Origin of the sequence: Microbacterium sp. NPDC007973 (assembly GCF_042958465.1) — a bacterium.
Lineage (GTDB): Bacteria > Actinomycetota > Actinomycetes > Actinomycetales > Microbacteriaceae > Microbacterium > Microbacterium galbum.
On record NZ_JBIBJJ010000001.1, the window covers coordinates 771,589 to 825,418 of the forward strand.

60 protein-coding genes and 1 tRNA gene (2 of these 61 running past the window's edge) are annotated in these 53,830 nt (G+C 71.0%); 23 read left to right on the forward strand and 38 right to left on the reverse strand.

Annotated elements, in window-relative coordinates; genetic code table 11:
• The 3 genes from ACFZA2_RS03770 to ACFZA2_RS03780 form a co-directional block, all read right to left on the reverse strand.
• Window positions 1-1,091, reverse strand: the 5' portion of a protein-coding gene (locus ACFZA2_RS03770; protein WP_391400817.1) for an SseB family protein. It extends 22 nt beyond the left edge of the window; 1,091 of the gene's 1,113 nt are visible here — the first part of the coding sequence; its start codon is at window positions 1,089-1,091; its stop codon lies off the left edge, out of view.
• A 233-nt stretch (window positions 1,092-1,324) separates the two neighbouring features.
• Window positions 1,325-3,757 (reverse strand): UvrD-helicase domain-containing protein, encoded by a 2,433-nt coding sequence (locus tag ACFZA2_RS03775; protein ID WP_363578069.1) that lies wholly within the window; start codon window positions 3,755-3,757, stop codon window positions 1,325-1,327.
• A 159-nt stretch (window positions 3,758-3,916) separates the two neighbouring features.
• Window positions 3,917-4,393, reverse strand: coding sequence for a general stress protein (locus ACFZA2_RS03780; protein WP_315993498.1), 477 nt, complete (start codon window positions 4,391-4,393; stop codon window positions 3,917-3,919).
• 142 nt (window positions 4,394-4,535) lie between these two features.
• Between ACFZA2_RS03780 and ACFZA2_RS03785 the strand changes: the two genes are divergently transcribed.
• Window positions 4,536-4,943, forward strand: a complete 408-nt coding sequence (locus ACFZA2_RS03785) for a YccF domain-containing protein (RefSeq protein WP_315993499.1) — start codon at window positions 4,536-4,538, stop codon at window positions 4,941-4,943.
• Window positions 4,944-4,997: 54 nt separating this feature from the next.
• On the opposite strand, the gene ACFZA2_RS03790 is transcribed toward ACFZA2_RS03785, so the two are convergent.
• Together ACFZA2_RS03790 and ACFZA2_RS03795 are read right to left on the reverse strand one after the other, a co-directional pair.
• Window positions 4,998-5,936 carry a hypothetical protein gene (locus ACFZA2_RS03790; protein WP_391400822.1) on the reverse strand — a complete coding sequence of 313 codons (939 nt, stop codon included), beginning with the start codon at window positions 5,934-5,936 and terminating at the stop codon, window positions 4,998-5,000.
• 72 nt (window positions 5,937-6,008) lie between these two features.
• A complete protein-coding gene (locus ACFZA2_RS03795; protein ID WP_391400825.1) occupies window positions 6,009-6,377 on the reverse strand; it encodes a VOC family protein in 369 nt (122 codons plus the stop codon).
• Between the two features lie 54 nt (window positions 6,378-6,431).
• Between ACFZA2_RS03795 and ACFZA2_RS03800 the strand changes: the two genes are divergently transcribed.
• From ACFZA2_RS03800 to ACFZA2_RS03820, 5 genes are all read left to right on the forward strand, one after another.
• On the forward strand, window positions 6,432-6,869 hold the full coding sequence (locus ACFZA2_RS03800) for a MarR family winged helix-turn-helix transcriptional regulator (RefSeq protein WP_391400828.1): 438 nt from the start codon (window positions 6,432-6,434) through the stop codon (window positions 6,867-6,869).
• Window positions 6,870-6,900: 31 nt separating this feature from the next.
• Window positions 6,901-7,806 carry a DMT family transporter gene (locus ACFZA2_RS03805; protein WP_391400831.1) on the forward strand — a complete coding sequence of 302 codons (906 nt, stop codon included), beginning with the start codon at window positions 6,901-6,903 and terminating at the stop codon, window positions 7,804-7,806.
• Window positions 7,787-8,437, forward strand: coding sequence for a GntR family transcriptional regulator (locus ACFZA2_RS03810; protein ID WP_363578062.1), 651 nt, complete (start codon window positions 7,787-7,789; stop codon window positions 8,435-8,437). The genes ACFZA2_RS03805 and ACFZA2_RS03810 overlap by 20 nt, the downstream gene beginning before the upstream one ends.
• Before the next feature lie 82 nt (window positions 8,438-8,519).
• Window positions 8,520-8,595, forward strand: a tRNA-Met gene (locus ACFZA2_RS03815).
• A gap of 90 nt (window positions 8,596-8,685) precedes the next feature.
• A complete protein-coding gene (locus tag ACFZA2_RS03820) occupies window positions 8,686-8,910 on the forward strand; it encodes an RNA-binding S4 domain-containing protein (protein WP_391400834.1) in 225 nt (74 codons plus the stop codon).
• Window positions 8,911-9,042: 132 nt separating this feature from the next.
• Here the strand turns inward: ACFZA2_RS03820 and ACFZA2_RS03825 are convergent, their stop codons facing one another.
• From ACFZA2_RS03825 to ykgO, 3 genes are all read right to left on the reverse strand, one after another.
• Window positions 9,043-9,339 (reverse strand): hypothetical protein, encoded by a 297-nt coding sequence (locus ACFZA2_RS03825; RefSeq protein WP_391400837.1) that lies wholly within the window; start codon window positions 9,337-9,339, stop codon window positions 9,043-9,045.
• Window positions 9,336-9,644 carry an ArsR/SmtB family transcription factor gene (locus tag ACFZA2_RS03830; RefSeq protein ID WP_391400840.1) on the reverse strand — a complete coding sequence of 103 codons (309 nt, stop codon included), beginning with the start codon at window positions 9,642-9,644 and terminating at the stop codon, window positions 9,336-9,338. The genes ACFZA2_RS03825 and ACFZA2_RS03830 overlap by 4 nt, the downstream gene beginning before the upstream one ends.
• A gap of 116 nt (window positions 9,645-9,760) precedes the next feature.
• Window positions 9,761-9,883: a type B 50S ribosomal protein L36 gene (gene ykgO, locus ACFZA2_RS03835; RefSeq protein ID WP_056226526.1), complete on the reverse strand. Its 123-nt coding sequence runs from the start codon at window positions 9,881-9,883 to the stop codon at window positions 9,761-9,763.
• A gap of 79 nt (window positions 9,884-9,962) precedes the next feature.
• On the opposite strand from ykgO, the gene ACFZA2_RS03840 reads away from it, so the two are divergent.
• The 3 genes from ACFZA2_RS03840 to ACFZA2_RS03850 are packed head-to-tail and all read left to right on the forward strand — an operon-like array spanning window position 9,963 to window position 12,053.
• Window positions 9,963-10,958, forward strand: a complete 996-nt coding sequence (locus ACFZA2_RS03840) for a GTP-binding protein (protein WP_391400843.1) — start codon at window positions 9,963-9,965, stop codon at window positions 10,956-10,958.
• Between the two features lie 58 nt (window positions 10,959-11,016).
• Window positions 11,017-11,226, forward strand: coding sequence for a hypothetical protein (locus tag ACFZA2_RS03845; protein ID WP_391400846.1), 210 nt, complete (start codon window positions 11,017-11,019; stop codon window positions 11,224-11,226).
• Entirely contained in the window at window positions 11,223-12,053 is an 831-nt protein-coding gene (locus ACFZA2_RS03850) for a DUF72 domain-containing protein (protein WP_391401510.1), read from the forward strand. The genes ACFZA2_RS03845 and ACFZA2_RS03850 overlap by 4 nt, the downstream gene beginning before the upstream one ends.
• 113 nt (window positions 12,054-12,166) lie before the next feature.
• Here the strand turns inward: ACFZA2_RS03850 and ACFZA2_RS03855 are convergent, their stop codons facing one another.
• Both ACFZA2_RS03855 and ACFZA2_RS03860 read right to left on the reverse strand, forming a co-directional pair.
• Entirely contained in the window at window positions 12,167-13,096 is a 930-nt protein-coding gene (locus ACFZA2_RS03855) for an NAD(P)/FAD-dependent oxidoreductase (RefSeq protein WP_391400849.1), read from the reverse strand.
• Between the two features lie 10 nt (window positions 13,097-13,106).
• Window positions 13,107-14,117, reverse strand: coding sequence for a glycerophosphodiester phosphodiesterase family protein (locus ACFZA2_RS03860; RefSeq protein ID WP_391400852.1), 1,011 nt, complete (start codon window positions 14,115-14,117; stop codon window positions 13,107-13,109).
• A 143-nt stretch (window positions 14,118-14,260) separates the two neighbouring features.
• Here ACFZA2_RS03860 and ACFZA2_RS03865 point away from each other — a divergent pair, with 143 nt between their 5' ends.
• Window positions 14,261-15,133, forward strand: coding sequence for a Bax inhibitor-1/YccA family protein (locus tag ACFZA2_RS03865; protein WP_391400855.1), 873 nt, complete (start codon window positions 14,261-14,263; stop codon window positions 15,131-15,133).
• A gap of 235 nt (window positions 15,134-15,368) precedes the next feature.
• Complete coding sequence (ligD, locus tag ACFZA2_RS03870; protein WP_391400858.1) at window positions 15,369-16,598, forward strand: non-homologous end-joining DNA ligase; 1,230 nt, start codon at window positions 15,369-15,371, stop codon at window positions 16,596-16,598.
• On the opposite strand, the gene ACFZA2_RS03875 is transcribed toward ligD, so the two are convergent.
• From ACFZA2_RS03875 to guaB, 9 genes are all read right to left on the reverse strand, one after another.
• A complete protein-coding gene (locus ACFZA2_RS03875) occupies window positions 16,565-17,074 on the reverse strand; it encodes a TetR-like C-terminal domain-containing protein (RefSeq protein ID WP_391401514.1) in 510 nt (169 codons plus the stop codon). The genes ligD and ACFZA2_RS03875 overlap by 34 nt on opposite strands.
• Complete coding sequence (locus ACFZA2_RS03880; RefSeq protein WP_391400861.1) at window positions 17,038-18,399, reverse strand: glycosyltransferase; 1,362 nt, start codon at window positions 18,397-18,399, stop codon at window positions 17,038-17,040. Before ACFZA2_RS03880 ends, ACFZA2_RS03875 begins: the two co-directional genes overlap by 37 nt.
• Window positions 18,396-18,848, reverse strand: a complete 453-nt coding sequence (locus ACFZA2_RS03885; protein WP_391400864.1) for a nitroreductase family deazaflavin-dependent oxidoreductase — start codon at window positions 18,846-18,848, stop codon at window positions 18,396-18,398. Before ACFZA2_RS03885 ends, ACFZA2_RS03880 begins: the two co-directional genes overlap by 4 nt.
• A gap of 205 nt (window positions 18,849-19,053) precedes the next feature.
• Window positions 19,054-20,634 (reverse strand): glutamine-hydrolyzing GMP synthase, encoded by a 1,581-nt coding sequence (gene guaA / locus ACFZA2_RS03890; RefSeq protein WP_391400867.1) that lies wholly within the window; start codon window positions 20,632-20,634, stop codon window positions 19,054-19,056.
• A complete protein-coding gene (locus ACFZA2_RS03895; protein WP_363386845.1) occupies window positions 20,631-21,152 on the reverse strand; it encodes a DUF3817 domain-containing protein in 522 nt (173 codons plus the stop codon). Before ACFZA2_RS03895 ends, guaA begins: the two co-directional genes overlap by 4 nt.
• Window positions 21,153-21,162: 10 nt before the next feature.
• Window positions 21,163-22,047, reverse strand: coding sequence for an SURF1 family cytochrome oxidase biogenesis protein (locus ACFZA2_RS03900; RefSeq protein ID WP_363386848.1), 885 nt, complete (start codon window positions 22,045-22,047; stop codon window positions 21,163-21,165).
• 13 nt (window positions 22,048-22,060) lie between these two features.
• Complete coding sequence (locus ACFZA2_RS03905; RefSeq protein WP_391401516.1) at window positions 22,061-23,176, reverse strand: GuaB3 family IMP dehydrogenase-related protein; 1,116 nt, start codon at window positions 23,174-23,176, stop codon at window positions 22,061-22,063.
• A gap of 15 nt (window positions 23,177-23,191) precedes the next feature.
• Window positions 23,192-23,845: a TMEM175 family protein gene (locus ACFZA2_RS03910; RefSeq protein WP_391400872.1), complete on the reverse strand. Its 654-nt coding sequence runs from the start codon at window positions 23,843-23,845 to the stop codon at window positions 23,192-23,194.
• Window positions 23,846-23,954: 109 nt separating this feature from the next.
• Window positions 23,955-25,457 carry an IMP dehydrogenase gene (gene guaB / locus ACFZA2_RS03915; RefSeq protein ID WP_391400875.1) on the reverse strand — a complete coding sequence of 501 codons (1,503 nt, stop codon included), beginning with the start codon at window positions 25,455-25,457 and terminating at the stop codon, window positions 23,955-23,957.
• A gap of 311 nt (window positions 25,458-25,768) precedes the next feature.
• Between guaB and ACFZA2_RS03920 the strand changes: the two genes are divergently transcribed.
• Genes ACFZA2_RS03920 through ACFZA2_RS03940 form a run of 5 tightly spaced genes read left to right on the forward strand, consistent with a single transcriptional unit; the run spans window position 25,769 to window position 30,587 of the window.
• Window positions 25,769-27,061, forward strand: a complete 1,293-nt coding sequence (locus tag ACFZA2_RS03920; protein ID WP_391400878.1) for a branched-chain amino acid ABC transporter permease — start codon at window positions 25,769-25,771, stop codon at window positions 27,059-27,061.
• A gap of 11 nt (window positions 27,062-27,072) precedes the next feature.
• The gene (locus ACFZA2_RS03925) at window positions 27,073-28,053 is read left to right on the forward strand and encodes a branched-chain amino acid ABC transporter permease (RefSeq protein ID WP_315993525.1); all 981 of its coding nucleotides are present in this window, start codon (window positions 27,073-27,075) and stop codon (window positions 28,051-28,053) included.
• On the forward strand, window positions 28,046-28,978 hold the full coding sequence (locus ACFZA2_RS03930; protein ID WP_315993526.1) for an ABC transporter ATP-binding protein: 933 nt from the start codon (window positions 28,046-28,048) through the stop codon (window positions 28,976-28,978). Before ACFZA2_RS03925 ends, ACFZA2_RS03930 begins: the two co-directional genes overlap by 8 nt.
• Window positions 28,978-29,757: an ABC transporter ATP-binding protein gene (locus ACFZA2_RS03935; RefSeq protein WP_363578040.1), complete on the forward strand. Its 780-nt coding sequence runs from the start codon at window positions 28,978-28,980 to the stop codon at window positions 29,755-29,757. The genes ACFZA2_RS03930 and ACFZA2_RS03935 overlap by 1 nt, the downstream gene beginning before the upstream one ends.
• 38 nt (window positions 29,758-29,795) lie before the next feature.
• Window positions 29,796-30,587 (forward strand): hypothetical protein, encoded by a 792-nt coding sequence (locus ACFZA2_RS03940; RefSeq protein WP_391400884.1) that lies wholly within the window; start codon window positions 29,796-29,798, stop codon window positions 30,585-30,587.
• A 97-nt stretch (window positions 30,588-30,684) separates the two neighbouring features.
• Here the strand turns inward: ACFZA2_RS03940 and ACFZA2_RS03945 are convergent, their stop codons facing one another.
• The 3 genes from ACFZA2_RS03945 to groES all read right to left on the reverse strand — a co-directional run bounded on the left by ACFZA2_RS03945 (window position 30,685) and on the right by groES (window position 33,694).
• On the reverse strand, window positions 30,685-31,968 hold the full coding sequence (locus ACFZA2_RS03945; protein WP_391400887.1) for an ABC transporter substrate-binding protein: 1,284 nt from the start codon (window positions 31,966-31,968) through the stop codon (window positions 30,685-30,687).
• 315 nt (window positions 31,969-32,283) lie between these two features.
• A complete protein-coding gene (rarD, locus tag ACFZA2_RS03950; protein ID WP_391400890.1) occupies window positions 32,284-33,225 on the reverse strand; it encodes an EamA family transporter RarD in 942 nt (313 codons plus the stop codon).
• Window positions 33,226-33,397: 172 nt separating this feature from the next.
• Window positions 33,398-33,694 carry a co-chaperone GroES gene (gene groES, locus ACFZA2_RS03955; protein ID WP_013583903.1) on the reverse strand — a complete coding sequence of 99 codons (297 nt, stop codon included), beginning with the start codon at window positions 33,692-33,694 and terminating at the stop codon, window positions 33,398-33,400.
• Window positions 33,695-33,826: 132 nt separating this feature from the next.
• On the opposite strand from groES, the gene ACFZA2_RS03960 reads away from it, so the two are divergent.
• On the forward strand, window positions 33,827-35,014 hold the full coding sequence (locus tag ACFZA2_RS03960; protein WP_391400894.1) for an SAM-dependent methyltransferase: 1,188 nt from the start codon (window positions 33,827-33,829) through the stop codon (window positions 35,012-35,014).
• Between the two features lie 21 nt (window positions 35,015-35,035).
• Here the strand turns inward: ACFZA2_RS03960 and ACFZA2_RS03965 are convergent, their stop codons facing one another.
• The 4 genes from ACFZA2_RS03965 to tsaB are packed head-to-tail and all read right to left on the reverse strand — an operon-like array spanning window position 35,036 to window position 37,771.
• Entirely contained in the window at window positions 35,036-35,485 is a 450-nt protein-coding gene (locus tag ACFZA2_RS03965; protein WP_391400896.1) for a hypothetical protein, read from the reverse strand.
• Window positions 35,482-36,579, reverse strand: a complete 1,098-nt coding sequence (gene tsaD, locus ACFZA2_RS03970; protein WP_391400898.1) for a tRNA (adenosine(37)-N6)-threonylcarbamoyltransferase complex transferase subunit TsaD — start codon at window positions 36,577-36,579, stop codon at window positions 35,482-35,484. The genes ACFZA2_RS03965 and tsaD overlap by 4 nt, the downstream gene beginning before the upstream one ends.
• The gene (rimI, locus tag ACFZA2_RS03975) at window positions 36,579-37,136 is read right to left on the reverse strand and encodes a ribosomal protein S18-alanine N-acetyltransferase (protein WP_391400901.1); all 558 of its coding nucleotides are present in this window, start codon (window positions 37,134-37,136) and stop codon (window positions 36,579-36,581) included. Before rimI ends, tsaD begins: the two co-directional genes overlap by 1 nt.
• A complete protein-coding gene (tsaB, locus tag ACFZA2_RS03980; protein ID WP_391400904.1) occupies window positions 37,136-37,771 on the reverse strand; it encodes a tRNA (adenosine(37)-N6)-threonylcarbamoyltransferase complex dimerization subunit type 1 TsaB in 636 nt (211 codons plus the stop codon). Before tsaB ends, rimI begins: the two co-directional genes overlap by 1 nt.
• Window positions 37,772-37,846: 75 nt before the next feature.
• Between tsaB and ACFZA2_RS03985 the strand changes: the two genes are divergently transcribed.
• Entirely contained in the window at window positions 37,847-38,803 is a 957-nt protein-coding gene (locus ACFZA2_RS03985; RefSeq protein WP_391400908.1) for an alpha/beta fold hydrolase, read from the forward strand.
• A 17-nt stretch (window positions 38,804-38,820) separates the two neighbouring features.
• On the opposite strand, the gene tsaE is transcribed toward ACFZA2_RS03985, so the two are convergent.
• The 5 genes from tsaE to coaA form a co-directional block, all read right to left on the reverse strand.
• Window positions 38,821-39,324 carry a tRNA (adenosine(37)-N6)-threonylcarbamoyltransferase complex ATPase subunit type 1 TsaE gene (tsaE, locus tag ACFZA2_RS03990; RefSeq protein WP_391400911.1) on the reverse strand — a complete coding sequence of 168 codons (504 nt, stop codon included), beginning with the start codon at window positions 39,322-39,324 and terminating at the stop codon, window positions 38,821-38,823.
• Window positions 39,321-40,442, reverse strand: coding sequence for an alanine racemase (gene alr / locus ACFZA2_RS03995; RefSeq protein ID WP_391400914.1), 1,122 nt, complete (start codon window positions 40,440-40,442; stop codon window positions 39,321-39,323). Before alr ends, tsaE begins: the two co-directional genes overlap by 4 nt.
• Complete coding sequence (locus ACFZA2_RS04000; RefSeq protein WP_391400917.1) at window positions 40,439-40,870, reverse strand: holo-ACP synthase; 432 nt, start codon at window positions 40,868-40,870, stop codon at window positions 40,439-40,441. The genes alr and ACFZA2_RS04000 overlap by 4 nt, the downstream gene beginning before the upstream one ends.
• A gap of 187 nt (window positions 40,871-41,057) precedes the next feature.
• On the reverse strand, window positions 41,058-42,908 hold the full coding sequence (gene glmS, locus ACFZA2_RS04005; RefSeq protein WP_391400920.1) for a glutamine--fructose-6-phosphate transaminase (isomerizing): 1,851 nt from the start codon (window positions 42,906-42,908) through the stop codon (window positions 41,058-41,060).
• Between the two features lie 103 nt (window positions 42,909-43,011).
• Window positions 43,012-43,965 carry a type I pantothenate kinase gene (gene coaA / locus ACFZA2_RS04010; RefSeq protein WP_391400923.1) on the reverse strand — a complete coding sequence of 318 codons (954 nt, stop codon included), beginning with the start codon at window positions 43,963-43,965 and terminating at the stop codon, window positions 43,012-43,014.
• A 71-nt stretch (window positions 43,966-44,036) separates the two neighbouring features.
• Between coaA and ACFZA2_RS04015 the strand changes: the two genes are divergently transcribed.
• Window positions 44,037-44,966, forward strand: coding sequence for a Ppx/GppA phosphatase family protein (locus tag ACFZA2_RS04015; RefSeq protein ID WP_315993541.1), 930 nt, complete (start codon window positions 44,037-44,039; stop codon window positions 44,964-44,966).
• Between the two features lie 154 nt (window positions 44,967-45,120).
• Here ACFZA2_RS04015 and glmM read toward each other — a convergent pair whose 3' ends face one another.
• The 5 genes from glmM to ACFZA2_RS04040 form a co-directional block, all read right to left on the reverse strand.
• Window positions 45,121-46,476: a phosphoglucosamine mutase gene (glmM, locus tag ACFZA2_RS04020; RefSeq protein ID WP_391400927.1), complete on the reverse strand. Its 1,356-nt coding sequence runs from the start codon at window positions 46,474-46,476 to the stop codon at window positions 45,121-45,123.
• A gap of 14 nt (window positions 46,477-46,490) precedes the next feature.
• Window positions 46,491-46,961 (reverse strand): 30S ribosomal protein S9, encoded by a 471-nt coding sequence (rpsI, locus tag ACFZA2_RS04025; protein WP_058597862.1) that lies wholly within the window; start codon window positions 46,959-46,961, stop codon window positions 46,491-46,493.
• Window positions 46,962-46,985: 24 nt separating this feature from the next.
• Window positions 46,986-47,432 carry a 50S ribosomal protein L13 gene (gene rplM / locus ACFZA2_RS04030; protein ID WP_076673841.1) on the reverse strand — a complete coding sequence of 149 codons (447 nt, stop codon included), beginning with the start codon at window positions 47,430-47,432 and terminating at the stop codon, window positions 46,986-46,988.
• Between the two features lie 210 nt (window positions 47,433-47,642).
• Window positions 47,643-48,404, reverse strand: a complete 762-nt coding sequence (locus ACFZA2_RS04035) for a CPBP family intramembrane glutamic endopeptidase (RefSeq protein ID WP_391400932.1) — start codon at window positions 48,402-48,404, stop codon at window positions 47,643-47,645.
• 187 nt (window positions 48,405-48,591) lie between these two features.
• Window positions 48,592-49,428 (reverse strand): alpha/beta fold hydrolase, encoded by an 837-nt coding sequence (locus ACFZA2_RS04040; RefSeq protein ID WP_391400935.1) that lies wholly within the window; start codon window positions 49,426-49,428, stop codon window positions 48,592-48,594.
• Between the two features lie 143 nt (window positions 49,429-49,571).
• On the opposite strand from ACFZA2_RS04040, the gene ACFZA2_RS04045 reads away from it, so the two are divergent.
• Both ACFZA2_RS04045 and ACFZA2_RS04050 read left to right on the forward strand, forming a co-directional pair.
• Entirely contained in the window at window positions 49,572-50,057 is a 486-nt protein-coding gene (locus ACFZA2_RS04045; protein WP_391400938.1) for a PepSY domain-containing protein, read from the forward strand.
• A 166-nt stretch (window positions 50,058-50,223) separates the two neighbouring features.
• Complete coding sequence (locus ACFZA2_RS04050; protein WP_391400942.1) at window positions 50,224-51,519, forward strand: hemolysin family protein; 1,296 nt, start codon at window positions 50,224-50,226, stop codon at window positions 51,517-51,519.
• Window positions 51,520-51,599: 80 nt separating this feature from the next.
• Here the strand turns inward: ACFZA2_RS04050 and ACFZA2_RS04055 are convergent, their stop codons facing one another.
• Window positions 51,600-51,737: a hypothetical protein gene (locus ACFZA2_RS04055; RefSeq protein ID WP_298871290.1), complete on the reverse strand. Its 138-nt coding sequence runs from the start codon at window positions 51,735-51,737 to the stop codon at window positions 51,600-51,602.
• A gap of 110 nt (window positions 51,738-51,847) precedes the next feature.
• Between ACFZA2_RS04055 and ACFZA2_RS04060 the strand changes: the two genes are divergently transcribed.
• Window positions 51,848-52,327: a MarR family winged helix-turn-helix transcriptional regulator gene (locus ACFZA2_RS04060; RefSeq protein WP_391400946.1), complete on the forward strand. Its 480-nt coding sequence runs from the start codon at window positions 51,848-51,850 to the stop codon at window positions 52,325-52,327.
• 37 nt (window positions 52,328-52,364) lie between these two features.
• Entirely contained in the window at window positions 52,365-52,784 is a 420-nt protein-coding gene (locus ACFZA2_RS04065; RefSeq protein ID WP_315993549.1) for an organic hydroperoxide resistance protein, read from the forward strand.
• 132 nt (window positions 52,785-52,916) lie between these two features.
• Here ACFZA2_RS04065 and ACFZA2_RS04070 read toward each other — a convergent pair whose 3' ends face one another.
• Window positions 52,917-53,830 carry the 3' portion of a PIG-L family deacetylase gene (locus tag ACFZA2_RS04070; protein WP_391400950.1) on the reverse strand. The gene runs 172 nt beyond the window's last position, so the window shows 914 of its 1,086 coding nt (coding positions 173-1,086); its start codon lies beyond the right edge, outside the window — the gene reads right to left on this strand; it ends in the stop codon at window positions 52,917-52,919.

Sequence of the window (53,830 nt, forward strand, 5' to 3'; positions counted from 1 at the left end):
TCCTGCGCGGCGAGGTCGATGAGGGGTGCGAGCTCCTCGCGGGTGAGGCGGATCCACGGGCCCGCCGGATCGATCAGGATGCCGGTGAGCGCGGGGTCGCTCGCGAGGGCCTTCGACAGCTGCGCACGGCTGATGGGCAGCGGCTGATCGCCGCGGCCGAGCGCAAGAAGTTCGAGCGGGTGGCTGAAGACCTCGAGGAAACGCTCGCCCGCGGCCGAACGCGACTCGGCGACGCCGATCGGTCCGCCCTCCTCGGTGCGGTTGACCGCGATCCACATCGGCGCCTCGGCGACGATCGCCTCGACGATCGTGGTCACCGTCTCGTCGGTACGCGTGTCGCACAGGGCGGTCTTGATGCGCAGCTCCGGGTCGACCTCGGCCACCATGCGCTCGAGGAGCGCCTTGGGCAGCACGGCGCGGTTGTCACCGGATGCCGGGTCGAGCACGATTCCGGCGTAGGAGCCCGAGAGGACGTGTCGCAGCAGGGCCATGATGGGCTGGCCCATCGCGGACGTGTCGTGGTCGCCGTCCGCCTCGACGCTCGCGCGGAGCGCCAGGCCCCCGCTGTACGCGAGCACGAGCTGCTCGTCGCCGCGGTTGGCGACGGCGAGCGGAAGGTCTTTGCCCTCGGCCAGCAGCGCCCGCGCATCGCCCTTCACGCGCAGGAACACGTGCCCCTGCAGCAGCTGACGCGCGACGTTGAGCAGCTGGGCCGGCTCGGGCTGCCCCGAGATCTCGGCGAGGGCGTTGCCGAGCAGCGCGTTGTCGCGCAGACCCTGCACCGTCTCGGGCGCCTCGGGGGCCTCCATCGGGCCGGGCTGACGGGCCGACGGGCGTGCGGCGACCGGCGGGGCGTTCGTCAAGGTCGGTGCGGGCTCGGGCCCCGCCCCCACTCCGCGGAACGACGACATCGAGATGCCGACGGTCGGCGCGGCCTCGGCCGGAGCGGCGGGGGTCGCGTCAGCGGCGGGAGCGGCATCGCTCGGGCCGGCGGGGTCGACGGGCTGTTCGCCCGGTTCGATCGTGGTGTCGGGCCGGTCGACCGATGCGTCGTCGGATTCGGACTTCTTGCGGCGCGAGAAGAGAGCCATTCCGCCAGCCTATCCGGGCGGTCCGGGGGCCAGGGCCCCGGGGGGCCCTGGCGGGGCGCAGCACCGTACGGCGCGGCAACGCGCTGATGCGCAGGGCGTCGGGGCGCCGTGCGGGGCGGCGGGTCGGCGTGCGGGGCGTCGGGTCGCCGTGCGGGGCGTCGGGTCGGCGGGTCGGCGTGCGGGGCGTCGGGTCGCCCTGCGCCGCGTGGCCTCCCCCGCCTCGCGCGGACGCGCTACAGCTTCGCGATCGGTGCGATCTTCACCAGCAGCTTCTTCGGACCCACCGTGTCGAAGCGCACATGCGCCACGCGCTTCGCGCCTTCGCCGGTCACGGCATCCACCCGGCCCTCGCCGAAGTCGTCGTGGCGGATGCGATCACCCGCGGCCAGAACCATGTCGCCGTTGTCGCGCACCTTCGCGGGGATGCGGTTCGGGAACTTGCTCGGGTCGGCCGGTGCGCGCTTGGGCAGGGGGACGAGGTCGTCGCCATAGCGATTGCCCCCGCCGGGCTGGCCGGGGCGACGGCCGCGCGCGTTGAGCGCGCGGGACTGCGATCCGCCGCGGCCGTTCACGTCGCCCGGCGACTGACGCCAGTCGATGAGGTCGGCAGGGATCTCCTGCAGGAACCGGCTCGGCATGGCCACCGTGACCTCGCCGAACTGCGCGCGGGTCATCGCGAGCGAGACGTGCAGTCGCTTGCGGGCGCGCGTGATGCCGACGTAGAACAGACGACGTTCCTCCTGCGGCCCGCCCGGCTCGTTGGCCGAGATCCGGTGCGGCAGCAGGTCTTCCTCGACTCCGGTGAGGAACACCGCGTCGTATTCGAGGCCCTTCGCGGTGTGCAGGGTCATGAGCGAGACCGAGCCCGACGCGTCGTCGAGGTCGTCGGCATCCGCCACGAGGGTCACCTCGGTGAGGAAGTCGATGATCGTGCCCTCGGGGTTGTTGCGCGCGAACTCGCGCGTCACGGCGATGAGCTCGTCGAGGTTCTCGAGGCGCGCTTCGTCTTGCGGGTCTTTGCTCGCGCGCAGGGCGTCGAAGTATCCGCTCTTGTTGAGCAGCAGCGTCAAGCCCTCGGTGACCGAGGTGGAGGGGGCGAGTTCTCCGGATGCCGGCAGCATGACCGCCGTGGCCTCGGTGAGCACGGCGTCGAGCTGATCGATCGCCTTCTGCAGCTTGGGGCCGACACCGAGCTGAGCGGAGTTGGCGAGGGCGTCGCGGAAGGTGATGTCGTGCTCGGCGGCATAGCGTGCGATCGCCGTCTCGGTCACGTCGCCGATACCGCGGCGCGGACGGTTCAGGATGCGGCGCAGGGCCATCGAGTCGGCCGGATTGGCGACGGCCACGAGGTAGGCGAGGGCGTCCTTGATCTCGGCGCGCTCGTAGAACTTGGTGCCGCCCATGATCTTGTAGGGCACCGCGGAGCGGATGAAGATCTCCTCCAGCGCACGGGACTGCGAGTTGGTGCGGTAGAACACCGCGACGCCGGAGTAGTCGACGCCCTTCTTGTGCAGTGCCTCGATCTCGTCGGCCACGAACTGCGCCTCGTCGTGCTGCGAGTAGCCGGTGAACCCGATGATCGGGTCGCCCGCGCCGACGTCAGTCCAGAGCTTCTTGTCTTTGCGGTCGAAGTTGTTGGCGATGACCGCGTTGGCCGCAGACAGGATGTTCTGCGTCGAGCGGTAGTTCTGCTCGAGCAGCACGACTTTGGCGCCCGGGTAGTCGCGCTCGAACTCGCTGATGTTGCGGATGTCGGCACCGCGGAACGCGTAGATCGACTGATCGGAGTCACCGACGACGGTGAGGGATGCGGCGTCCTCGCCCGCGGGCTCCGCGTCGAAGATCATCATGCCGCCCGAGGAGAACGGCTCGGCGTCGGAGCCGACGGGGCGCGTGAGCTCGTGGATCAGTGCGTACTGCGCGTGGTTGGTGTCCTGGTACTCGTCGACGAGGATGTGCCGGAACCGCTTGCGGTAGACGTCGGCGACCTGGGGGAACGCGCGGAAGAGGTAGACGGTCTGGGCGATGAGGTCGTCGAAGTCGAAGGCGTTGGCCCGCTGCAGTTCACGCTGATAGGACGAGAAGATCTCGACGAAGACGCGTTCGGCGGGGTCGCTCATGTTGGCGGAGCGGGCGTACGACTCGGCGTCTGCCAGTTCGTTCTTGAGCTTCGAGATGCGGCTCTGCGTCCCCGCGGGGGTGAGGCCGAACGAGTCGCCCTCGTGCTCTTTCACGAGACGCTTGATGAGCGCGCGCGAGTCGCCGGAGTCGTAGATCGTGAACGACTTCGTGAAGCCGAACTGCTCCGCCTCGCGGCGGAGGATGCGCACGCACGCGGAGTGGAAGGTCGAGATCCACATGCCGTCGGCCTTCTGACCGATGAGCTGGTGGACGCGCTCGCGCATCTCGCCGGCGGCCTTGTTGGTGAAGGTGATTGCGAGGATCTGGCTCGGGTACGCCTCGCGCGTGCGCAGCAGCGAGGCGATGCGCCGGGTGAGCACGCTCGTCTTGCCCGAGCCGGCGCCGGCGACGATGAGCAGCGCCTGACCCCGGTAGGTCACGGCCTCCCGTTGCGGACCGTTCAGCCCCTCGAGCAGATCGGCGTCGGGTCGGGCGGCCGACGGTGCGGAACCGCCGACGATGAGGGGCGTGGAGGCGTCGGTCATGGCGCCTTCAAGTCTAGGCGGGGCCTCCGACATCGGCCTCGCGGCCGGGCGGCCTCACGAGCGCGACGCGCGCCGGTGGCCCGGGGTCACCCCCGACGCCCCGGGGCCACGCGCGGTGCCCCACGACCCCGGAACCCGCCCGGCAGCAGTGCGCCGACGTTACGCGCGACCCTCCCCCGCCGCACCCGACGACAGCAGCGACTGCGCGCGGGAGAAGTGCTCGGCATCCACCGTCACGTCCCAGCGCTCGGCCTCGAAGCCCTGCACCGACGAGAAGTCGCGGCGGCCGCCGGTGAAGGCGTGTCCGGCGAAACCGAAGACCGCGCCCCACACGGCACCGAGCACGAGACCCAGCAGCACGAACCCGAGGAACCCTCCGACGCTCAGCAGACCGATCAGCACGCCGATCATCAGGCCGAACCACGCGCCCGACGCGGCACCCAGCAGCGCCGCCCGTCCACGGGTCATGCGCCCCGTCACCTGCTCGACGATGCGCACGCCGTGTCCGACGATGGCGGTGTGCTCGACGGGGAACCCGGCGTCGGACAGACGGTCGACGGCGGCCTGTGCTCCCGTGTAGTCGCTGAAGCTCGAAAGGACGCGGCGTTCGGGGGTGGCGCGGGTGACGTCGGACATGATCGGTTCCTTCCCTCGGGGTGCCCCACGCTAGACCCCCGAGGTGGTGTGCGAAGGGCGCTTGCACCCCCACCGTCGGGCGGTTAGGCGAAGCGGTGTCAAACCCGTCGGGTGCCGCGTTCCGAACCGCGAGGATGGACGCATGCGCCTCATTCTCAACGTCCTGTGGCTCGTGCTGTCGGGTTTCTGGCTCTTCCTCAGCTACCTCGCCGCGGGAGTGGTGCTCTGCATCCTGATCGTGACGATCCCGTGGGGCATCGCCTCGTTCCGCATCGGGCTGTACGCGCTGTGGCCGTTCGGCCGCGAGATCGTGGCGAAGCCGACGGCGGGCGTGGGGTCGTTCCTGGGGAACCTCGTGTGGGTCGTGCTCGCCGGCTGGTGGCTCGCTCTCGAGCACATCGTCACGGGGCTCGTGCTGTGCGTCACGATCATCGGCATCCCGCTCGGTATCGCGAACTTCAAGCTGGTGCCCGTCTCGCTGTTCCCGCTCGGTAAAGAGGTGCGCGAGATCCGACGCGGCGGACCGTTCGATCAGACGCTCGGTCGCTGAACGTCGTCCGCGCGGGCGGGGCGTCCGCAATCGGGCGCTCGAGGGCGCCGAGCCTCAGCGCGTGCGGCGTGCGTACACGCGGCGCGGCAGGGCGAGCAGGATGCCGACGATCGTGGCGATCGCGCCGATCACGGCCGTGACGCTCACGAGTTCCACCGGGAAGGCGCCGTCGCGCATACCGGTGAGGCGCGCGAGATCCCACGGCAGGATGCCGATCTGCTCGTTCCACGAGCGCAGGGCGTCGCCCGCTCCCGCGACGGCGACGGTGGCGGCGGGGAGCGCGTAGCCGATCCCCATGCCCGCGAGGGCGATGCCCGCGGCGCGAGGGCGACCGAGTTGCGGAGCGAGCGACCAGCCCGCGGCGACGAAGACCCACGCCACGAGGGCGAAGGCCACCATCAGGTAGAGGATCCGCACGACCGGCACCGCCCACAGCGACGGCCATACGCCGTCGGGGCCCGACAGGGCGACGGCCAGGAGCGCGACGACGCAGCGCAGCACGAGGGCTCCCCCGACCGCCGCGATGATGGGCCACGGCGATCGGCGGCCGAGCAGGAGCCGCACGGCGGTGGCGAACAGGAGCCACCCCAGGATCGCGACGGCGACGCCGAGGAGTCCGTCACGCGGGGTCTGCACGATGCGCGTGGTGACGAGCAGCCCGCCGGGTACGAGAATCATCAGCCAGCGATCCAACGGCAGCAGACCCAGGCTCGACTCGCGGGCCCGCCAGGGTCGCGTCGAGGCGATCCAGGTCGCGCGCGCGGCCGCGGCGCCGGGCCGACGGACCAGACTCGTGCGGGCGGCGAGCATGCCGATCACGAGCCAGGCGACGCCCAGGGCGAGAAGCACGCGCGCGAGCCACTCGGTCGTGGGATCGACCATCATGGGCACCCGCGCGAAGGGATCCACCAGCACGGCGATCACCGCACCGAAGGCCAGAAGGATGCCGAAGACGCCCAGGGCCAGGATGCCTCGCCCCGCCGTCGTCGCCATGCGTCAACGTTACCCGTCGCAGGCTGGGCGTCCGCTCGGGGCGGTCGGGGCTCGACCGCCTCCCCGGGCCGCTCAGCCGCGGTCGTGGAGGGTGACGTGATAGCCGTCGGGATCGGCGAATGTGAAGGTGCGACCGAAGGGACCGTCGATCGGATCCATGACGATGCGGTGGCCGTCCGCGGCGAGGGCGTCGTGGATCGCCTGCACGTCGCTCGCGAGCAGCCACAGGGCGACGCCCACGCCGGGCTGCGCGACGCCGGAGAGGTCGGTGCCCGGGGCCAGGTCGCGGAGCGCGAAGGCGATGGGGGCGGTGGAAAAGACGACCGCGTGCGGCGGGCCGGCGGGCGTTCGCTCGAGGCCCAGGTAGCGCTCGTAGAACGCGTGGGAGGCGGCGAGGTCGCGCACCTGCAGGGAGACGAAATCGGGACCGACGACAGGCATGAGAGCTCCTTGTGTGTCAGTTATCTGACACCAAGCATATGTCAGAATACTGACATGACGCAAGAGCGGATCGATCTCGACACCTCCCTCGGCTATCTGCTGAAAGAGGCGGCCAGCGCGCTGCGAGCGGCGATGGAAGACGTGCTCCGCCCGCTCGGCATGACGATCACTCACTACTCCTGCCTCGAGCTGCTCGCGCAGCGCCCGGGCCTGTCGAACTCCGACCTCGCGCGCGGGGCATTCGTGACCCGGCAGTCGATGAACGTGCTCCTCCACACCCTCGAAGGCGACGGCATCGTCGAGCGACCCGCGACCCCGACCTCCGGCAAGGTCCTGCCCGCACGCCTCACAGCGAAGGGCCACGAGACGCTCGCCGCGGCGAGCGCGGCCGTGCGAGATGTCGAGCGGCGCATGCTCCACGGGATGACGGATGCCGAGCAGCAGGCCGCCCTGCGCGCGCTGCGCTCCATGGTGGCGGCCCTCCGGACCTGATGTCACGGGCGGATTGTGTAACAATCCACCCATGCTTCCCGCTCTCGCGATCCTCGCTGCAGCGCTGTGCTTCTCCACGACCGGCACCGCGCAGGCCCTGGCCGGGGTCGACGCCTCGCCGATCGCCGTCGGCGCGGCACGCATCGTGGTCGGCGGCGGCATCCTGGGCGTGCTCGCCCTCGCCCGCAGGTCCGCGCCCCGCCCCGCGACAGCGACGCGGGCGTCGACCGCCGCGCTCATCGCGGTCGGTGCGATCGGCGTTCTCGCCTACCAGCCGCTGTTCTTCCTCGGCACGCGCGAGAACGGCGTCGCCATCGGCACGGTCGTCGCGCTCGGGTCGGCCCCCATCGCGACCGGCATCGTGGATGCCGTGCGCCTGCGCCGCACCCCCTCTGCGCGGTGGATGCTCGCCACCACCGTCGCCCTCGCCGGGGTGGTGCTGGTGTCGGGGGTGACCGGCGGCACCGTGGCGCTGGCCCCCGGAGGACTGCTCGGGTCGGTCGGCGCGGGGATGTCGTACGCGCTCTACACGGTGTGCGGCAAGGCCCTGATCGAGAGGGGGTGGGACTCCACGCGCGTGATGGGTACGGTCTTCGGCGTGGCCGCGGTCGCGAGCGTCCCCGTCCTCTTGCTCGCGGGCACGGAGTGGCTGCTCACCCCGAACGGTCTCGCGCTCGCGCTCTGGCTGGGCGTTGTCACGACCACGGTCGCGTACCTGCTCTTCGGATGGGGGCTCGCGCGCCTCACCGCGGTGACGGTGTCGACACTCACCCTCGCCGAGCCGCTCGCCGCGACCCTCCTCGGCCTCTTCGTGCTGGAGGAGCACCTCACCCCGGTGGGCGCCCTCGGTCTCGCGCTCATCGCGGCGGGTCTCGCCGTGGTCTCGGCTCCCGTTCGTCGGCGTCAGGAGGTTCCGGATGCCACGTCTCGCGCGTGACGCCCCCACCCCGGGTCCTCGCGCGGCCGATGTCGTCGCCGACGCCGTCCGCGCCGGCATCCTGTCGGGGGAGCTCGCGCCCGGCGCACCCCTGCGCGAGGAGGAGCTGAGCGACACCTTCGGCGTCTCGCGCCACACCGCCCGGACGGCGCTCGCGCGGCTCACCGCCGAACGACTCGCCACCGCCGAGCCGTACCGCGGCGTGCGGGTGTCGTCGCTCGACGATGACGCCCTCGTCGCGCTGCAGCAGCTGCGGTGCGCCCTCGAGACCGAGGCGCTGCGGATCGTCCGCGACCGCGGCATCCGTCCTCCCGACGTCGACGCGGCGCTCGACGAGCTGGCCGCGGCGGAGGCATCGGGTGACTGGGCGGCGACGCTCGCTACCCACGCCCGCGTGCATCTGGCGCTCGTCGAAGCGGCCGGCAGCGCGCGGATCGCGGAGGAATACCGTCGCCTCGACTCCGAGATGCACCTGCTGCTGACGCACGTGCGGCCCGCGTACGCGTCCGGCGCCCTCACCGAGGAGCACCGCGCCTACGTGACCGAGGCGCTGCGCGACCCCGAACACGCCGTCCGTGCGCACCTGGAGCACTCGACGCGGGCGATCATCGAGCGGCGGCGCGCGGGTTGAGCGACACGCGGCGACACCTCCCGTCACGCACCGCAACGCACCTTCGTCGGGACGGCGGGGCGGGATTAGCGTGGGGGCACATCGCGGCGATCCGGGCGGTCCCGGGCCTCGGCTCATAACCGAAGGCGTGGCGGGTTCGACTCCCGCCGTCGCGTCCACGTCCCCGGCCGCCCCAGTGTCCGCGGCGGCGACCCCGCCCGTGCGGCGATCGCGCCGAGCACTCCGCCGTCACCTGCCATGCTGGAGGAATGACCTCCCCCGCACCCCAGGACGTCTCGGTCGGCAGCGAGATGATCCGCCTCGGCCCGTTCCTGAAGTTCGCGGGCGTGCTGGACTCGGGCGGTGACGTCAAAGAGGCGATCATCGACGGCTACGTCCAGGTCAACGGCGAGGTCGAACGGCGACGCGGGCGTCAGCTGCAGGCCGGCGACGTGATCGCCTTCGAGGGTCGCTCCTTCCGCGTCCAGGCCTGAGGCCCGCCGCCGGCGGAGCGCGCGGCTCTCGCGGCCGCCGGGACACGACAGAGGCCCGCCCTCCCCTCGCGGGGAGGACGGGCCCGAAGATCGGCATCCCGCGCTCGTGACACGGGATGCCGCCGGAGCAGGTCAGTGCTCGTCGTAGTGGTCGCTGTGCAGCGCGTGACGGTGGCCGTCGTGCACGTAGTCGGCGTGGTCGTCGTGCTCCACCTTCTCGTGGCCGCAGTCGTCGCCGTGACGGTGGTCGGCGACCGAGTGCTCGGCCTGGGATTCGTGCTCGTCGTAGTGGTCGCCGTGCAGGGCGTGGTGGTGGGTGCCGTGCACGTAGTCGACGTGATCGCCGTGCTCGATCTTCTGGTGTCCGCAGTCGTCGCCGTGGGCGTGCTCCTCGACGGTGTGCTCGGCGTGGGTTTCGGCGGTGCTCATTGTTCGCTCCCCTGGTCGGTCGGTTCGGTGACGTGGGCGATCGCGTCGAGCACGACATGGGCGACGTGCTGGTCGGCCAGGGCGTAGCGGATTTCCTTCCCGTCACGCTCCGAGGTCACCAGGCCCGCCTGCCGCAGAGTGCGCAGATGCTGCGACACGAGCGGTTGTGAGAGTCCGGATGACGCTGCCAGCGCGCCGACCGTGAGCGGTTCGTGGTTCAGCAGCCAGACGAGCGCGAGGCGCGACGGGCTGCCGAGGACCTTGAACAGCTCCGCGGCCTCGTCGAGTCCCGCGATCTTGTCCACGCCCTCACTTCACCAGACGCATAAACAGATTGCAATGTGTTCGTCATGTCGGGAACGGTTCTCGTTCGCGTTATCGCGGCGTCACTCCTCGTCGGGCGGACGGATCGCGCGAGCCCCTACCCCTGACGCCCCTTGAAGCGCGGGTTCAGCTTGTTGATCACGAAGACCTTGCCGCGCCGACGCACGACCTGCGCGCCGGGCTGCTTCTTCAAGGACTTGATCGATGCGCGGACCTTCATAGCATCCTCCTTTTTGATAACCATTATCAATAACAGGCTAAGGTGTTCACGATCCTGAGACAACCGAGAGGTGGATGCCATGCCCCGCACGATCGCCATCATGGGCGTCTGCGCCCCGGAACGCCGGTCCTACGCCGAGAGGACCGCCGTCGCTCTCGAACGCCCTCTTCACCTTCTGCGATTCGCCGATCTGCGAGCCGCGCACGCTCTCCCGACCCCGCGCCCCCGCGCCTCGGACGACCACGCGGTCGTCGACCTCGGCAGCGACGTCGATCTGATCCACGCGCTCGTGGCTCGCGGAGGAGCGGACGTCGAAGCGGTCTGCGCCGTCGACGCCCGCCACATGATCGGCGACCTGCTCGACGACGCCGCCCTGGTGGCATCCGCCCGCCCCGGCGACACCCGTGGCGACGTCGGCGCCCGCGCACGCCAGGCCGCGCTCGCGCTCGAGCTCGCGACCCGCATCGTGTGGATCAACTGGGAGCAGGTCCCCACACCCGCTCTCGCCGTGCAGATGGCACTCGCCTCGCACCTCAATCCCCGCGCCGTGCTGCGACTGTCGCGTGATCCCGTGAGCGACCTGCGCTCCCCCGCGAGGCACGAGGGCGAGCTGCTCGAGCGCGCGGGATGGGTGCGGGCGCTCAACGGCGAACACGACCCGTTCATGCGGGACAACCGCGTCGCGACGCTCGTCTACGAGCAGGTGCGCCCCTTCCACCCCGAGCGCCTGTCCGCCGCCCTCGACCGGTTGGACGACGGCGCGGCCGGTCGTCTCGTGCGCTCAGCGGGCTTCTGCCGCATCGCCTCGCGGCCCGGCATCCTGGCCCGCTGGGAGCACGTCGGCTCGGCGATGTGGATCGAGCCCCTCGGCGCCGACGACGGCCGCATGGGCCTCGGTCAGGAGATCGCCTTCACCGGTCTCGACCTGTCGGCGCCGCGCCTCGCGCACATCCTCGACGAGGCCGCCCTCACCGACGCCGAGCTCGCGGCCGGCCCGGCCGCCTGGGCGGCGTTCGCCGATCCCCTTCCGGCCTGGCCCGCCACGCAGCCCTCGATCCCGGATGCCGGCGACTGACCCACACGCACGTGTCAAGCCGGTTCGCCCGCACGGCGTCGAGGAGCACGGTGGAGTCATGAGCACTCCTGACATTCCCTCCCGCCACTCCGACGACGCCCACGCCGACTCCGCCGCGCCCACCGACGCCGTCACCGATGAGGTCCGCGAAGACGCCGCCGAGGCGGAGGAGCACGTCGACCTCGACGACCGCACCGGCGACGCCGTCGACGGTGACGCCGATCCCGCCGATGCTCCCGGCTTCCCCGCCGCCGAGGGCCACGCCTGACCGGGACCGCGTACGTCGGCGTCTCGGGGTGGCGCTACCCGCGCTGGCGCGGCGACTTCTACCCGCGCGGGCTCGTGCAACGGCGCGAGCTCGCGTACGTGGCTGAGCGCCTCCCGAGCGTCGAGCTGAACGGATCGTTCTACTCGCTCCAGCGGCCGTCGAGCTATCAGCGGTGGCGCAGCGACGTCCCCGACGACTTCGTCTTCGCGGTCAAGGGATCTCGCTACGTGACGCACATGCTGCGGCTGCACGGTGTGGGAACGGCGCTCGCGAATTTCTTCGCGTCGGGAGTGCTGGCCCTCGGACCCGCACTCGGCCCCTTCCTCTGGCAGCTGCCCGAACGCGTCGAATTCGACCGCGCCGACCTGGACGGCTTCCTTGCCCAGCTTCCCCGCACGACCGGGGAAGCCCTCGCCCTGGCGCGCCGGCACGACGAACGTCTCGAGGGGCGCGCCTGGCTCGAGATCGACGCCGACGTGCCGCTTTGCCATGCGCTCGAGCCCCGCGCCCAGTCCTTCGCCGATCCGCGCGCGGCCGATGTCCTGCGCGCGCACGACGTCGCGCTGGTGCAGGCGGACACCGCGGGGCGGTGGCCCGCTTTCGACGCCGTCACCGCGCACCACGCCTACATCCGCCTGCACGGCTCACGAGAGCTGTACGCCAGCGGGTACGCGGCCGACGAGCTCGACGCGTGGGCAGCGCGGATCCGTGGGCTCCTCGACGGTTCCCCGGACGGCATCCCCCGCGACGTCTACGTGTACTTCGACAACGACGCGCGGGGCCGGGCTCCGTACGACGCCGTGGAACTCGCGGCCCGCCTGCGCTGACGCGTCCGGGCGAAGAGCACAGTGCGGTGAGGTTCGGGACCGTCCACCGCGCAGGCGTCCCTGGCCCTCACGGCGCCCGGCTCCCGCGCTTCTCGCCGCGTCCCGACGACGGCTCAGGATGCCGCGAGCGCCCGCCCGAGCGCATCGCCCGAGGTCCACGCGGTGCGCACCGCCGCGCTCTCGCCCCAGGCGTCGCCGCACGCCGACAGGCCCGGCGAGCGGAAGAACGGCTCCCCGGTCGTCTCGGTCGGACGAGCGAACGTCCACCGGTGCGCGTGGGTGGCGACCGGGTCGTCGTCGATCCGCAGCAGACGCTTCGTCGCGGCCACGACGGGCGCGACCGCCGCGTCCGGATCATCGAGGTGGCGGTGCGCGCGCTCGCCCGTCGTGTGCACCACGAGCACGGGGGCGCCGTCCCCGCGCCGGTCGCCGTCGTCGGCGAGGAACGACACGTCGGCGTCCTCGGCCGCGAAAGCGCCGTGCAGGTCGGCATCCCACCGCCGCTCGTCCCACCGCAGCACCACGGCGATCACGGGCTCCCACCCCTGCTCCCCGCCCGGGGCCTCCCCCGTCAGCCGCGCGGCCTGCGGCGCGGGCATGGCCAGCACCACCTCGCCGGCGTCCTCGCCGTCGACGCGGAAGGGCTCGACGCGCTCGACGACGCGTTCCGCCTCGACGTCCAGCCCCTGGGCCAGATCGAGCGCGAGGGAGCGCAGTCCGAGGGGAGCCGCCCACCGCATCGGTCCGGGCTTCGGAGCGTGCGAGCCGTCGGGCTGGATCACCTGGAACGTGTCGGTCCAGGGGCGCGCGAGCTCGCGTTCCTCCCAGTCGGCCACGACGTGGGCGAACCCCTCCGCCTCGCCGACGACGAAGTACGACGCCCCGAGGTCCACCGCGCGCCCGTCGATGGTGCGGCTGGACAGACGCCCGCCCACGCGGCGACCGCGATCGAGCACACGCACCGACCGCCCGGCATCCTGAACCGCCCGCGCGCAGGCGAGCCCCGACATGCCGCCGCCGACCACCGTCACATCCACCGTCATGCCGTCATCCTCACGCGAACGCGCCGGAGGACGGGCGGGGTTGCGCGCGGAAGAACTCCACGCCCAGGTCGGGGTGGTCGACGAACACGCCGTCCAGGTCGGCGTCGCGCAGCACGGCCCATTCCCGCCGCCAGTCGCCGAGAGCGGCCCTGCCGCCACCCCGGCGGTACCCCGGCAGGAGGAAGGCGTTCTCGGGGCGGCACGTCCAGGTGAACACGCGAAGGCCGCGGTCGTGCGCCGCGCCGACGAACGCGGCGGGTCCCTTCGCACGCCCCCACCGGTCGGGGGCGAGGACGAGCCTCTTGTCGGGGCTGATGCCCTCGACCGCATCGGCGAGCGCGTCCAACCCCGTCCCCGTCAGCATCGAGGCGTAGGTCGCGGCCTCGGAGCCGTCGCGTTCGCGCAGATCCCAGGGAGCCCCGTCCGCCTCGATCAGCTGCACGAGCGGAACCCGGATGCCGCGCTCCCGCAGCCGCGCGAGCACGAGCGGCTCGAACGACTCGATCACCAGCGTGTCCGCGGCATCCGCCCATCCGCTCTCGCGCACCTCGGCCGCGACGAGCTCGGCCATGTCGAATCCGAGACGGGAGAAGGCCGCGGCGTGCTTGACCTCGAGGACGACCCCGACGCCGCCGTCGCGCGCGAGATCGAGGACGTCGCGCAGGCGCAGTACGGGATCGACGTCGTCGTGCGCGGCGCTCGCGGGCCGGATAGCCGGGATGCGCTCGCGGCAGCGGAGCGTCTGCAGCTCCGCCCACGTGAAGTCCTCGGTGAACCAGCCCGTCAGACGCTCTCCGTCGATCACCTTCGACGTGCGCCGCGCGGCGAACTCCGCCCGGGTCGAGACGTCGGTCGTCGCGGAGATCTCGTTCTCGTGGCGCACCACGAGCACGCCGTCCTTCGAGGGGACCACGTCGGGCTCGACGGCATCCACCCCCGCCGCGATCGCCCGCAGGTAAGAGGATCGGGAGTGCTCCGGGAGGTATCCGGGGGCGCCGCGATGACCGATGACGACAGGCACCCCGTCACGGTAGCGAGGGCGGGTGAACAGCGGGTCCGCTCAAAGCAGAATCCCAGTCAGCACAAGGATTCCGGCGGCCCTCTCGGCTAGTGTTGTCTGACAGCACGGTGCTGTGATCACCATCTTTTGGAGTGTGAGTTCCCGTGGCCCTCAACAACCCGGCATTCAACAACCCGGCGTTCCAGGACCCTCGAGCCGGTGGCGCTCAGACGCGCTACAGCCCGCCCCCGGCCGTCGACCCCGCCGCCGCCGCGTCGATCGAAGGCGCGTACGCCGCACCGTCGGCGAGCGCCGTCGACACCGGCCGCATGACGGTCGAAGACACCGTCATGAAGACCTTGGCCCTCTTCGGCATCCTGGTCGTCACCGCCGTCGTCGGCTGGATCTGGTCGATGGCCGGCGTCAGCGCGGCCAACCCGAACCCGAGCGCCGCTCCGATGATCGTCGGTGGCCTCGTCGGTTTCGTGCTGGCCATGGTCGCGACCTTCAAGAAGAAGCCCTCCGTCCCCGTCTTCGTCGCCTACGCGGCGTTCGAAGGCCTGTTCGTCGGCGGCATCTCGGCGTTCTTCGAGTTCATCCTCCCCGGCATCGTCCTCCAGGCGACGCTGGGCACCCTGTCGGTCGTCGGTGTGACGCTCGCCCTGTTCGCGAGCGGCAAGATCCGCGCGTCCGCCCGCGCCACCAAGATCTTCATGATCGCGATGGTCGGCTACCTCGTGTTCAGCCTGGTCAACCTCGGCCTGATGCTGTTCAACGTCCCGATCGCCGGAGGAGCCTTCGGCCTGCGCAGCAACGTCGAGATCTTCGGCATCCCGCTCGGCGTCATCATCGGCGTCTTCGTGGTCATCATGGCCGCCTACTCGCTGGTGCTCGACTTCGACCAGATCCAGCGCGGCGTCCGCAACGGCGCCGCCCGCGTCTACGGCTGGGTCGGCGCCTTCGGCATCATGGTCACCGTCGTGTGGCTGTACGTCGAGATCCTGCGTCTCATCGCGATCGTTCGCGGCAACAACTGACGTCTCCATCCGTCGCGCGAAGGGCCGTCCCATTCGGGGCGGCCCTTCGTCGTTCCCGCGCTGACGCCCCTCTCTCCCGTCGAGTGTCCAAGACACGCCGCGACCGGGAACGACACGCGGCGTGTCCTGGACACTCACGCCCGCGCCGCGCAGGCCGCCGCGCGACACCCGCACACCACCCCCGCACTGCCGCAAGGGGTACGGGCGCCGGATGCCGCGGCACTAGCCTCCCGGCATGAGCCCCGCGAAGACTCCCCCCGAGATCCTCGACATCGACGGCCACGAGGTGCGCGTCACCAGCCCCGACCGCGTCGTGTTCTCCGAGCCGGGCCTGACCAAGCTCGACCTCGTGCGCTACTACCTCTCCGTCGCGGACGGCGCCCTGCGCGGCGCCGGCGGCCGCCCCATGGTGCTCAAACGTTTCTCGAAGGGCCTCGGCCAGGAGCCGTTCTTCCAGAAGCGCGTACCCGAAAACCACCCCGGCTTCATCGATACCGCGACCCTGCGCTACGCCTCCGGCACCTCCGCCGAAGAGACGGTGATCCGGGATGCCGCGGGTCTGGCATGGGTCGTGAACCTCGGCTGCCTCGACCTCAACCCGCACCCCGTGCGGGCAGAGGACCTGGATCACCCCGACGAGCTGCGCGTCGACCTCGACCCGATGCCGGGCGTGGACTGGGCGCAGATCGTGGACGTGGCCTCCATCGCCCGAGACGTGCTGGAAGACCACGGGCTCGTCGGCTGGCCGAAGACCTCGGGCTCCCGTGGCCTGCACATCCTCGTGCGCATCCGCCCCGAGTGGGACTACGCCGACGTCCGCCTGGCCGCCGAGACCCTCGCCCGCGAGGTCGAGAACCGTGCGCCGGGGCTGGCCACGGCCCGGTGGTGGAAGGAGGAGCGCGGCGAGAGCGTCTTCGTCGACTTCAACCAGAACGCCAAGGACCGCACGGTCGCCTCGGCGTACTCCATCCGCGCGCTCCCCGACGCCCGCGTCTCAACCCCGCTCACATGGGACGAGGTGCGGGACCGCCGGCCCGAGGAGTTCACCGTCCTCACCGTGCCCGAACGATTCCGCGCGATCGGCGACCCGCACGCGGGGATCGACGACGCGGCCGGCTCCCTCGACGCCCTCCTCGCCCTCGCCAGAGAGCTCGGCCCCGCCGAGAAGCCCCCGCGCGGCTCCGACGGCTCCGGCCGTCGCGCCTCGACCATGCCGCTCATCGAGATCGCCCGCACCAAGACCAAGCCCGAGGCGCTCGACGCCCTCGACACGTGGAAGACGCGACATCCGGAAGCGTCCGCCGCCCTCCACCCCGCCGACATCCTCGTCGACGGCATGCGCGGCTCGAGCTCGCTCTGGTACCGCGTCCGCGTGAACCTCCAACACATCCCGGATGCCGAGCGCCCGACGCAGGAGGAGCTGATCGCCGACTACGACCCCTGGGCCAGCCGCACCGCGTCCTGATCCGATGTCAACGAACCCACGATGTGACGCATCCCGTAGGCGAACGCTTCGTCCAGGTCGCCACCGAGACGGAAGGCGCCCGTCAGCTCCATCGTGATGAACCCGAGCGCCCAGGAGGTCAGCAACCGCGCCGCATCGAGGGCACGCTCGGACCCGACGATCGCCGCCGTCGCGCGGAGCACGGGTTCACTGGTCGCCGCGAGCCGCTCCGGATCGATCGAAGACGCGAACAGCAGACGGAACGCCTCGGGCCGCTCCTGCCCGAAGCGGCGGAAGACGGTCAGCAGTTCGCCGAGGTCGCCCCCGGCATCCGTCAGCCGACGTGTCAGTTCGTCCGCCGTCGAGATGCCGACCAGTCCGAGGAGCGCCTCCCTGTCGCGGACGCGTTTGTACAGCGAGGGAGCCTTGACCCCGACGGCCGCCGCGACCAGCGCCGGGCTCAGCGGCGCCGCGGGCGCGAGAGCGCGTCGCCGCAGGCTGCGGCGAGCGTCCGCATCGCGCGCGCGGGGCTGAGGGCCGACGCCGCCTCCACGGCCTCCGCCGACAGGCTCTCGCGCGCCTCGGCATCCGTCAGCACCCGGACGAGAGCCGAGACGAGCGCATCCTCATCCCCGTCCGGAACCAGGATGCCGCCGCCTTCGGCCAGCATGTCGCGCGGGCCGTAGCGGATGTCGTAGGCCACCGCGGGGGTCCCGTGCGCGAGAGCTTCGGCGAGGGCGAGCCCCTGACCCTCGAACGCCGAGGTCGACAGGTACACCGCCGCGTGATCGAGCACGGCACCGGGGTCGTTCGTGAGCCCCGGGAGCGACACGGCGCCGGCCAGCCCGAGCTCGGCGATCAGGGATTCCAGCTCGTCCCGCTGGGCACCGGCCCCCCAGAGCTCCAAGCGTGCCGTCGGGACCTCGGCGACGACACGGGCGAACGCGCGAATGGCCGCGGAGAGGCGCTTGCCGGGAGCCAGGCGCCCGAGCACGACGACCAGATCGGCGTCGCGACCCGCCACGGGGACGACCGTCCCGGGCGCGCGGACGGCGTGCGGCGCGACGAGGTCGTTCGCCGCGGTTCCGAAGCGTTCGCGCACGTCGTCGCGCTGGTGCGCCGTCGGCCAGAGCACCGCGTCGAAGCGCGGGGCGATCTCGAACCAGCGCGTCCAGAGCGGGTTGAGCGCGGAGTCAGCGCGGAAGGGCGCCTCGAGGTGGATCGTGTGGACGGTGTGCACGATTCGGACGTCATCGTCGCCCCACCCCACGATCAGCTCGCCGAGCTGCCGGGACTCGCAGATGACGACGAGAGGTCGTGGGTCCTGCGCCCGCAGTTGCTTGCCGAGGTGCGTGAGCCACGCGCGGTAGAGCGCCCCGAACCCGTCGATCACCCCGATGGAACCGCCGGTGGCATCCCGGATGACGATCGGCGCCGTCGTCAGGTGCCAGTCGGGGTCGACGACGTTCGGGAGCGAGACCGCGCCGCCGGCGACGTCACGATACTCGAGCGCGGGATCCGCCTCACCCGCGTGGGTGGCCTCGCGCAGCCACTCCGCCGCGCCGCCGTCCGGCGCGACCGCCTCGTCGAAGAGGTTGCGGAAGATCCCGGATGCCGAGACGGCCCCTCGCTCGACGAAGGTCCGCCTGTGCGCGGCGTGGGCGTCGGCGGTTCCCGGGTCGACGGTCAGCAGCAGAGGCGCCGCTCCGGCATCCGCCATCTGCCGCGCCCGTGCGAGGGTCGAGATCGTGTACCCCCCGTCGAGGTCGGGGATGAGCCGGCTCGACAGGATGAGGTACCAGGCGTCGGGGAACTCGGTCACGAGGCAGCTCCGGGGATGAGGCGGAAGACAGGGAAGCCGGGAGCGATCTCGGCCAGGCGCTCGTCTGGCGAATTTCTATCGACGCCCTCGAAGAAGCGTCCGACCTCCCAGGCCCAGGCGACGAGATACGCGCGCAGAATGGGCGGTTTCTCGGCATCCGGCACCTCTTCGGCGCGGAACTGCTCGATCGAGCGCCCCGTTCGCAACTCGCCCTCGCCGGCCGCGCGGAGGTTCTTCACCCACTGCGTCGCCCCGCGTGGAGCAACGAGATATCGCTCACCCCCGACTCGCAGGGGGTTTACCGGGGTAGTCCGCCACTCGCCGGACGTGCGCCCGCGCACCGCGAGCACACGGCTGCCCGCGAGCGGCAGCCCGAGGCGTGTGACACCCGCGACCAGGGCGTTGAAAACGGTGTCGACGCGCGTGGGCCGCACGAATCTCTCGTTCATGCCCTCATCCTCCCGCATACGCCCCCGCCGTTCCTGGCGACGATCAACCGGATGAGGGTCTCCCGCCGGACCGACAGAGCGCCGCCGTCGCCGGACGGCGCAGGGGCACCGTCTTCGGGTCGATCGGGGTAGGGGCCCCGCTCTCGATTCGAAGGCGGTGCCCCGGAGCCGGCCGACGACGTCGGCGCGGGAGCAGGCTAGACGCCTACTCCCATTCGATCGTCCCCGGCGGCTTCGACGTCACGTCGAGCACCACGCGATTCACGTCGCGCACCTCGTTGGTGATGCGGTTCGAGATCTTCGACAGCACGTCGTAGGGCAGCCGCGTCCAGTCGGCCGTCATGGCGTCCTCCGACGACACCGGCCGCAGCACGATGGGGTGGCCGTAGGTGCGGCCGTCGCCCTGCACGCCCACCGAGCGCACGTCGGCGAGCAGCACGACGGGGCACTGCCAGATCTCGTCGTCGAGGCCCGCCTTGGTCAGCTCGGCGCGCGCGATGGCGTCGGCCTCACGCAAGATCTCGAGACGGTCAGCGGTGACCTCGCCCACGATGCGGATGCCAAGACCGGGCCCCGGAAAGGGCTGGCGGCCGACGATGGCTTCCGGCAGGCCGAGCTCACGGCCGATCGCGCGCACCTCGTCCTTGAAGAGGGTGCGCAGCGGCTCGACGAGCTCGAACTGCAGGTCTTCGGGCAGGCCGCCGACGTTGTGGTGGCTCTTGATGTTCGCCGTGCCGGCACCTCCGCCGGACTCGACGACGTCGGGGTACAGCGTGCCCTGCACGAGGAATCGCACCTGCTCGCCCTCGGCCGCGGCCTCGGCGACGAGGTCGGCCTGCACCTTCTCGAACGCACGGATGAACTCGCGGCCGATGATCTTGCGCTTCTGCTCGGGGTCGCTGACGCCGGCGAGGGCGTTCAAGAACGTCTCGCGCGCGTCGACGGTGATGAGCTTGACGCCCGTGGACGCGACGTAATCGTTCTCGACCTGCTCACGCTCGCCCTTTCGGAGGAGCCCGTGGTCGACGAAGACGGCGATCAGCTGGTCGCCGACGGCCTCGTGCACGAGCGCGGTCGACACGGCGGAGTCGACACCACCCGACAGGGCCGAGATCACGCGACCGGTGCCGACCTGCTGACGGATGCGCTCGACCTGCTCGGCGATGACATTGCCGCTGTTCCAGTCGGCGGGCAGACCCGCAGCCTTGTGGAGGAAGTTCTCGAGCACGTTCTGCCCGTGGTCGGAGTGCTTGACCTCGGGATGCCACTGCACGCCGTACATGCGGCGAGTGTCGTTCGCGAAGGCGGCGACCGGCGTGTGCGCGGTGCGGGCGAGGACCTCGAAGCCCTCGGGAGCACGCGAGACCTGGTCGCCGTGGCTCATCCAGACGTTCTGCTCGGCGGGCTGGCCCTGCAGCAGCGTCCCCTCGGTGACCACGGTGGCGTCGGTCGCGCCGTACTCGCGCAGCCCCGTGTTGGCCACCTCGCCGCCGAGCGCCTTCGCCATGACCTGGAAGCCGTAGCAGATGCCGAGCGTGGGCACGTCGAGGTCGAACACGTCGGTGTCGAGGCTCGGGGCCCCGTCTTCGTACACCGACGAAGGACCACCCGACAGGATGATGCCGACCGGGTTCTTGGCCGCGATCTCTTCCGCCGAGGCGGTGTGCGGCACGATCTCGCTGTAGACGCCGGCCTCGCGGACGCGGCGGGCGATGAGCTGCGCGTACTGGGCGCCGAAGTCGACGACGAGGACGGGTCGCTGGGACGTTTCGGTCTGTTCGGTCACCGGGTGCCCTCCGGGGCGGAGACGGGAGCCGAGGCCGGGGCGGCCTCGCGCTCGGCGAGATAGGCGCGCACGCCGCGGGCGGTGCGCACCTCCAGGATGAAGGAGAGGAACGGCACCACGCCACCGAGGGCGAGGAAGACGAACCGACGGAACGGCCACCGCATCAGGCTCCAGACGCGGAAGCACGAGAAGAGGTAGACGACGTAGAACCAGCCGTGGGCGACGAGGATGGCCAGCGAGACGTTGACGCCGTCGCCGGTCGACAGGATCTCGCACCCACTGCCGCCGGGCACGAAGAGCGAGAACCACTGGCAGTCGGGGCCGGGGACGGCATCCGCGAACCACAGGAAGCCGCCGGATCCGCCCAGGAACAGCTCCACGTGAATGGGCGTGTACTTCAGGATCATCTCGGCGACCAGCAGCAGCAGGCCGACACCGGTGATGATCGAGCAGATCTGGTAGAACTTCAGGGCTCCGCGGATCGCCGGGAACGAGGCGAGCTTGGGGGCGCGGGGCATGGATGCCAGTCTAGTCGCGGGGTTCCGCGGGTTCTGCCGCGAGGGGGTCGGGCTGCTCGCCCTCGAACTGTTCGTCCTCGAGGTCTTCGACCTCCTTCTCCCAGGCGTCGCGCGCCAGGCGGTACCAGAGGTAGAGAGCGAAACCCGCGAAGACCGCCCACTCGGCGGCGTAGAAGATGTTCAGCCAGTTGACGCGCGAGCGCTCGTCGGGTGCCGGCGACGCGATGGCGTCGAGGGGGCCGATGGCCGTCTGCGACGCAATGTACTGCCGGTAGACGTTCAGTCCCGCCGTATCGCTCCAGCGCCCGAGCAGCATGGCCGGCGACATCTTCACCAGCGTCTGCGGATCGGCCCCGGCGGGCGGGACCGAGGGGCCCTCGTCGGAGATCAGGCGACCGGTCACCTCGACCTCGGCACCCGGGTCGGCCTGGGCGTCGGCCTGCAACTGCGCGGCGGCGGCGTTCGCCCGGCCGAGATCGCTCGTCCACCCCGTCGCCACGGCGATCGAGGTCGGCTCGGTCGTCCCCGAGACGCGGAGCTGGCCCGTCACCCAGTAGCCCTCGACGTCGTCATTGAAGCGCGACGCCACGACGATGAAATCGGATGCCACCCACGTGCCGGTCACCTCGACCCTCTGCCCGACGAGCGGCTCGGGCAGGTAGTCGCCCGGCTGCACGACGTCGTCGAGCGGACGCACGACCTCGGTCTGCCCGGGCTCGGGCGGCGACGTGTCGACGGCTCTCCCGAGCTGCCACTGCCCGAGCCACGCGAGCGCTCCCGCCACCACGAGCGAGAACGCCAGGAGGGCGATCCACCGAGGCCGCAGCATGACCTCCCGCAGCGTGGGCGGGAAGATCTGAGGCGGTGCGGGGGCGGTCGCGGGAGTGGACGTCATGCGGTCTCCGGCGTCAGTGACCGTACGGGGCGACGACGACCTCGACGCGCTGGAACTCCTTGAGGTCGGAGTACCCGGTGGTGGCCATCGACTTCTTGAGCGCGCCGATCAGATTGGCGGTGCCGTCGGCGACGGGCGCGGGGCCGTAGAGGATCTGCTCGAGCGGACCCACACGGTCGACCGTGACCCGGCGTCCCCGCGGCAGCTTGGCGTGGTGCGCCTCGGGGCCCCAGTGGAAGCCCCGGCCGGGGGCATCGGTGGCCCGCGCGAGCGCGACGCCGAGCATGACGGCGTCCGCGCCCATGGCAAGGGCCTTCACGATGTCGCCCGAGGTTCCCACACCGCCGTCGGCGATCACGTGGACGTAGCGTCCGCCCGACTCGTCGAGGTAGTCGCGGCGGGCGCCGGCGACGTCGGCCACGGCGGTCGCCATCGGCGCGTGCAGGCCGAGGGTGGCACGGGTCGTCGACGCGGCTCCCCCGCCGAAGCCGACGAGCACGCCCGCGGCTCCCGTGCGCATGAGGTGCAGGGCCGCGGTGTACGTGGCAGCCCCGCCGACGATGACGGGCACATCCAGGTCGTAGATGAACTTCTTGAGATTCAGCGGCTCGGCGACGCTCGACACGTGCTCGGCCGACACCGTGGTGCCCCGGATGACGAAGAGGTCGACGCCGGCGGCGACGACGGTCTCGTAGAGGTCATGCGTGCGCTGCGGGGTGAGGGCACCGGCGACGGTGACACCGGCGGCACGCACCTCGGCGAGGCGGTCGCGCACGAGCTCGGGCTTGATCGGCTCGGAGTACAGCTGCTGCATGCGCCGCGTGGCGTCGGCCTCGGGGAGGGTCGCGATCTCGGCGAGGAGCGGCTCGGGGTCGTCGTAGCGCGTCCAGAGACCCTCAAGGTCGAGCACGCCCAGGCCGCCGAGGCGCCCCAGCTCGATCGCGGTGCGCGGGCTGACCACGGAGTCCATGGGAGCGCCGAGCACCGGGATCTCGAACGGGAACGCGTCGATGGTCCACGCGGTCGAGACGTCTTCGGGATTGCGCGTGCGCCGCGACGGCACGACGGCGATGTCGTCGAAGGTGTAGGCGCGGCGGGCGCGCTTGGCGCGGCCGAGGTCGATCTCCATGGTCACCCGACCAGCCTACCCGCGCCCTCCGACATCCCCGTCGGATCCTCCACCGTCGCGAGAAGCGACCGACGGCGGCGACGACGGCTCATCGGCGCCGCGCAGGAGCCGCGTGAGGGGTCCGTCGAGGGCGAACAGCACGAAACCGATCGACCCGAGCCAGGGGCTGAGCAGCATCGCCGCGCCGCTGATGAGCACCGCACTCAGGCCCGCCCGGCCGAGCCGGCGGGCGTCGTCCGCGGTGAGATCGGCGATGGCACTCGATCTCACCGCCCAGGCCCACTGGCACCACCCCAGCACGATCGCGAGGAAGAAGTTGACCGGCAGCAGGACGCGCCCCAGCACCAGGTCGGAGTACGTCGTGTCGATCGACGACGTGAACGGCACGAGCACGATCAGCAGCAGACGGACGTTGTTGATCCACATGCCCGCATCGTCGATGCGCACAATCCACTCGAACTGCCGGACGTGCGTCATCCACATCACGCACAGGATGAGGAAGCTGATGGCGAACGAGAACACCGGGTGCGCGAGCCCCAGGAGCCCTCGCGCCAGATCGTCGTCGGTACGGACGGTGCCCAAGGACTGATCCGTCAGCCCGAGCACCAGCAGGGTCGCCGCGATCGCGAAGACCCCGTCGGTGAACGCCTCGGTGCGGCGCGTCGACACGGACGCCTCCGGGTGACTCCTGCGCCGAATCATGCGCTCAGCGTATCCGCGTCGCCGAGCACGACGAAGGGCCGGGTGGTCGCCCACCCGGCCCTTCGCGAGAAGCGCGTTACTTCTTGTAGTTCGGAGCCTCGACGACGATCTGCACGTCGTGCGGGTGCGATTCCTTCAGCCCCGCCGACGTGATGCGGACGAACTTGCCCTTGGCCTTGAGCTCCTCGACGGTGCGCGCGCCGACGTAGAACATCGACTGACGCAGTCCGCCGATCAGCTGGTAGGCGACGGCGGAGACCGGCCCGCGGTAGGGCACCTGGCCTTCGATGCCCTCGGGGATCAGCTTGTCGTCGCTGGGCACGTCGGCCTGGAAGTAGCGGTCTTTCGAGTACGACGTCTTCTTGCCGCGGGTCTGCAGCGCGCCGAGCGACCCCATGCCGCGGTACTGCTTGAACTGCTTGCCGCCCTGGAAGACGATCTCGCCCGGCGACTCGTCGGTGCCGGCGAGCAGCGAACCCAGCATGACGGTGTCGGCGCCGGCGACGAGCGCCTTGGCGATGTCGCCCGAGTACTGCAGACCGCCGTCGGCGATGACGGGCACACCCGCCGGGATCGCGGCTTTCGCGGCCTCGTAGATGGCCGTCACCTGGGGCACGCCGACGCCGGCGACCACGCGCGTGGTGCAGATCGATCCCGGTCCGACACCCACCTTCACGGCATCCACTCCCGCGTCGATGAGCGCCTGAGCGCCCTCGCGGGTCGCGACGTTGCCGCCGATGACGTCGATGTGGTCGAACGACGCGTCGGCCTTGAGTCGACGGACGATGTCGATGACGCCGGCGGACTGGCCGTTGGCCGTGTCGACGACGAGCACGTCGACGCCCGCGTCGCGCAGGGCCTCGGCGCGCTGCCACGCGTCGCCGAAGAAGCCGATTGCCGCACCCACCCGGAGGCGCCCGTGGTCGTCCTTGGTGGCGAGGGGGTACTTCTCGCTCTTGTCGAAGTCCTTGATCGTGATGAGACCGGCGAGCTTGCCGTTCTCGTCGACCAGGGGGAGCTTCTCGACGCGGTGCTTAGCGAAGGTCGCGATGACGTCGTTCGCGTGGATGCCGACGTGCCCGGTGATCAGGCCGTCCTTGGTCATGACGTCCTTGACCTTCGTGGTCTGACGTTCGAAGCCCGAGACGAAGCGCATGTCGCGGTTGGTGATGATGCCGACGAGCACGCCGTCGGGGTCGACCACGGGCAGACCCGAGATGCGGTACTGCGCGCACATCGCGTCGACCTCGGCCACCGTGGCATCCGGGTTCGTGGTGATCGGGTTGGAGACCATGCCCGACTCGCTGCGCTTGACCTGGTCGACGATGCCGGCCTGGTCCTCGATCGAGAGGTTGCGGTGCACGATGCCGATACCGCCCTGGCGGGCGATCGCGATCGCCATGCGCGCCTCGGTGACGGTGTCCATCGCGCTGGAGAGCAGAGGGGTGGCCACCGTGATCCGACGCGTGAGCCGCGACGACGTGTCGGCCTCGCTCGGGATGACGTCGGTGTGCCCCGGCAGGAGCAGGACGTCGTCGTAGGTCAGTCCGATGAAACCGAAGGGGTCGTGCTGCTCCATGGATCCTCCTGCGCGCGCGGCGCCTGCTCGATGAAAGGACGTCGTCGGCCGGTGCGCCCGGGAAAGCGCTCCGCCTGGAATTCTAAAGCGTCGGCGACCCCGGAATTGTTCCCGCGGGGCCGGCCGCTGCACGCATGTGGGATGACACGGTTCGCTAACGACAGTGTCTGCGAAACACCGTCGACACATTACGCTCGTAGCGTCGACCGTCGAAGCTGACGGGACGACTTCGTCAGCGCTGCCGAACTGGAGACTCCGTGGGTCATTCCTCCCCCACCGCGATACGATCGCGCACCCTATCCCGACTGGCCGTGATCGTCGCGCTCTTCGCGAGCACGATCGCCGTCCTGAGCCTGTTCTTCGCGACACCCGCGAACGCCCAGACCACGCCCGCCCCCACCCCCTCCGCCTCGGCGGGAACGGGCGACGTCGCCACCCAGTACTCCATCGGCGGCATCATCCGCGCGGGAGACGAACCGGTCGAAGGCGTCGAGATCAGCGTCGAAGGCTCCGGTTTCACGGAGATCGGCACCACGGGCGCCGACGGACGCTGGGCGGTCGCGGTCCCCGGACCCGGCGCCTACACCGCGACGCTGCAGGTCGACACCCTCCCCGACGGCGTCGCCCCGCGCGACCCCGACAACGTCACGCGCGACGTGACGATCGGGACGACCAACACGGTGAACGTCCTCTTCCCCACCGGTGAGGGCACGGCTGCGACGGGCTCCATCTGGGACACGCTCTTCTCGCGCTTCTTCTACGGCCTCAACTTCGGCCTGCTGCTCGCCCTTGCCGCGATCGGCATCTCGCTCATCTTCGGCACCACCGGCGTGAACAACTTCGCCCACGGCGAGATGCTGACCTTCGGCGCGATCATCTTCTACGTCTTCACGGCGATGGGGTGGAACATCCTCCTCGCGATCCTTCTCACGGTCGCCCTCTCGGCGGCGTTGGGATGGACGCAGGATGCCGTGCTGTTCAAACCGTTGCGCAAGCGCGGCGTCGGACTCGTACAGGTGCTCATCGTGACGATCGGCCTCTCGATCGTGCTGCGCTACCTGTACCTCTACTTCTTCGACGGCGGCACGCGCAACATCGACACCGGCATCACCGACAACGTCACGATCGGCCCGGTCACGGTGACCCTGACCTCGATCATCAGCATGGGCATCAGCGTCGTCATGCTGGGACTCGTCGCGTACTTCCTGACCCGCACCCGCATCGGCAAGGCGACGCGCGCCGTCAGCGACAACGCATCGCTCGCCGCGGCGTCCGGCATCAACGTCGACCGCGTCATCCGCATCGTCTGGGTGCTCGCGGGCGCTCTCACTGGTCTGTCCGGCGTGCTGTACGGCCTGTACCGCGGAGTCACGTGGGACATGGGCTTCGCGATCCTGCTGCTGCTGTTCGCGGCGGTCACCCTCGGTGGTCTCGGCAGCGCCTTCGGCGCCCTCGTCGGATCGCTCATCATCGGCATCATCACGGAGTTGTCGACCATCGTCATCCCACCCGACCTGCGGTACGCGGTGGCCCTGATCGTGCTCATCGGCGTGCTGCTGTTCCGGCCGCAAGGTGTGCTCGGTCGTAAAGAGCGGATCGGCTGAGGAAGAACGACATGGACTGGCTTTCGATCTTCAACAACGCCGCGGGCGAGCTCATCAGCCCGACCACCGCGGCCTATGCCCTCGCCGCCATCGGCCTGAGCGTCCACTTCGGCTACGCGGGGCTGCTCAACTTCGGTCAGGCGGGCTTCATGGCCGTCGGCGCCTACGCCTTCGCCATCGCGACCCTGTCGTTCGCAGCCCCGGTGTGGCTCGCGATCCTCGTCGCGATCGTCGCCTCGGTGCTGTTCGCTTTCCTCCTCGGCATCCCGACCCTGCGTCTGCGGGCGGACTATCTGGCGATCGTGACGATCGCGGCGGCGGAGATCGTCCGCTACGTCGTCTCGACCGTGGGTCTGACCAGCGTCACCGGCGGGTCCCAGGGCCTGAACGGGTACAACCGCGAGTTCCAGGCGATCAACCCGCTGCCGGCCGGCACGTACGGGATCGGACCGTGGACATACTCCGCGAACGACTGGTGGGTGCGCCTGTTCGGCTGGGGCCTCGTCATCATCGCGACGATCCTCGTGTTCCTGCTCATGCGCAGCCCGTGGGGTCGCGTGGTCAAGGGCATCCGAGAAGACGAGGACGCCGTGCGCAGCCTCGGCAAGAACGTGTACTCCTACAAGATGCAGGCGCTGGTGCTCGGCGGCGTGATGGGCGGACTCGCGGGCGTGGTGTTCATCCTCCCCCGCGCCGTGCAACCCGGTAACTACGGAACGGCCCTGACGTTCTTCATCTGGACCGCGCTCCTGCTCGGTGGAGCCGCCACGCTCCTCGGCCCGATCGTCGGCTCGATGCTCTTCTGGGTGCTGCTCTCGCTGTCGAACGGCATCATCGTGGGACTGCGCGACGTCGGCATCCTGGGCTTCATGTCCAGCACGCAGACGGGCCAGGTGCGCTTCATCCTCGTCGGCATCGGACTGATGCTCCTCGTGATCTTCCGGCCACAGGGCATCTTCGGCAACAAGAAGGAGCTGTCGTTCAATGTCTGACACGACCGTCACCCATCCTCTCGTCAAGGGAGAGGTCCGACCCGGCTGCGAGAAGGTCGACCCGATCGTCGTCGCCGACGGCGTCACCCGCCAGTTCGGCGGTCTGAAAGCCGTCGACGTCGAGCACCTCGAGATCCCCCGCGGGCAGATCACGGCCCTCATCGGCCCGAACGGCGCCGGCAAGACCACGCTGTTCAACCTGCTCACCGGCTTCGACAAGCCGAACACGGGTCGCTGGAGCTTCGAGGGCTCGAATCTCGCCAGCGTCCCCGCGTTCAAGGTGTCGCGCCGCGGGATGGTGCGCACGTTCCAGCTGACGAAGTCGCTCGGCCGACTCACCGTGCTGCAGAACATGCTGCTCGGCGCCCGCGGGCAGAAGGGCGAAAACCTGTTCCGCGCCCTCATCCCGGGCACCTGGCGCTCGCAGGAGGCCGCCAACACCGAGCGCGCCGACGACCTGCTGCGCCGCTTCAAGCTGGATGCCAAGCGCGAGGACTTCGCCGCGTCGCTCTCGGGCGGCCAGCGCAAGCTTCTCGAGATGGCGCGCGCTCTGATGAGCGACCCGAAGCTCGTCATGCTCGACGAGCCGATGGCCGGTGTCAACCCGGCGCTCACGCAGAGCCTGCTGGGCCACATCCTCGACCTGAAGAAGGAGGGGATGAGCGTGCTGTTCGTCGAGCACGACATGCACATGGTCCGTCACATCTCCGACTGGGTCGTCGTCATGGCCGAGGGCCGCGTGGTGGCCGAGGGGCCGCCCGAGACGGTCATGAGCGACCAGGCCGTCATCGACGCCTACCTCGGCGCCCACCACGACACCGACCTGGGCGACATGACCACGTCGCAGCTCGAGACCATCCAGGCCGAGGCCGCCGCGGAAGCGGAGGCGGAGCTCACCGCCGACGAGAAGGACGGAAAGCTCTGATGACCGACACCACCGCCACCCGCACCCCGGTCCTGCGCACCGACGACCTCGTCGCCGGCTACCTTCCGGGCGTCAACATCCTCAACGGGTGCACCGTCGACGCCTACCAGGGCGACCTCATCGGCATCATCGGCCCGAACGGCGCCGGTAAGTCGACCCTGCTGAAGGCGATCTTCGGCCAGGTGAAGATCCGCGGCGGCGCCGTCCTGCTCAACGGCGAGGACATCACCTCGTTGAAGGCCGACAAGCTCGTCGGCAAGGGCGTCGGCATGGTTCCGCAGAACAACAACGTGTTCCCGAGCCTGTCGATCGAGGAGAACCTGCAGATGGGGCTCTTCCAGCGCCCCAAGGTGTTCGCCGAGCGCTTCGAGTTCGTCACGGGCCTGTTCCCCGAGCTCGGCAAGCGGCGTCGCCAGCGCGCGGGCTCGTTGTCGGGCGGTGAGCGTCAGATGGTGGCCATGGGACGCGCCCTGATGATGGACCCCTCCGTCCTCCTGCTCGACGAGCCCTCTGCGGGTCTCTCGCCCGTGCGACAGGACGAGACCTTCCTTCGCGTGGCGGAGATCAACCGCGCCGGCGTGACGATCATCATGGTCGAGCAGAACGCCCGCCGCTGCCTGCAGATCTGCCACCGCGCCTACGTGCTCGACCAGGGGAAGGACGCGTACACGGGCACGGGTCGCGAGCTGCTCACCGATCCCCGCGTCATCGAGCTGTACCTGGGCACCCTCGCCGCCGACGAGGACGCCAAGCGCGACGGGAAGGGCCCCGAGGCCTGATCCGCCGCCGATACTCCGCGAGTGCGGCGCTCACCCTGGTGGGCGCCGCACTCGCGGCGTGTTCGGGGCCTTCCCCGCCGCCCGCGCCGTCGCTCGAGATCGCCCTCGTGCAGCAGCGCGGCGACATCGCCGTGGACCGCGTGCAGCTGCGCGTGACGAACGCCTCCCCCGTGGCCACCACGCTCACAGCGGCATCTTTCTCCTCCCCCGTCCTGGACGGGCCCGCGGAATGGGATGCCACACGGCCGACGACCCTCGCGGCGGGGCGGACGGTCGACCTCCCCGTCTTCCTCCCCGCCATCCGCTGCACCGACGCCTCGGATGCCCCCGAGGCCACGGTCACGGCCGACGGCGCGACGACGACCGTGACCCTGTCCGACGACCTGGACGTCCTGCAGCGCGCGAGCGCCACCGCGTGCGATCGTGCGGAACTGGCATCCGTGGTGCGGGTGACGGCCACCGGAGCCGCCGTGGGCCCTGACGGCACGATCACTCTGCGTCTGGCGGTGGAGCCGTCGCAGAGCGGGGAGGGGACGGCCGAGCTCGTCGCTCTGCGCGGAACGGTGCTGCTGCGCTTCGCCGCGGGCGCTGCGGCACCGCTCGGGGTGAGCGTGTCCGCGCGTGACGCGCCGTCGGTCGTCGAGGTCGCCGTGGTGCCGCAGCGCTGCGATGCGCACGCCATCGCCGAGGACAAGGTGGGCACCCTTTTCGACCTCGTCGCCCGCGTCGACGGGCGGGAGATCGTGGTGCCCCTGGAGCGCTCGAAGGACGTCGCCGACGCGTTGCTCGTGCTCACCGCCCAGGTGTGCGGCCTGACCCCCGCGCGGTGAGCCGGGTTCCTCTGCCCGGAGAGGAGGGGTGCGCGAGGTCCGGAGCACGCGAAAGGGGCCCGGATCCGAAGATCCGAGCCCCTCGCGTGGAGTCAGGTCACTCGTTGAGCGAGCCGAACTCCGTATTCAGCAGGGTGTACTTGTTGTCGGCACCGTACTGGTAGATGCCGATGTACGCCTCGGTCGGGTCACCGTTCTCGTCGAACGTGATCGGACCGGAGACACCGTCGTAGTCGATGTCCTTGCCGTCGTTGATCAGCGCGAGGCAGTCGGCGAACGTCGTGCACTTCTCGCCGCCCTCGGAGACCGACTGCATGTTGTCGCGGATGGCCGTACCCGAGTCGTCCTTGGCCTGCGCCGCGGCGAGAGCCGCGACGATGACCGCGTCGTACGACTCCGGCGCGTAGCTGTAGTCGGTGAGCGCGGGGTCGACCTCCTTCAGACGCGACTGGAAGTCCGTGTCGGCGGGGTTGCCGGGCAGCGTGCCCTTCGCGCCCTGGAGCGTGCCGGCCGGGAACTCGTACGAGTTCGACAGGTTGCCGTCGACGAAGTACACCTTCGACGCCGCATAGCCCTGCGTGCTGACCAGCTGCGGAATGATCGAGGAGGTCTCCTCGAACGCGATGACCGCGATCGCGTCGGGCTGGGCGGCGAGCAGCTGGTCGACCTGCGAGGTGAAGACCGTGTCACCCGGGTTGTAGGGGACCGCGACCGAGACCTCGCCACCGGCGGCCTCGATGGCCGTGGTCGCGTTGTCCTTCAGGCCGGTGCCGTAGGGGTCGTTGATGTAGATGATGCCCACGTTGGCGGCACCGTCGCCGACCATCAGGTTGCCGAGCACGCGGCCCTGCAGCACGTCGGAGGGCGCGGTACGCCAGTAGTACCCGTCGTCGGCGTAGGTGGTGAAGTCGGGCGAGGTGTTGGCCGGCGAGATCTGGACGATGCCCGCGTTGACCAGCTGGTCGATGAAGGTGAACGAGACACCCGACGACGCGGCGCCGATGACGACGTCGGCTCCGGCGCTGACGAGCTCGGACGCCGACTGGGTCGCGATGTCGGTCGTGGTGTCGCCCGAGTCGCGCTCGGTCAGCGTGGTCGTGAACGGGAATGCGTCTCCCGTGGCCTCGATGTCTTTGATGGCCAGCTTCACACCGGCGACCTCGGGCGGGCCGAGGAAGGCGAGGTTACCCGTGGCGGGCAGGATCGTGCCGACGCTGAACGTGCCGTCGGCCTCGGACACGGCGCCGCCGCCCGACGATGCGCTCGGTGCAGCGGCATCGTTGCCGCCACCGGAGCATCCGGCGAGGACGAGCGCGCTGGCGCCGACCAGGGCGATGCCGCCGAGGATTTTGGCGCCGCGCGTGCGCGAAATGACGTTCATAGTGCTCCTTGCTGTGAATGAACGTTGGGCGACCCTATGGGCCACCTGGTGTCCTAAACCTAATCGGCGGCGCATTTTCCGCGTGTTGCCGTTCGTTAACGATGTGCGTCGAAGCGGTCACGGCCGCATAACGGTTCAGCCCGCGTCTTGACGACGACCCCGAAGGAGCACGGGTCGCCGGACCCGGAACGAAGAAACGGCCGGATCGGGCAGGACGAACGCGGAACGACATCTTCCGCGCCCTCATCGTCCCACCCGCCGCCGACATTGTCTGTCGACCGAATGGAGGACGCGACGGCGGGTCGGACGAGGGGGTCAGACCGGTTCGGCGACGTCGTCCACCGCGAGCCGGTGGCGCCGCGCGGCCACGATCGAGTCGACGCTCAACATGACCAGCGCGACCCACACGAGCGCGAACCCCACCCACCGTTCGAGCGTCATGGGCTCGTTGAGCACCCACACGCCGATGATGAACTGGATGATCGGCGCGACGAACTGCAGCAGGCCGATCACCGTGAGGGGGACGCGCCGGGCACCCGATGCGAACAACAGCAGCGGCACGGCCGTGACCGCGCCGGCGAGGAGGAGCAGGACGGTGTGCAGCACGCCGGCCGTTCCGAGCGTGATGCCCGTCAGGTTCGCCACGAAGATCAGCTGGATGACGGCGACCGGCAGCAACCACATCGATTCGAGGGTCAGCCCGCTCACGGCATCCACCGCGGGACCGATCTGCTTCTTCACCAGTCCGTAGAAGCCGAATGAGAAGGCGAGGGTCAGCGCGATCCATGGGAAGGCGCCGTATCCCACGACGATCACCAGGACCGCGGCCACGGCGATGCCCACCGCGATCCACGGCAGGAGCCGCAGACGCTCGCGGAGCACGACGACACCCAGCAGCACGGTCACGATGGGGTTGATGAAGTAGCCGAGGCTCGTCTCGATGACGTGCCCGGTGAGGGCACCGACGAGGTACGTCTGCCAGTTGACGTAGATGAGCACACCGGCGACCGCGGTCAACAGCATCAGCCGCGGTTGCCGCACGATCGCGAGGAACGGGCGCCACATGCGCAGCACGGTGAGAAGCAGCAGGCAGAAGACGAACGCGAGGAGGATGCGCCAGGCCACCACCTCGAACGGGCCGGTCGGCTTCAGCTGCAGGAAGTAGATGGGCAGCACGCCCCACAGCAGGTAGGCGCCCAGTGCATACAGGGCGCCGCGGGTGTTCCCGCCGGTCGGAGCGGAGGGAGCGGGGGTCACCGATACAGCCTACGCGCGCCCCCGAGGCGGCGACGGTCGCGCACCCGCGCATTCCTGCCATCGCGAGGCGAGCGCTCCGCATCGTCCATCGACCCCCGCGCACCCGCCCTCCCCCGAGCACGACGAAGGCCCCGGATGCCGAGCACCCGGGGCCTTCGATCGAGTCACGCGATCAGCGGACGACGACCGCCAGGACGTCGCGAGCCGAGAGCACGAGGTACTCCTCGGCGCCGAATTTGACCTCGGTGCCGCCGTACTTGCTGTAGAGCACGCGGTCGCCGACGGCGACGTCGAGGGGGACACGGTTGCCGTTGTCGTCGATACGGCCGGGGCCGACGGCGACGACTTCGCCCTCCTGCGGCTTCTCCTTGGCGGTGTCGGGGATGACGAGACCACTCGCGGTGGTCTGCTCAGCCTCGACCTGCTTGATGACGATGCGGTCCTCGAGCGGCTTGATGGAAACCGACACGGTCTACCTCTTCTTTCTCGTTACAGAAGACTTGTCAGCACTCACGCGGGGAGAGTGCTAATCCGAGTGTAGAGAAGCGCTGGCACTCACGCAACGCGAGTGCCAGCACACTCGCCCGCCTAGGCTGAATCGGTGGATACCAGCGAGCTGACCGCCCTGCTCACGCCCGACGGCCTGCGCCTGCTCGACGAGCTCGGTCCCATCGCGTCGACCGACGAGGCCGCCCGCGCGGTGTCGCGGCTGCGGGCGGCCGGGCACTCCCCCGACCTCGTATCGGCGGTCGTCGGGCAAGCCCGGCTGCGCGTCCGCGCGACCGCGAAGTTCGGCGCCTTCGCCGACCGCATGCTCTTCACCCCCGCGGGGCTCGAACAGGCCACGCGCCTTCCAATCGCCGCGCGTCACGCGGGCCGCTTCCGCGCCGCGGGCGTGTCGAGCGTCGCCGACCTCGGCTGCGGCATCGGCGGTGACGCGCTCGGACTGGCGGGACTCGGCATCCGGGTGCACGCGGTCGACGCCGACGAGGTGACCGCCGCCATCGCGGCGTACAACCTCGCCCCGTTCGGCGACGCCGCCACGGTGGCGCACGCGCGCGCCGAGGAGGTCGACCTGACGGGGACGGATGCCGTGTGGCTCGACCCTGCACGCCGCACGGCGGGCCACTCCGAGACGCGGCGGGTCGCCTCCGGCGAATGGTCGCCGTCGCTGGACTGGGTGTTCGAGCTGCTGCGGAGCACGCCGGGCGGCGTCAAGCTCGGCCCCGGCTTCGATCGCGCGCAGATTCCCGACGACGTCGAGGCCCAGTGGATCAGCGCCGACGGCTCGACCATCGAGCTCGTCCTCTGGGCGGGGGCGCTCGCGCGCGAGAACGTGCGACGCGCCGCGCTCGTGGTGCGCGGTGCCGACGCGTGGGAGCTCACGGCTCCGGCGGACAGCCCCGACGCCGAGCCGCGGGACCTGGGCGCCTTCGTGCACGAGCCCGACGGCGCGGTCATCCGCGCCCGGCTCATCGGCGAGGTCGCGCGAGCACTCGAGGCGGGGATGCTCTCGCCGCAGATCGCCTACCTCACCTCCGACGCACCGCTGACGAGCCCATTCGTGCAGTCGTTCCGGGTGCGCGAGCAGCTGCCGACCGACCCGAAGAAGCTCGGACAGGCGCTGCGGGCGCGCGGGATCGGCACGCTCGAGATCAAGAAGCGCGGCGTCGACGTCGACCCGGCGGCGTTCCGCCGGAAGCTCTCGCTCCGCGGAGACGAAGCGGCGACCCTGCTGATCACCCGCGTGGGGTCGACGCGCCTGGCTCTGCTGGCCGACCGCGTCTGACGCCCGCCGGGCTCCCGCGCCTCAGCGCACGGCGAGCTGCGAGAAACCCCAGATCAACCACCCTGCGCTGAACACGACCGCCAACAACGACAGGGACAACGCCCACACGGCCACGCGCCGGCTGTCGTGCGCGCGTCGCAGCGACAGGATGGCGAGGATCGCCCCGATCACGCCCAGGGGAAGCAGCCACCCGGTGACGAGCGCGGCGATCAGCGCGAGGATCGCCACGGCGAGCGCCCACGGCGCCAGCGAGGGCGGGGGTTTCGGCGCGGGCGGGACGTACGGGATCAGATGGTCGCCGAAGGCCGCCATCTCCAGCTGCGCGGTGGGGAGGCGTTCGGGGTCGTCATCCGCGATCTCCGGGCGCTCGCCCGCGGGCACCATCCACGGCCGACGGGGATCGATGGGCGCCGCGGCCGACTCGGGGGTCTCCTTGCGCGCACGGCGCGTGGGCGGGGTCTGATCCGTCACGGCGACCGGGTCTCGGCATCCGGAGCGGGGGCATCCGGGTCTTCGGCGACCTGGATCTCGGTGACGGGAAGGGTGGAGTCGGCTCCGAAGGCGAGGGTCGACGGGCGCCGACCCGAGGCGATGAGCTCCGCGGCGAGAGCGGCGATCATCGCGCCGTTGTCGGTGCACAACCGCAGCGGCGGAATACGCACGGCGACCCCCGCCGCCGCCGCGCGCTCGAGGGCGACGTCGCGCAGGCGCTTGTTCGCGATCACGCCGCCACCCAGCAGCAGTCGGGGCACGCCGTATCGCGCGCACGCGTCGAGGGCCTTGGTGACGAGAACGTCGACGACGGCCTCGCGGAAGGATGCCGCGACATCGGCGACCGGCACCGGTTCACCGGTCGCCTCGTGCTGCTCGACCCAGCGGGCGACCGCGGTCTTGAGCCCCGAGAACGAGAAGTCGTAGCGGTGGGATGCCCTGTCGGAAGCGCGTGAGAGCCCCCGCGGGAAGCGGATCGCCGTGGGGTCGCCGCTCGCCGCCGCGCGGTCGATCTCGGGCCCCCCGGGGTAGGGCAGCTTCAGCAGCCGCGCGACCTTATCGAACGCCTCGCCCGCCGCGTCGTCCATGGTCTCGCCGAGGAGCTCGACGTCGTTCGTGAGGTCGCGGACCAGCAGGAGCGAGGTGTGCCCCCCGCTGACGAGCAGGGCGACCGTGGGGTACTCGAGCTCCCCCGCCTCGGCATCCAGGATGTCGGCGGCGATGTGGCCCACGAGGTGATTGACCGCGTAGAGGGGCTTGTCGAGCGCGACGGCGAGGCCCTTGGCCGCACCCACCCCGACCATGAGCGCTCCGGCGAGCCCCGGGCCGCTCGTCACCGCGACGGCGTCGAGGTCGGCGAGCGTCACACCGGCCTCGGCGAGCGCGGCGTCGATCGAGGGCTGCAGCGCTTCGAGGTGGGCGCGCGCCGCGACCTCCGGGACCACGCCACCGTAGCGGGCGTGCTCGTCCATGCTCGAGGCGATCGTGTTGCTCAGCAGTGTCCGGCCGCGCACGATGCCGATGCCGGTCTCGTCGCAGCTGGTCTCGATGCCGAGCACGAGGGGCGCGTCCATCAGCACCATCCCTTTCCGGTGGACGACGAGGTGGCCGGGACCGACGGCGCGTCGGACGCCGCGACACCGGGCGTCGCGCCGCCCGGGACCTCGGCGCGCCGGGCGGCCCACCCCCGCAGGTCGAGCTGCATCACGATCGCGTCCACGTCGTCGGGCTGGTAGTAGCGGGGGCGTCGCCCGACCTCGGCGAATCCCTCCGACGCGTACAGCGCCTGTGCCACCGGATTGTCGGCGCGCACCTCGAGGAACACGTCGTGCACACCGCGCGCGACGGCCTCATCGAGCAGCGTGGTCAGCAGGGCCCGCCCGCGCCCGCGCCCGCGGGCGGCCGCCGAGATCGTGATGGTCTGGACGTCGGCATCCCGAGCCCCCCGCACCGCGCGCAGGCCCGCGTACCCGACGAGACGCCCGGCTTCTTCGACGACGACGTAGAAGCCGTGCGGAGAGGCGAGCTCCTCGCGCATCATGGCCGCGCTCCAGGCGTCGGTGGGGAACGACGTGCGCTCCAGGTCCATGATCGCGTCGAGATCGGCGGCGGTGGCCGCGCGCGTCGACATCAGCTGACCCTTTTCGGCGCGTGGGCGGCGACGACATCGGGGCTGCGCAGGTAGAGCGGCTCCGCGCCGGTGAGGGTGCGATCGGCGTCGAGCGCCCGCGCCGCGACGAGGGCGATCATCGCCGCCGACACGCTCGTGGCGTCGTATCGCCGGGCACCGATCTCGTCGAGGCGTGCGTCGAGGTCGTCACGCGGGCTGAGGGCGGCGTCGGAAAGGCGCACCGGTAGACCGTCGTCGTCGAGGCCGTCGTAGACGCTGAAGGCGAATTCGCGTCGCCTCGCATCGGTCACCACGGCGAAGCGCCCGGTCTCGGTGCCGGTCAGGGCATCCGCGAGCAGGACGCCGAGGGCGACACCGTCGTGGCTGGGCACCGGCACCACCGGGACGCCGCGGCCCAGCGCGTAGACGCGCGCCGTGGCGATGCCGACACGCAGCCCGGTGAACGGACCCGGGCCCATGCCGACCGCCACGTGGGTGGGGGCGGCGTCCACGCCGGACGATGCGCGACGCAACAGTTCGCCGATGACCTCGGCGTGCCCGAGGGGATTGGCGCTCTGTTCGTCGGCGAGCACCTCCCCGTCGCGCGCGATCGCCGCGACGGCGGTGCCGAGCGAGGTGTCGATGCCCAAGATCACCGTTCCAGGGTATCCGCCGCCCTCCTCCCCCGAGCGTCACGGCATCCGCCGGCCCCTCCGCTCCGAAGAAGGGGCATGGATGCCACGGCACTCGGTCTGCGCCGCATGGTCGTCCCCACGGGGGTCGGCCCGGTCGTCGTGCGCGCGGGGAGAGCGTCGGGCAGTCCGGTCGCGACCGTGCTGCTGCACGGCGCGGCGGGGTCGTGGGCCACTTGGGCGCCGATGATCGCGGCGTCCGACGATCTCGGGCTCCCGCTCTCGGACATCGTCGCGATCGACCTGCCCGGGTGGGGCGAGTCCCCTGGCCCGGTTCCCGCGCCCGCCGACCTCGCCGTCGCCGTCGCGGCGGTGGCGCGCGCGCTCGGCTATCCCCGCTGGCGCATCGTGGGCCACTCGCTGGGCGGAGTGATCGCGCTCGACGTCGCCGCGCGCTTCCCCGCCGAGACGGTCGCCGTGGGCGTCGTCTCCCCGAGCGGCGCGGGCGCCCGCGCGGTGATGCAGCGCCCGCTGATCGGCGGGGTCCGCCTGCCCTGGCTCGCGGGCATGGTGCTGGCCATGCGCATCCTGCGCGCACTCGGTCGTCTCGCCCGCCCCCTGCTACGCGTCCTGCGTCGAACGGGGGCGCTGCGCACGCTCGCGCGGCCGCTGTTCCGGCATCCGGAGCGCGTCGACCCGGCCGTGAGCGCGGCACTGGCCGACGAGATCCGCCCGTCGGCCTTCCTCACCGCCGCGCGCATGTCGCGCACGCACGACGACGGCGTCTGGCGCCGCATCGCCTGCCCGGTGCGCTCGGTGCGCGGCGCGCACGATGTCTTCGTCGCCGAGGAGGACTCCCGGGTGTGGGCCCGTCTCATGCGCGACGTCGACGACCGCGTCCTCGCCGACAGCGGGCACTTCGCCCACGTCGAGCAACCCGCCGAGACGCTGCGCGCCCTGCGCGAGGTCTGGGCGGCCGTTCGGACGCCGCAGACTCCGCGACCTCGCCGCCGGGGCACCGAGCCCCGACGCGGGCGCGCGACGCCGGCGACCTGACGAGAACAGCCGTGCCGTCAGGGACGACGCGAGATCGTCACGGTGCGCGGGGCGTCGGCGTCGAGTTCGACGGTGTGCACGGCGATCTCGCCGCACGCGTTGTCGACGCCGCGGCCGCCGGTCTGCCGCGAGATCTCGACCTCCCACCATGCGTCGGCCAGGTGTTCGGCGACGCCACGGCCCCACTCCACGATCACCGCGCTGTGGGCGACGTCGATGTCGAGGTCGTCGAGCTCCACGGCGGCGCCGAGACGATAGGCGTCCACGTGCACCAGCGGCGTCCCGCCGACCAGCGAGGGGTGCGTGCGCGCGATCACGAACGTGGGGCTCTGCACCGGACCCCGAATGCCGAGTCCCTCGCCGATGCCGCGGGTCAGCGTCGTCTTGCCGGCGCCGAGGGGACCCGTGAGCACCACGACGTCGCCGGGCTCGAGCGCTCGCCCGATCCGTCGTCCGAGCTCCTCCATGTCGGCGGGGGCCTCGACCACCCGCTCACCCAGCAGCGCCTCTGGAACGCTCACGCGTGCATCTCCCGTCGAGGGACGCGCGCACCCACGCGCGTGACGATCTCGTAATCGATCGTGTCGGCGGCATCCGCCCAGTCCCGCGCCGAGGGCGCGCCCAGCGTCGGATCGCCGAAGAGCACGACCTCGTCGCCCACCGCCACGGGATGCTCGCCGACGTCGACGACGAACTGGTCCATCGCGATGCGACCGGCGACGGTGAAGCGGCGTCCGCCGATCGACACCGGCCCGCGGCCCGACGCCTGTCGCGGAACGCCGTCGGCATAGCCGAGCGGCACCAGGGCCAGCGTCGTGTCGACCGACGTGCGGTAGTCGTAGCCGTACGAGACCCCGGTCCCCGCGGGAACGCGACGCACGGCCGCGACAGCGCCCCGCAGGGTCATCGCGGGCCGCAGACCCAGGTCGGCCGGAGTGCGGTCGGCGAAGGGCGAGACGCCGTAGAGCCCGATGCCGATGCGCACGCAGCCCAGGCGGGCCTCGGGAAGCGCGATCGCGGCGTTCGTCGCGGCGATGTGCCGCAGCGGCGGCTGCAGCCCCATCGATGCCGCCAGCACCACGCCCTCCTCGAATCGGGCCAGAGCAGCGCGGTCGTCGTCGAGGCTGGTGTTCGACAGGTGCGAGAAGAGCCCGACGACGCGCAGACGGCCGATGCGCTCGAGGCGGGCCGCCTCGGAGAACACCACCCGCCAGTCGGCCGGGGCGATGCCGTTGCGCGAGAGCCCCGTCTCGATCTTGAGGTGGACGGCCGCGGGGCGGTCCTCCGTGGCCGCCTGAGCCGCCCGCAGCAGTTGATCGAGGTCGGAGATCCCCAGCTCGATCCCCTCACGGACGGCCTCGTCGAATGACGCCCCGGGGGCGTGCAGCCAGGCGAAGAGCGGAGCGCGGATGCCGGCCCGGCGAAGCGCCAGGGCTTCGGAGATGTCGGAGACGCCGATCCGCGCGGCCCCGCCGCGCAACGCGGCCACCGCCGACCGGTGCGCCCCGTGCCCGTAGCCCTCGGCCTTGACCACCGCGATCACCTCGGCGCCGGTGAGCGCGCGCAGGTGCCGCACGTTCTCGGTGATCGCGTCGACGTCGACCAGCGCTTCGCGCAGCACACCCGGTGCCATCTTCATGCGGTGTCCTCTCGGGCCGGAACGGGAATGGATGCCGGATGCGAGGGCTCTCCGCCCGCGTGGGGAGTCGTGGCCGGAACCGCCTCGGCGATCACGTACGCCGTCGCCAGCCCCGCGTCGTGCGACATCGAGAGGTGCAGCGCCGTGATGCCGCGCGCGGCGACGGTGGACGCCGTCTCGCCCCGCAGGGCGAAGACGGGGCGCCCCGAGGGCTCGGAGGCGATCTCGATGTCGGTCCAGTGCACGCCGTCAGACCCGCCCAGCGCCTTGATGAGCGCCTCCTTGGCCGCATACCGCGCGGCGAGCGACCGTGGCTTGAGAACCCGCTCCGCGGGCGCGAACAGGCGCACGAGAAGCCGCGGCGTCCGCGCGAGGTGCTCCTCGAACCGCGGCACGTCGACGAGGTCGACGCCGATTCCGACGATCATGCGGCCTCCTCCCGGCATCCTGTCCATTCTGCCGGTGTCCGCCGACGTCGGTCGCCCTCGGCGGCGCCGGACGCAGGGCGATCAGCGTCCGATGCAGCCTGCGGCGGGGCGGACGCCTCGGACCCCGTCGACGGAGACGACGAGGGGGCCGGATGCCACGGCATCCGGCCCCCTTCCATCGGCGGTCCTACTCGACCGTCACCGACTTCGCCAGGTTGCGCGGCTGGTCGACGTCGAGGCCCTTCGCCTCGGCCAGTCCCATCGCGAAGATGTGCAGCGGCACGACGGCGAGCAGCGGCTCGAAGAGGGGAGCCGCGAGCGGGATGCGCAGCACCTCGTCGGCGGCGGGGAGCACGGCGACGTCTCCCTCTTCGGCGATCGCGATGACGCGGGCGCCGCGCGCGCGGATCTCCTCGATGTTCGAGACGACCTTCTTGTGCATCTCGCCCGAGCCGCGGGGGCTCGGCACGACCACGAAGACCGGCTGCCCGGGCTCGATCAGGGCGATCGGCCCGTGCTTCAGCTCGCCCGCGGCGAAGCCCTCGGCGTGGATGTACGCGAGCTCCTTGAGCTTCAACGCTCCCTCGAGAGCGATGGGGTAGCCGACGTTGCGGCCGAGGAACAGCACCGAGCGGGTGTCGGCCATCCAGTGCGCGAGCTGCTCGATGCGGGCCTGCTCGGACTCGAGGACGCGCGCGATCTTGCCGGGCACCGCTTCGAGCTCGGTGACGGCCTCGACGGCGACGACGGGGTCGATGGCTCCGCGCACGCGACCCACGTGCAGGGCCAACAGGTAGAGCGCGGTGATCTGCGCGACGAACGCCTTCGTCGAGGCCACGGCGACCTCGGGGCCGGCGTGCGTGTAGACGATGGCATCCGACTCGCGCGGGATCGTGGCGCCCTGGGTGTTGCAGATCGACAGCGTCTTCGCGCCGCGCGAGCGGGCGTACTTGACGGCCATCAGGGTGTCCATGGTCTCGCCCGACTGGCTGATGGACACCACCAGCGTGCGGGACGAGAGCACCGGGTCGCGGTAGCGGAACTCGTGCGCGAGCTCGACGTCGACGGGCACGCGGGTCCAGGTCTCGAGCGCGTACTTGCCGACCATGCCGGCGTACGCGGCAGTGCCGCACGCGATGACGAGGATGCGGTCGATGTCGGCGAGGAACTCGTCGAGCCCCTCGAGCTCGGGGATCTCGACCCGCCCCTCGTGGATGCGACCGCGCAGGGTGTTCGCGACGGCCTCGGGCTCCTCGGAGACCTCCTTGGCCATGAACGACGACCAGCCGCCCTTCTCGGCCGCCGACGCGTCCCACGTGACCTCGAAAGCCTCGACCTCGACCGGGGCGCCGGAGAAGTCGGTGACCTCGACGCCGTCGGGGGTGATCGCCACGATCTCGTCCTGCCCGATCGCGAGCGCGTTGCGGGTGTGCTCCACGAAGGCGGCGACGTCGGATCCGAGGAAGTTCTCGCCTTCGCCGAGGCCGATCACCAGCGGCGAGTTGCGGCGGGCGCCGACGACGAGGCCGGGGTGGTCCTCGTGCATCGCGAGCAGCGTGTAGGCGCCCTCCAGGCGCGAGACGACGGCGCGGAAGGCGGCGACGAGGTCCTTCGACCGCGCGTACTCGCGGCCGATCATGACGGCGGCGACCTCCGTGTCGGTCTCGCTGCGGAAGCTGAAGCCCTCGCCCACTAGCTCGCTCTTGAGCTCGGCGAAGTTCTCGATGATGCCGTTGTGGATGACGGCGAGCTTGTCGTCGTCGGCGAGGTGGGGGTGCGCATTCGCGTCGGTGGGTCCGCCGTGCGTGGCCCAGCGGGTGTGCCCGATGCCCGTCGTGCCGTTCGCCATCGGCGAGGACTCGAGATCGTCGCACAGCACCGCGAGCTTGCCGGCGCGCTTGCGCATGCCGAGAGCGCCGTCGCCGTCGATCACGGCGATGCCCGCGGAGTCGTACCCCCGGTACTCCAGACGCGACAGGCCCGCCAGAAGGATGTCCTGGCTCTGCCGAGGACCCACGTAACCGATGATTCCGCACATGGTCAACGAGTCTACGCGGCGGGGCTGAGCGAACCCCTCCGCGCCGTGGCCTCGCGCGGCGGGGCCGGGCGCGACGCCGCCCGCCGAAGCGCAGGAGCCGCGGTCAGAGCTTGCGCAGCAGCACCGACTCCACGGTGTGATCGGCGCCCTTCTGCAGCACGAGCTTGGCGCGATGCCGGGTGGGCAGCACGTTCTCCTCGAGGTTCGGCAGGTTGATCTCCCGCCAGTAGCCGAGGGCCCGCTGCACCGCCTCCTCGTCGCTGATGTCGGCGAAGACGCGGAAGAACGAGGTCGGGTTCGTGAAGGCGTTGTCGCGCAGCGCGAGGAACCGGTCGACGTACCAGCGCTCGATGTGAGCGGCGTCGGCATCCACGTAGATCGAGAAATCGAACAGATCGCTCACCGCGACCTCGTTCGGAGACGGCGGCGGCTGCAGCACGTTCAGACCCTCCACGATCACCACGTCGGGCCGATGCACGCTCACGTGAGCGTCGGGCATGATGTCGTACCGCACGTGCGAGTAGAACGGCGCCCGCGCCTCCTCCGCCCCCGACTTGACCTCGCTCAGGAACTCCACGAGGGCCCGACGGTCGTACGACTCGGGGAATCCCTTGCGGTCCATGAGCCCTCTGCGCTCGAGCTCCGCGTTGGGGTAGAGGAACCCGTCGGTGGTGACCAGCTCGACCCGCGGGGTGTCGGGCCACCGGCTCATGAGCTCGCGCAGCAGGCGGGCGATGGTCGACTTCCCCACCGCCACCGATCCGGCGACGCCGATGACGAAGGGGGTCGTGGCATCCGGTTCGCCCAGGAACTCGCTCGTGTCGGCTCCGAGTCGCCGCGTGGCCCGGGCGTACAGGCTGAGCAGACGGCTGAGCGGCAGATACACCTCGGCGACCTCGCGCGGATCGAGGCGGTCGCCGATGCCCCGCAGCTGCACGATCTCGTTCTCGGTCAAGGGCTGCTCGAGACCCCCGGCCATGCGGGCCCAGTCGTCGCGGTCGATCTGACGGTAGGGGCTCAGCGACGGTGCGGAAGCGGTCGTCTCGGCGGCGGACACCCGCTCATGCTACCCGCGGGGGCCGCACCACCCGGCGACGCACGCCCGGCGCCGTTCGCTACGCTCGGACCGTGCGCTTGGGAGTCCTCGACATCGGCTCGAACACCGTCCACCTCCTGGTGGCCAACGCCCGGGCGGGAGGACGGCCGACCGCGACGAGCTCCCACCGCTCGGTGCTCCGTCTCATGCGCTATCTGCTGCCCGACGGATCGATCTCGCCCGAGGGCGTCCAGGGCCTCGTGGATGCCGTGACCGCCGCCTGCGAGCGCGCCCGCGCCGAGGGAGTCGACGAACTGCTCGCCACGGCGACCTCGGCCGTGCGCGACGCGACGAACGGCGAAGACGTGATCGCGAGGATCGAGGAGGTGCTCGGGCAACCGCTCCAGGTGCTCGGCGGCGAGACGGAGGCGCGCTTCACCTACCTCGCCGTCCGACGCTGGTTCGGGTGGTCGGCGGGGCAGATCCTGCTGTTCGACATCGGCGGCGGCTCGCTCGAGATCGCGGGCGGCGCCGACGAACTCCCCGACCTCGCCGAATCGGTGCCGTTGGGCGCCGGGCGCTCGACCGTGCAGTTCCTCCCGCACGATCCTCCGAGCGACGCCGAGATCGACGCCCTCCGCCAGCACGCGGCATCCGTCCTCGCTCCTGTGGCCGAGCGGTTCGCCGCACTTCCCCGTCCCGACCACGTCATCGGGTCGTCGAAGGCCATCCGCTCGCTCGCGAAACTCGCCGGTTACCCGGTGCCGGGGTGGTCGGGCATCGACCGCATGGTGCTGCCGCGCAAGGAGCTGAAGGACTGGATCCCCCGGCTCGCCCGCATCCCGGCCGACGCACGCGAGGCCCTGCCGGGCATCACCGCCGATCGCACCTTCCAGATCGTCGCGGCGGCGGTCGTCGTCGAACGTGCGATGAAAGCGATGGACGTCGAAGAGCTCGAGGTCTCGCCCTGGGCGCTGCGCGAGGGCGTGCTCCTGCGCTACATCGAGTCGCTCGAGTACTGACCGCCGCGGCGCCCCGCGCCCCGCCACCCGCCACCGATACCGAGGCCCCTGAGCCTGTCGAAGGGACCGGGCCCCGCCCGCGAACCCACTCGCACAGGCGACGAAGGCCCAGGCACCCCGCACGGGGCCCCTGGGCCTGTCGAACCGACCGGACCTACAGCGCCAGGCGCTCGCGCACGACCTCGGCGAGACGGTCGGCGTGGGCGCGGGCGACATCCTCGGATGCCGCCTCCACCATCACGCGCACCAGCGGCTCGGTCCCCGAGGCGCGCAGCAGCACGCGACCGGAGTCGCCGAGTTCTGCGGTGGATACCGCGACCTCGCGCTGCACGACCTCGTCGGCGACGCCGTCGCGGTCGACACCGCGCACGTTGACCAGCACCTGCGGGTACACGGTCATGAGCGAGGCGAGCTCGCCGAGCGTCTTGCCCTGGCGCGCCATCTCGGCCACCAGGTGCAGACCCGTGAGCAATCCGTCGCCCGTCGTGGCGAACTCGCTCATGATCACGTGACCCGACTGCTCGCCGCCGAGGGAGTAGCCGCCCTCGTTCATGGCCTCGAGCACGTACCGGTCGCCGACCGCGGTCTGCAGCACCCGGATGCCGTGCTCCTGCATCGCGCGATGAAGACCGAGGTTGCTCATGACCGTCGCCACGAGAGTGTCGTCGACGAGAGCGCCGCGCTCCTTCATCGCCACCGCGAGGATGGCCATGATCTGGTCGCCGTCGACGACGTTGCCCTGCGCGTCGACCGCGAGGCACCGGTCCGCGTCGCCGTCATGGGCGATGCCGACATCGGCGCCGAGGCGCACCACCGCCTCCGCGAGCACGTCGAGGTGGGTCGAGCCCACGCCGTCGTTGATGTTCAGACCATCGGGGTCGGCACCGATGACGGTGACCTGCGCGCCGGCGTCCTTGAACGTCTCGGGAGACACCCCGGCCGCCGCGCCGTGGGCGCAGTCGAGCACCACGTGGATGCCGTCGAGCCGGTGCGGGAGCGAGCCGAGCAGGTGCAGCACGTAGCGGTCCTCGGCATCGGCGAAGCGTCGGATGCGACCGACACCGGCACCGGTGGGCTGCAGCCGTTCCCCCTCGAGGGCGCGCTCGATGCGCTGCTCGACGACGTCCGGAAGCTTGGTGCCCCCGCGCGCGAAGATCTTGATCCCGTTGTCGGGAGCGGGGTTGTGCGACGCCGACACCATCACGCCGAAGTCGACGTCACGGTCGGCGATGAGGAAAGCGGTGGCGGGGGTGGGGATGACTCCGGCGTCGAGGACGTCGACACCCGACGAGGCCAGACCTGCGGCGACCGCGGCCGCGAGGAACTCCCCCGAGACCCGCGGGTCGCGCGCGACGACGGCCGTGAGTCGGCGACCCTCGGCCTTGCGCGCCTCCGCAGAACGGCCCTGGCCCAGGACGACAGCGGTCGCCTGGGCCAGGTGCAGCGCGAGTTCGGCGGTGAGGAGGCCGTTGGCCAGCCCCCGCACCCCGTCCGTGCCAAACAGAGGCATACGGAGGATCGAACTCAGCGCTTGGAGTACTGAGGCGCCTTGCGGGCCTTCTTGAGACCGGCCTTCTTGCGCTCCTTGACGCGAGCGTCGCGCGAGAGGAAGCCGGCCTTCTTCAGGGTCGGGCGGTTGTTCTCGGCGTCGATCTCGTTGAGCGCACGGGCGATGCCCAGGCGCAGCGCGCCGGCCTGGCCCGAGGGGCCACCACCGGAGATGCGCGCGATCACGTCGTACGAGCCCGCGAGCTCGAGCACCGTGAACGGGTCGTTGATCAGCTGCTGGTGCAGCTTGTTCGGGAAGTAGTCCTCGATCGTGCGGCCGTTGACCGTGATCGTGCCCGAGCCGGGAACGAGGCGCACGCGGGCGATGGCCTGCTTGCGACGGCCGACGGCTGCGCCGGGGACCGAAAGCACGGGGCGCTCGGCCGCGACGACCGACTGCTCGGCCGGCGTCTCGGTGCTGTAGTTGCTGGAGTCGATGTTCGACACTGTTTCGTCCTTATCCGGCGGCGCTTACTGGGCGACCTGGTCGAAGGTGTATGCCGTGGGCTGCTGGGCACCGTGGGGGTGCTCGGCGCCGCGGTAGACCTTGAGCTTCTTGAGCTGCGCCGCGCCGAGGCTGTTCTTGGGCAGCATGCCGCGGATGGCCTTCTCGACCGCGCGGACGGGGTTCTTCTCGAGGAGTTCGTCGTAGGTGACGGACTTGAGGCCGCCCGGGAAGCCCGAGTGGCGGTAGGCCTTCTTGTTCTGGAGCTTCTGACCCGTGAGCGCCACCTTCTCGGCGTTGATCACGATGACGAAGTCGCCGGAGTCGATGTGGTTGGCGAAGGTGGGCTTGTGCTTGCCGCGGAGGAGGACCGCCGCGTGCGAGGCCAGACGGCCGAGAACGACGTCGGTGGCGTCGATAACGACCCACTCGCGCGTGACCTCAGCGGCCTTGGGGGTGAAAGTGCGCGTCACAGTAGTGCTGCTTTCTTGATCGAACGGAGGAGTTCGTGAATCCCGCTCCGGTGGTCCGTTGCCCCGCCGATGACGGGGGAACAGGGCCGGTGGAGGGCTCACGTTCGGGCGACCCGCTCGCAGGGAGGCGGGCACCAAAGAGCAAGACTACGGCATTCGGATGCCATCGCCAAACGCCGACGGGCCCCCGACGGCGGGGCGCGTGCGTCCCTACGAGAGCAGGGTGCCCGCAGCCACCAGCGCGTACCCCGTGGCGTTGAAGACCATGTGCACCGCGACGGCCGGCCAGATGCGCCCGGTCGCCACCACGAACGCCCCGGTCACGGCGCCGACCGCGGCGAGCGCGATCGGCGCGAGATGGTCCTGTCCCGCCGCGAACTGATGCGCGAGCACGAACAGCGCCGTCGAGAGGGCGACGGCGGCGATCGCCGCCGGGACGCGCCCACTCCGCTCCCGCAGGAGCACGTACGCGCAGACGAGCACGACCCCGCGGAAGAAGAACTCCTCCACCATCGCGGCGCCGATCGTGTCGGCGAGCGCCTCGGCGAGGAACGCTTCCGGCAGCGATCCGTCGGAGGAGAAGGTGGAGGGCCACGCGGCCGGGGCGCCCCCGATTCCGGCGACGGCGCCCTGCATCGCGCGGAGGGCGACGCCGAAGACGATGCCGTAGAGCACGTCGACCGGACGGAGGCGAAGCAACCCGCGCGGCCGGGAGCGGGAGAAGGCGACGCCGACCGGCACACCGAGGGCCACCCACACCATGGCCCGCGCGCTCGCCTCGGCCGTCTCCGGCGGGAACAGCGCGGATGCCGCCCGCTCGGCCAGAAGGCCCGCGCCGAGCGCGCACACGGCCCAGGACAGCAGACCGAGGTCCCAGCGGCGGGTCGTCGACCGCCCCTCCCGCCAGAGCCGTGGCCGACGGCGTCGACGCCGTGACGATTCCCCGGTCGAGGCGTCGGCGGCGTCGGACATGGCGGTCAGGCTAGGTCCGGTCTGCGCCTGCTCAACCTCCTCGCCCGGCGGATGTGGACGACTGACCGCGTGTTTCACCCCCGCCCTCATCACGCACCGATGCCCCGTCACCGGGCGGCGACGGGGCATCGGTCGGATCGGACGCGTCCCCCGCGGGTGCGGGCGAGAGTGGGGCGCGTCGACCGGGTCAGCGCTTCAGGAAGTCGATGAGCACGCGGTTGAACTCGTCGGCATGGCTCACGTTGACGCCGTGCGGCGCCCCGGCGACCACGTGCAGCTCACTGCCCGCGATGGCCTCGTGGGTCCGCTTTCCGGAGCCCTCGAACGGCACGGTCGCGTCGCTGTCGCCGTGGATGACGAGAGCGGGCACGGTGACGTGCGGCAGGTCGTCGCGGAAGTCAGTGGTGGCGAACGCCTCCATGGACTTCAGCGCCGCGTGGTGATCGGCCTGGTTCGCGAGACGCTCTGCCTCGACCTGCTCCTCGGGCGCCACGGCCAACTGGCCGTCCACCGAGAAGAAGTCCGTCGTGAACTGGTGGTAGAAGGCCTTCTCGTCGTCCTTGAGCCCCTGCTTCATTCCGTCGGCGGTCTCGTCGTCGAGGGGGCCCTCGGGGTTGTCCTCGGTCTTGGCCAGGTACGGCGGCACCGCGGCGGCGAAGACGACGCTGTGGATGCGATCGGCGCCGTGGCGCGTGAGGTAGCGCGCCACCTCGCCGCCGCCCATCGAGAAGCCCACCAGAGTGGCATCCCGCAGATCGAGCGTCTCGATCACGGCCTGCAGGTCGTCGGCGAACGTGTCGTAGTCGTACCCGGTGCGGGGCTTGTCGCTTCGGCCGAAGCCGCGGCGGTCGTAGGTCACGACCCGGTGGCCGGCCGCCTCGAGGGCCGGGACCTGGTGCGCCCACGACTCGCCCGACAGGGGCCACCCGTGGATCAGCACCACGGGGCGACCGGCGCCGCCGGTGTCGTCCACGTGGAGGTCGATGTCGGTCAGAAGTCCATGGTGTGCGGTGATCTCGCTCATGGCCGACATCGTTCGCCCGTCGCCTGAACGGAAGCCCGCCGTTGACGACCGCACCGAGTCTTGGTAAGTCCCCGGTCGACGCACAGGCGTCGCCGCGACGCAAGCTCTCCGCGGGCCCGTTCGCACCCGGCTAGCCTCGCGCCATGGCCTCGACCCGCTCCTTCGCCGTCGCCCTGCTCGCCGCATCGACCCTCGCTCTCAGCGCATGCTCGCCCGCCGCCGGTGGGGGCGGATCCCTCACCCCCACCGATCAGGATGCCGTCCGCGCGGTGACCACCGCCGAGTCCGATGCCGGGGGCCGCGCCTTCGAACTCGACAGTGACGACGATCAGTGGCAGGTGCACGTCGCGGTCGGCGACCGGGAGGTCGAGGTCCGGGTCACCGCCGACGGAACCCGCGCGGAATCCTCCGACGACTCCGAGCAGCTCGACGCCGACGACGACGCCGCCCTCCAGGCCGCCACGACCACCCTCGCGGATGCCATCCGCATCGCCGCGGCGCGCGCCTCCGGCGGCGCGCGGGTGGAGGAGGCCGCTCTCGAGCAGGAGGACGGCACCCCCGTGTGGAAGGTCGAGATCGCCGGAGGCACGACGGTCCGCATCTCGGGCGTCGACGGAAGTGTGCGCTGAGGCAGCAGAAGCACGGGGCGTGCGCAAGCCCGGGGCCGGCATCCACGAGGCTCGCCCCGTCTCATTACACTCGGCGCATGCGCCACGCTCTCGACGCCGACGGACATAGTCCGAGCGCCCGGGTGACCCCGGGTCACGGACGCATCGCGTGGGAAACGGGCGGGCGATGAACGATCTCGCGCTCAACATCGTCCTGGTCGTCGTCTTCGTGCTCATCGGCGGAGTGTTCGCCGCGACCGAGATGGCCCTCGTCACCCTGCGCGAGAGTCAGGTGAACGCGCTCGCCGCGCGCGGGCGGCGCGGCCAGAAGGTGGCCGATCTCGCTCGCAACCCCAATACGTTCCTCTCCGCCGTTCAGATCGGCGTCACGGTCGCCGGTTTCGCGTCGGCCGCGTACGGCGCGTCCTCGATCGCGCCGTCGGTGACCCCGCTCTTCACCGCCTGGGGGCTGGAGGAGCCGGTCGCGGCCACGGTCTCCACGATCGCGCTCACCCTGGTCATCGCCTACCTCTCCCTCGTCCTGGGCGAACTGGTGCCCAAGCGACTCGCGATCCAACGCAACGCGGCATTCGCCTACGCCGTCGCCCCCGTGCTGAACGGCTTCGCGAAGCTCATGCGGCCCGTCATCTGGCTGCTGTCGATCTCCACGAACGTGCTGGTGCGCCTGCTCGGCGGCGATCCCGACAAAACCGGCGAGGAGCTCACCGAGGAGGAGCTGCGCGACATCGTCTCGAGCCACGAGGGGCTCCCCGCTGACGAACGCCGCATCCTCGACGACGTGCTGTCCCTGCGCGATCGACATGTCAGCGAAGTCATGCGTCCCCGCCCGGAGGTCGTCACCCTGGATGCCGGCGGCTCGATCGCCGAAGCCGTGGAGCGCGTGCGGGACCTGCCGTATTCGCGCTATCCCGTCGCCGAGCACACGATCGACGACGTCGTCGGCTTCGTGCACGTGCGCGACCTCTACGAGGACACCGCGCGCCCCCTCGCCGCCGTCATGCGCGAGATCCGCTACATCCCCTCGACCGCGCGGGTGCTGCCCACCCTCACCGCGATGCGCGCCGAGGGCAGCCACATCGCGGTCGTGGTCGACGAGTACGGCGGCACCGACGGCATCGTGACCCTCGAGGACCTCGTCGAAGAAGTGGTGGGCGAGATCTTCGACGAGTACGACGTCGCCGCCGAGCAGCCCCTGGCCGAGGGCGAGCACGGGACCGTCGAGGGACGCCTCAATCTGCAGGACTTCGAAGAGGCGACCGGAGTGGTCCTGCCACGCGGTGCGTCCGACACCGTGGCCGGTTTCGTGGTCGAGCGGCTCGGCCGTCTCGCCCGCGTCGGCGACACCGTGGAGGTCGACGGCGCCACCCTTCAGGTCAGCGCGGTCGACCGTCGCCGCGTCGCGGAGCTGCTCGTCACGCGGCATCCGGTCGACCACGACGAGGACACCGCGGCCCGCGACTGAGCGCTCGCGGACCGTCCCGGCCCGCTCCGGGCGCACGACTGGTCGCCGGCGGGGCGTCGCCCGCCCGCGGGTGGGGAGGCTCAGGCGAGGTCGCCTCCGAGCGGGGCGACGGAGTCCCCCAGCTCGAAGTGATGCCCGTTGATGGCGAGCAGATCGCGGTCGCCGTCGGGCAGGAAGCCCGACGGCGCCGTGAAGCTCGCGTCGCTGCGGCGGATCATGCGCCCATCGTCGCCCGGGAGCGGGAGCGATGGCAGGGCTTGACAGGATGCCGGAGCCGACCTCCGTCGATTGAGTTGTGCACAACTGAATTGTGTGCAACAGTTCTCTCATGCCCGCCGTCGACGCCCTCGTGTGCTTCGCGCTCTACGCCGCCAACCGCACCACGACGCAGGCCTACCGCGTGCTCCTCGAGCCGTGGAACCTCACCTACCCGCAGTACATCGCCCTCGTCACCCTGTGGGCCGACGGCGACCAGACCGTCAAGAGCCTCGGGGAGGCGTTGCAGCTCGACTCGGGCACCCTCTCGCCGATGCTCGCCCGGATGGAAGCGGCGGGATACATCGAGCGGAGCCGTCGCTCCGACGACGAGCGCGTGGTCTCGGTGTCCCTGACCACGCGCGGTGCCGCGCTTCGCGAGGAGCTGGCTCATGTCCCCCGTTGCATCGCGGCAGGAGCGGGTCTGTCCGACGCCGACACCGCACGTGAGCTCATCGATGCTCTGCACCAGTTGACCGAGGCCATGAAAGACCTGCGCGACCACCCCGACACCGTTCTGTCGGCGGTGGGCGCCCCTCGCCGCCCGGCATGATGCCGCAGCTCCCCCTCGTCCCCAGAAAGGAACACCCATGGACGTTCTCTACACCGCCGAAGCCGTCTCGACGGGCCACGGCCGCACCGGCCACGTGACGGCCGGTCCCTACATCGACCTCGAGGTCGCGCCGCCGAAGGAGATGGGCGGATCGGGCGCGGGCACCAACCCCGAGCAGCTCTTCGCCGCGGGTTACGCGGCCTGCTTCCACAGCGCCCTCCACGCCGTCGCACGCGGTCGCAAGATCGCGCTGGAGGACTCGTCGGTCGGCGGCCGTGTTCACATCGGGCCGAACGGCCAGGGCGGCTACCAGCTCGCGGTGCTGCTCGAGGTGGTCCTTCCCGGCATCGAGCACGACCTCGCCCAGGAGCTCGCCGACCAGGCGCACCAGGTGTGCCCCTACTCGAATGCCACGCGCGGCAACATCGAGGTGACCGTCACGGTCTCCGAGGACTGACCTCTCGACTCCCGGGGCGGGGCGCTGAGCCCCACGTATCGCGTCCCGTCCTGGGTCTGCTTCCGGCAGCGTGCGACGCCGCCCGTTCCGTGCGGGCGGCGTCGTCGTATCCGCCGACGCCACCCTCGATGGTCAGGACAGCTGCAGCTCGGCCTCGGTCTTGGGGTAGGAACGGCGCAGCCACTGGCCGAATCCCGGCTGGGCGAGACAGGCCGATTCATCGGCGCACGTGACGACCGGGTCCTCGGCCGCATAAACCTGGTAGACCCCGACCTTCGCATCCAGCGGAGCACCGATCACGTTCACCGGCTGACGCTTCGACGGATACCCGATGTAGTACGTCACCGCGTCGGCCGACACCCCCGCGGACGGCGCGACGGCCCGCACGAGCGAGCCGACGCACGAGTGATCGGGATGATCGCCGCGGGCGAAAGCGCTCTCATGCGGGATGTTCGTCGTGATGTGGTCGGGCCGCCCCGCGTGGATGAGCTCGGCGACCGTATCCGAGAGACGGGCGGCGTCCAGAGTGGGGCCGTCATCGATGGGGGCCAGGGCCGGCACGATGCCGTTGATGAGCTGCGTCAGCCCGGCGCCGCCGGTGGCGGGGAAGCCTTTGGCGCTCAGATTGCCGTCCGGCAGTCGCAGCACGGTGATCGACAGACGCGACTCGTCGCTGGGAACGAACCGCGTGACGCGGGCCCCGCTCAGGAGGGTGATCTCGCTCGTCCGCCACGGGGCCTCACTGCCGCGCATCCGGTCGTAGGCCGCGCGGATGCCGGCCTCCCTCTGCTGCGCATACGCGAGGCCGCGTCCGGCGTCGCCCGCGGTGATGAAGATCGTCCGCAGCGTCGCCCCCGAGGCGATGACGTCGCCGAGGTGCGGATTGGCGAAGATGATGTCGTCATCGGCATGCGCCCACACCGCCACCGTGGTGTCGGCGCCCGGCTCCTCGAAGGCGGGCGACGCATCACGGGGCGCGTCACGGGGCTGGGGCACGATCGGGCTCAGCTTCACCCACGTGCCGTCGGGACCGTCGGAGCGTCGCA

What these genes read in the sequence shown, in the direction of transcription:
- alr (WP_391400914.1), bottom strand. Translation starts at nt 40,442, where the DNA reads ATGAAGATGGCACCGGGTGTGCTGCGCGAAGCGCTGGTCGACGTCGAC.
- ACFZA2_RS03810 (WP_363578062.1), top strand. Translation starts at nt 7,787, where the DNA reads ATGCCACGTCTCGCGCGTGACGCCCCCACCCCGGGTCCTCGCGCGGCC.
- ACFZA2_RS03775 (WP_363578069.1), bottom strand. Translation starts at nt 3,757, where the DNA reads ATGACCGACGCCTCCACGCCCCTCATCGTCGGCGGTTCCGCACCGTCG.
- glmS (WP_391400920.1), bottom strand. Translation starts at nt 42,908, where the DNA reads ATGTGCGGAATCATCGGTTACGTGGGTCCTCGGCAGAGCCAGGACATC.
- ACFZA2_RS03925 (WP_315993525.1), top strand. Translation starts at nt 27,073, where the DNA reads ATGGACTGGCTTTCGATCTTCAACAACGCCGCGGGCGAGCTCATCAGC.
- ACFZA2_RS03800 (WP_391400828.1), top strand. Translation starts at nt 6,432, where the DNA reads ATGACGCAAGAGCGGATCGATCTCGACACCTCCCTCGGCTATCTGCTG.
- ACFZA2_RS04055 (WP_298871290.1), bottom strand. Translation starts at nt 51,737, where the DNA reads ATGATCCGCCGCAGCGACGCGAGCTTCACGGCGCCGTCGGGCTTCCTG.
- tsaD (WP_391400898.1), bottom strand. Translation starts at nt 36,579, where the DNA reads ATGGACGCGCCCCTCGTGCTCGGCATCGAGACCAGCTGCGACGAGACC.
- ACFZA2_RS03935 (WP_363578040.1), top strand. Translation starts at nt 28,978, where the DNA reads ATGACCGACACCACCGCCACCCGCACCCCGGTCCTGCGCACCGACGAC.
- ACFZA2_RS03895 (WP_363386845.1), bottom strand. Translation starts at nt 21,152, where the DNA reads ATGCCCCGCGCCCCCAAGCTCGCCTCGTTCCCGGCGATCCGCGGAGCC.
- ACFZA2_RS04045 (WP_391400938.1), top strand. Translation starts at nt 49,572, where the DNA reads ATGGCCTCGACCCGCTCCTTCGCCGTCGCCCTGCTCGCCGCATCGACC.
- ACFZA2_RS03840 (WP_391400843.1), top strand. Translation starts at nt 9,963, where the DNA reads ATGCCCCGCACGATCGCCATCATGGGCGTCTGCGCCCCGGAACGCCGG.
- ACFZA2_RS03855 (WP_391400849.1), bottom strand. Translation starts at nt 13,096, where the DNA reads ATGACGGTGGATGTGACGGTGGTCGGCGGCGGCATGTCGGGGCTCGCC.
- ACFZA2_RS04000 (WP_391400917.1), bottom strand. Translation starts at nt 40,870, where the DNA reads ATGATCGTCGGAATCGGCGTCGACCTCGTCGACGTGCCGCGGTTCGAG.
- ACFZA2_RS04040 (WP_391400935.1), bottom strand. Translation starts at nt 49,428, where the DNA reads ATGAGCGAGATCACCGCACACCATGGACTTCTGACCGACATCGACCTC.
- ACFZA2_RS03985 (WP_391400908.1), top strand. Translation starts at nt 37,847, where the DNA reads ATGGATGCCACGGCACTCGGTCTGCGCCGCATGGTCGTCCCCACGGGG.
- ykgO (WP_056226526.1), bottom strand. Translation starts at nt 9,883, where the DNA reads ATGAAGGTCCGCGCATCGATCAAGTCCTTGAAGAAGCAGCCCGGCGCG.
- rimI (WP_391400901.1), bottom strand. Translation starts at nt 37,136, where the DNA reads ATGTCGACGCGCGCGGCCACCGCCGCCGATCTCGACGCGATCATGGAC.
- ACFZA2_RS03785 (WP_315993499.1), top strand. Translation starts at nt 4,536, where the DNA reads ATGCGCCTCATTCTCAACGTCCTGTGGCTCGTGCTGTCGGGTTTCTGG.
- ACFZA2_RS03825 (WP_391400837.1), bottom strand. Translation starts at nt 9,339, where the DNA reads ATGAGCACCGCCGAAACCCACGCCGAGCACACCGTCGAGGAGCACGCC.
- ACFZA2_RS03900 (WP_363386848.1), bottom strand. Translation starts at nt 22,047, where the DNA reads ATGACGTCCACTCCCGCGACCGCCCCCGCACCGCCTCAGATCTTCCCG.
- ACFZA2_RS04050 (WP_391400942.1), top strand. Translation starts at nt 50,224, where the DNA reads ATGAACGATCTCGCGCTCAACATCGTCCTGGTCGTCGTCTTCGTGCTC.
- ligD (WP_391400858.1), top strand. Translation starts at nt 15,369, where the DNA reads ATGAGCCCCGCGAAGACTCCCCCCGAGATCCTCGACATCGACGGCCAC.
- guaB (WP_391400875.1), bottom strand. Translation starts at nt 25,457, where the DNA reads ATGGAGCAGCACGACCCCTTCGGTTTCATCGGACTGACCTACGACGAC.
- ACFZA2_RS03795 (WP_391400825.1), bottom strand. Translation starts at nt 6,377, where the DNA reads ATGCCTGTCGTCGGTCCCGATTTCGTCTCCCTGCAGGTGCGCGACCTC.
- ACFZA2_RS03930 (WP_315993526.1), top strand. Translation starts at nt 28,046, where the DNA reads ATGTCTGACACGACCGTCACCCATCCTCTCGTCAAGGGAGAGGTCCGA.
- ACFZA2_RS03780 (WP_315993498.1), bottom strand. Translation starts at nt 4,393, where the DNA reads ATGTCCGACGTCACCCGCGCCACCCCCGAACGCCGCGTCCTTTCGAGC.
- ACFZA2_RS04035 (WP_391400932.1), bottom strand. Translation starts at nt 48,404, where the DNA reads ATGTCCGACGCCGCCGACGCCTCGACCGGGGAATCGTCACGGCGTCGA.
- ACFZA2_RS03820 (WP_391400834.1), top strand. Translation starts at nt 8,686, where the DNA reads ATGACCTCCCCCGCACCCCAGGACGTCTCGGTCGGCAGCGAGATGATC.
- ACFZA2_RS03905 (WP_391401516.1), bottom strand. Translation starts at nt 23,176, where the DNA reads ATGGAGATCGACCTCGGCCGCGCCAAGCGCGCCCGCCGCGCCTACACC.
- ACFZA2_RS03805 (WP_391400831.1), top strand. Translation starts at nt 6,901, where the DNA reads ATGCTTCCCGCTCTCGCGATCCTCGCTGCAGCGCTGTGCTTCTCCACG.
- ACFZA2_RS04065 (WP_315993549.1), top strand. Translation starts at nt 52,365, where the DNA reads ATGGACGTTCTCTACACCGCCGAAGCCGTCTCGACGGGCCACGGCCGC.
- ACFZA2_RS03790 (WP_391400822.1), bottom strand. Translation starts at nt 5,936, where the DNA reads ATGGCGACGACGGCGGGGCGAGGCATCCTGGCCCTGGGCGTCTTCGGC.
- glmM (WP_391400927.1), bottom strand. Translation starts at nt 46,476, where the DNA reads ATGCCTCTGTTTGGCACGGACGGGGTGCGGGGGCTGGCCAACGGCCTC.
- ACFZA2_RS03885 (WP_391400864.1), bottom strand. Translation starts at nt 18,848, where the DNA reads ATGAACGAGAGATTCGTGCGGCCCACGCGCGTCGACACCGTTTTCAAC.
- ACFZA2_RS04060 (WP_391400946.1), top strand. Translation starts at nt 51,848, where the DNA reads ATGCCCGCCGTCGACGCCCTCGTGTGCTTCGCGCTCTACGCCGCCAAC.
- ACFZA2_RS03945 (WP_391400887.1), bottom strand. Translation starts at nt 31,968, where the DNA reads ATGAACGTCATTTCGCGCACGCGCGGCGCCAAAATCCTCGGCGGCATC.
- ACFZA2_RS03845 (WP_391400846.1), top strand. Translation starts at nt 11,017, where the DNA reads ATGAGCACTCCTGACATTCCCTCCCGCCACTCCGACGACGCCCACGCC.